Source organism: Micromonospora sp. NPDC049102 (assembly GCF_043197485.1).
In the GTDB taxonomy this organism is placed as follows: Bacteria; Actinomycetota; Actinomycetes; order Mycobacteriales; family Micromonosporaceae; genus Micromonospora.
The window spans coordinates 1-55243 of the sequence record NZ_JBICTE010000015.1 but is presented as its reverse complement, the minus strand read 5'-3'; the positions used below and the strand labels follow the sequence as shown (position 1 = coordinate 55243).

Genomic DNA, 55243 nt, shown 5'->3' with positions numbered 1-55243 from the left:
GCCGCCCGGCGGAGTTCCACCGGGTACGCGACGTCAGCGGCTACCAGCGGGTGGAGGACCTCTACCTGGTCGCCGACGTGCTGGTCACCGACTACTCGTCGGCGATGTTCGACTACGCGGTGCTGGACCGTCCGATCGTGCTCTACACACCCGACTGGGAGGCGTACCGCCTGGCCCGGGGTGTCTACTTCGACGTCACGGCGGAACCGCCGGGCGTCGTGGCGGGTACGTTCGCCGACCTGGTCGACCTGTTCCGCACGGACGCGGTGCGCTCCGAGGCGGCGCACAAGGCCCGCGAGCGCTTCCGGAGCCGGTTCTGCGGGTTGGACGACGGACACGCGGCCGAGCGGGTGGTGCGCCGGGTGTTCCTCGGCGAGCGGTCCGACCAGGCAGCGAGCTGCTGACAGCTCGGTCTCCCGCCCCCGCGTAATGCCGGTGACATGGGCCGAACATGAGACGTTTACCCGATGTGCGAAACCAATGATCCTGGTCACAGTCATCAGGGGTTCGACCGAGAGACGTGGGGGAGATGACGGTGAGCACCGTCGCACTCAAAGATGTGACCAAGGTTTTCAAGGACGGCACATTGGCCGTTGACAGCATAAATCTGGATGTGAACGACGGCGAGTTCATGGTGCTGCTGGGGCCGTCGGGCTGCGGCAAGTCCACAGTGCTGCGCATGATCGCCGGTCTGGAGGACCCGACGCAGGGCGCGGTGCTGCTGGACGGGGAGCTGGCGAACGATCTTCCGCCACGCGACCGCAAGATCGCCATGGTCTTCCAGGATTTCGCGCTCTATCCGCACATGACGGTCGGCGACAACATCGCCTTCCCGCTGCGGCTGGCCGGTGTGGAGCCGGAGCCGCGGGGTGAACGGGTCACCGACGTGGCGAGCGCCCTGGGCATCAGTGACGTGCTCGGTCGCAAGCCCGGCCAGCTCTCCGGCGGTCAGCGCCAGCGGGTCGCCATGGGGCGCGCGATCGTCCGGCGACCCGGGCTCTTCCTGATGGACGAGCCGCTGTCGAACCTGGACAGCGGGCTGCGCGCCGAGCTGCGGGCGGAGATCTCCGGGCTGACCCGGGAGCTGGGCGTCACCACCGTGTACGTCACCCACGACCAGGCCGAGGCGTTGACCATGGCCGACCGGGTGGCCATCATGCGCCGCGGCGTGCTCCAGGACGTGGGCACGCCCACCCAGGTGTACGGCCGTCCGGCGACGCTCTACGTCGCCGCGTTCCTGGGTAGCCCCCGGATGAACCTGCTGGAGGCGTCGGTCTACGTCCACCTCGACCGTTACATCGCGCTCAACCTCGGTGAGCAGTCGCTCTACCTGCCCTGGAACGACATCCGCAGCCGGGCGGTCGCGCACTACCACGGTGAGCGGATCGTGGTCGGGATGCGGGCCGAGGCGCTCACGCCCGTCGCTCCGGACAGCCCCGGCGACGTGCTGCGGGGCCGTATCCGCTACCTCGAGCACCACGGCCACGAGTCGCTGGCGTTCCTCGACATCGGGGCGACCGCGATCATGGTGGACGAGATGGGCGCGCCGCTGGACCCGCCGCCGGTGGGTCAGCGTGGCCTGCGCCGGTTCGGTGCGGTGATGCAGCGGCTCACCGGTAAACCGGTGGAGACCGAGGACGTGCCGAGTGCCGCCTCGCGGACGACGAGCGTCCTTCCCGACCCGGGTCGGCACCACCGCCGCCCGGCGGAGCTGGCGGTACGACTCGCGCCGTACCCGGCCGTCACGGCCGGGCACCCGCTCGCCGTCTCGGTCCGGATGGACGCCCTGCACTTCTTCGACGAGCGCGGCGCGCGCATCGACGTGGGATGGCGGTGACGCCACCCCGGAGCGGGGTGGCGGCCGGTCCGTCCGGTGTCCTACCGTCTGCCCACCTAGTCCCGTCCGTGCCAGACCGAGAGGGGTGCGCCCGTGTCGGGTGACCGTCCCAGTCCGCTCGTCATCGAGCGCATCCTGCGCGACCGTCAGGGCATCTGGCAGCAGATCGTCGCCGAGGGTGATCTCAACGTGTTGACCGGGCGGATGCTGGCCAGCTCCGCCATCGCCCTCGCCTGTTACGGGGCGGTGCTCGGCGCGTTCCACAGCCCGCTGATGGCGCTGACGTCCGCGCTGAAGCTGCCGCTGCTGTTCCTGGTGACGCTGGCCATCTGCCTGCCCACGCTCTACCTGTTCAACCTGGTGTTCGGTGCCCGGCTCTCGGTGCGTCAGTCGTTGGCGCTCGTGATGGTGGCGATCACCGTCACCTCGATGCTCGCGGTGGCGTTCGCGCCGATCAGCCTCTTCTTCCTGATCACCGCGCCCGACTACGGCTTCTTCAAGCTGCTCAACGTGGCGATCCTGACGCTGTCGGCGCTGGTCGGGCTCCGCTTTCTGACCGGCGGCATGCAGGTGCTCAACGACCACGGGCTGCTCGCCCCGGTGGCCAGCGCTCCGGCGACGGCCAGCGCCCCCGGCCAGGTCGGCGTTCCGGTGGCGGTCAGCGCTCCGGCCCAGGTCGACGCCTCGGCCGTCGTGCACGCCGGCACCGCGACGGCGGGAGCCGCCGAGCCGGTCGCGGTATCGGCCGGGGCGGCTGCCAACGGCGCCACGGCGACCAGCACGGCCATCGCGCCGGCCCCGGCGGCTGTTCCGGCGCAGTGGGGTGGGCAGCAGCCCGGCGTCGCGCTCCCGCCCGGCACGCTGCCGCCGGGTTACCCGGCGCAGCAGCACCCGTGGGCCAACCCGCCGGTGCGGCGCGGCGAGCCCACGCAGCGTCCGGCAAGCATGACGCTGCTGTACATCTGGATCCTGCTCTTCGGCTTCGTCGGCACCCAGTTGGCGTGGACGCTGCGCCCGTTCTTCGGCGACCCGGGTCAGGATTTCTCCCTCTTCCGCAGCATCGACGGCAACTTCTACGCGGAGATCCTGCGGACGATCGCCAACCTCTGACGCGTCGCGGAGTCGGGGAAAACCCTGGTTGCCGCCCTGGTTACCGAGAAGTAGCGTCGGGCCATGACCATCGACTCCCGCCAGGTGGCGGCCGGCATCCTGCAAGCGGTGCCGTTCGCCCGCACGCTCGGCATCGAATTCGTCGAGGTGGCTCCGGAGGCGGACGGCGGGGTGCGGGCCACCGTCCGGCTCCCGGACACGCCGGCCACCCACAACCACGTCGGCGGCCCGCACGCCGGGGCGATGTTCACCCTCGGCGAGACGGCCTCCGGCGCGGTCGTGCTGGCCGCCTTCGGGCAGCTGCTCGACCGGGCCGTGCCGCTCGCCGTCCGCGCCGAGATCGCGTACCACAAGCTGGCCCGGGGTGCGGTGCTGGCCACCGCGCGGCTCGGTCGCCCAGCCTCGGAGGTGGTCGCGGAGCTGGAATCCGGTCGGCGGCCCGAGTTCGCCGTCGAGGTGGAGATCGCCACCGAGGACGGCACACCCACGTCGGCCCTGACTGTCATCTGGACCCTGCGCCCGAACTGAGCCGGCCCGGCGGCGGCTGAAAACGGGTTTGGGCGCCCAGCCGGGTGGTTAGATTCGTACCGTGCTGGGCCTACCTGCTCATGTGACCGCCTGTCTCTTCGATCTGGACGGTGTGCTGACGCAGACCGCCCGGGTGCACAACGCCGCCTGGACCGAGACGTTCGACGCGTTCCTGCGCAAGCGGGCCACGGCGACCGGGGAGCCGTTCCGGCCGTTCGACCCCGGCCCGGACTACAACCGCTACGTGGACGGCCGGCCCCGCGCGGACGGCGTCCGGTCGTTCCTGGCCTCGCGCGGGATCGAGCTCCCCGAGGGCAGCCCGGACGACCCGCCGGAAGCCGACACGGTCAACGGCATCGGCAACCGCAAGAACGTCCTGCTACTGGATCGTCTGCGCACCTCCGGCGTCGAGGTGTACCCGGGGTCGGTGCGCTATCTGCGGGCGGCGACCGAAGCCGGGCTGCGTCGGGCGGTGGTGACCGCGAGCGCCAACGGGCGGGAGGTGGTGGCCGCCGCCGGGCTGGAAGACCTGCTGGAGGCGCGGGTCGACGGGCTCGTGGCTCGCGAGCGGAAGCTGCGCGGCAAACCCGAACCCGACACCTTCCTGGCCGGTGCCGAGGTCCTGGGCGTCGACCCGACCCAGGCCGCAGTGTTCGAGGACGCGCTCTCCGGCGTCGCGGCGGGCCGGGCCGGCGGTTTCGGGTACGTGATCGGTGTCGACCGGGTGGGACAGGCCGACGAACTGCTCGCGCACGGCGCTGACATCGTGGTGAAGGACCTCGCGGACCTGCTCGACGCGGGCGACGCCACCCCGCCGGCGCCACGCCCGACCGGCGAGCGGGGCCTGACATGATCCGGGAACGGGCCTATCCCGTCGAGCCGTGGCACATCCGGGAGACCCGGCTGGACATGGACGTGCTGGCCCAGTCGGAATCCGTCTTCGCGCTCTCCAACGGGCACGTAGGCCTGCGCGGCAACCTCGACGAGGGCGAGCCGCACGGTCTGCCCGGCACCTACCTCAACTCGTTCTACGAGCTGCGTCCGCTGCCGTACGCGGAGGCCGGCTACGGCTTCCCCGAGTCCGGGCAGACCATCGTCAACGTCACCAACGGCAAGCTGATCCGGCTGCTCGTCGACGACGAACCGCTCGACGTGCGCTACGGGGAGCTGCTGTCCCACGAGCGGGACCTCGACATGCGGGCCGGCACCCTGCACCGGGAGGTGCACTGGCGCTCTCCGGCCGGCCGCGAGGTCAAGGTTCGCAGCACCCGGCTCGTGTCGTTCACCCAGCGGTCGGTCGCCGCGATCAGCTACGAGGTGGAGGCCGTCGACGGCCCGCTGCGGTTGATCGTGCAGTCCGAGCTGGTGGCCAACGAGTCGCTGCCCGCGCAGAGCAAGGACCCCCGGGTCGCGGCCGTCCTGGAATCGCCGTTGCAGGCCGAGGAGGAGCTGACCACCCCGGACGGCGGCCAGCTCATCCACCGCACCAAGGTCTCCGGGCTGCGCGTGGCCGCCGCCATGGAGCACGAGGTGCACGGTCCGGACCACACGACCATCGAGTCCGAGGGGTACGAGGACTGGGTGCGCACCACCATCGGCTGTGTGCTCCAGCCCGGCGAGAAGCTGCGGGTGGTCAAGTACCTGACGTACGGCTGGTCGAGTCGACGGTCGCTGCCCGCGCTGCGCGACCAGGTCGGCGCGGCACTGGTCGGCGCACGGCTGGACGGCTGGGACGGGTTGCACCGGGAGCAGCGCGCGTACCTGGACGAGTTCTGGGACGCGGCCGACGTGCTGGTCGACGGTGATCCGGAGATCCAGCAGGCCGTACGGTTCGGGCTCTTCCACGTGCTCCAGGCCGGCGCCCGTGCCGAGCAGCGGCCGATTTCGGCGAAGGGGCTGACCGGCCCGGGCTACGACGGGCACGCCTTCTGGGACACCGAGATGTTCGTCCTGCCGGTGCTCACGTACACCCAGCCCTCCGCGGTGCGCAGCGCCCTGCAGTGGCGGCACAGCACGTTGGAGCAGGCCCGGGAACGCGCCGCGACGCTCAACCTCAAGGGCGCCGCCTTCCCGTGGCGGACCATCGAAGGGCCGGAGTCGTCCGGGTACTGGCCGGCGGGTACGGCAGCCTTCCACATCGCCGCCGACATCGCCGACGCGGTACGACGGTACGTGCTGGTCACCGGTGACACCGCCACCGAGCGGGAGATCGGCCTGGAACTGCTGGTGGAGACCGCCCGACTGTGGCGCTCGATCGGGCACCACGACCGGCGCGGCCAGTTCCACATCGACGGGGTCACCGGCCCCGACGAGTACACGGCGGTGAAGAACGACAACATCTACACCAACCTGATGGCCCAGCGGAACCTGCTCACCGCCGCCGACGCCGTCATGCGCTACCGGGACGAGGCGTTCCACCTCGGGGTCACCGACGAGGAGGCGGCGAGCTGGCGGGACGCCGCCACATCGATGCACGTGCCGTACGACGACGAGTTGGACGTGCACCAGCAGGTGGAAGGGTTCACCCGGCTCCAGGAGTGGGACTTCGCGCACACGCCCGCCGAGAAGTACCCGCTGCTCCTGCACTATCCGTACTTCGACCTGTACCGCAAACAGGTCGTCAAGCAGGCCGACCTGGTCCTGGCGATGCACTGGCGGGGGGACGCCTTCACCCCCGAGCAGAAGGTGCGCAACTTCCTCTACTACGAACGCCGGACGGTGCGCGACTCGTCGCTGTCGGCCTGCACCCAGTCGGTGCTCGCCGCCGAGGTGGGCCACCCGGACCTGGCGCACATCTACCTGCGCGAAGCCGCGCTGATGGACCTGCACGACCTCAACGAGAACACCCGCGACGGCGTACACATGGCTTCGCTGGCCGGCGCGTGGCTCGCCCTGGTGAGCGGGCTCGGCGGGCTGCGCGACCATGACGGCGAGCTGTCGTTCGCACCTCGGCTCTCCAGCCGGCTCAGCCGTCTGGAGTTCTCCGTCCAGTGGCGCGGGCTGTCGCTACGGGTGGACGTCCGGCCGCACCAGACGACGTACTCGCTGCGCCACGGTGGCCCGGACGACGTCGTGGAGCTGCGGCATCACGACCAGGTGCTGCGGGTCACCTGCGATGAGCCGGTGACCGTGCCGGTGCCTCCGGCCGAGCCCGCGGGGCCCCCACCGGAACAGCCGCCGGGTCGGTCGCCCCTGCTCCGGCTGCCCGAACACAAGCAGCAGTGACGGCCGGGGCGGGAATGCTCCCGCCCCGGCCGTCGTGTGCGTACGTCAGACCGGCTCTCCGGTCGAGGGACGTCCGATCGCGTCCCGGGGCGCAGCCGCCTTGGGATCGTCGGGCAGGCGGGCCGAGGCGGCCTGGTCGCCGAAGTCCTGGTTGCGCTCGGCGTCCGGTTCACGTCGGGCGCGCTCGGCCATCTGCTGCTGTCGGGATATCTGCTGCTTGGCCATCATGATCCTCGCGATCCGTCGGGGCGCGGCTGCGCCTACACGGTCTGCGGTCTCGGCGTCGCGTACCCGACGGCCCACCCGACAAACGCCGCGCCCTCCGACTGTGCGACCTGCCGCTCTGCGGCCGGGCGCGTGTGACGCGGCGGGCGGGGTAACCGGACCGCAGGCGAGCCTGCGGAGGTGTGGCATGGACGAGCAGGTCAGCACGGTGACCATCCCGGTTCGGGACGCCCCGCTCCCCGCCGACCTGCTGGTGCCGGCTCAGCCGGCCGGCGTGGTGCTGTTCGCGCATGGCAGTGGTAGCTCGCGGCGCAGCCCCCGCAACGTGGCGGTGGCCGGGCAGCTCAACGACCACGGCCTCGCGACCGTCCTGGTCGACCTGCTCACGCCGGCCGAGGAGGAGGTGGACACGCGCACCGCCGAACTGCGGTTCGACATCGGGCTGCTGGCCAGCCGGCTGGCCGGGATCGTGGACTGGTTGGCGGCCGAACGTCCGGCGGGTGATGTGCCGATCGGTCTCTTCGGCGCCAGCACGGGCGCCGCCGCCGCGTTGGTGGCGGCCGCGTCCCGCGCCGACCGGTTGGGCGCGCTGGTCTCCCGCGGTGGCCGACCCGACCTGGCGGGCTCGGCGTTGGGCCAGGTGCGCACTCCGACGTTGCTGCTGGTCGGCGGCCTGGACGAGGAGGTGCTCGCGCTCAACGAACGGGCGCTCGCCGAGCTGGGAGATGTCGGCGAGCTGCGGGTGGTACCGGGGGCCACCCATCTCTTCGAGGAGCCCGGCACGCTCGACCAGGTCGCCGAGCACGCCGGCGTCTGGTTCACCACCCACCTGGCCCGGACGACCACCGCGCGCCGCCACGCCTGAGCAGGCGTCGGCGTCACTGCACCGCTGACGCGTGCGTGGCGGAGCGGTGGCGTTGCACGGTGTCGATGATGCGCCACAGGACGGCGGTGATCGGGACGCTGACGAAGGCGCCGGCGATGCCCGCGATGAGGGTGCCGGCGGTGACCGCCACCAGGATCACGGCCGGGTGCAGGCGTACCTGGCGCTTCATGACCAGCGGCTCCAGCAGGTTGCCCTCGATCTGCTGCACCGCGACGACTGCGGCGAGAGTGAGCAGGGCGGTCGTCGGCCCGTTCGCCGCCAGTGCCACCAGCACCGCGACCGCCCCCGCCACCGTCGCCCCGATGATCGGGACGAAGCCGCCCAGGAACGTGATCAGCGCCAGCGGCAGGGCCAGCGGCACCCGCAGCACCACCAGGGCCAGACCGATACCGAGCGCGTCGATGGCCGCGATCAGCATGGTTCCCCGGCTGTACGCGCCGAGTGTCTGCCAGCCGCCCCGACCGGCCTCGGCCACCAGCTTCCGATTCGGGCCGGCCATCCGTGACAGCGTCCACTGCCACATCGACCGGCCGTCCTTGAGCAGGAAGAAGAGCAGCACCAGTGCGAGCAGTGCCGAGCCGACGACCTCGCTGGCCGTCCGGGCCCCGGACACCGGGTCGGGCGAGCTGCCGCTGAGCCCGTCGCGGGCCTGGTCGACCAGTTTGTCGAGTTGGGCCTCGCTGACCGGCAGGGTCGACGTGACGAAGTCGCGGCTGCGGTCGAGCCCCTGGGTGAGTTCCTGACTGAGCTGGTCGAACTGGCTGGCGGTCAGGTTCCACACCAGCGCGCCGACGCCCACCAGGATGCCGAGCAGCAGCAGGACGGTGAGCAGCGCGGCCAGCGCCGCGGGCAGGCGAAGTCGGCGCAGGCGGACCAGCACCGGGTCCAACAGCGCGGTGAGGAAGATGGTGGCGGCCAGGGCGATGGCGAGCGGGGCCAGCAGGACGGCGATCCGACCCAGCAGGTAGAGCCCGGTGACGATCACCACCAGGCAGGCGCTCCACAGCACCGCGGTCCGGACCAGCCACGGCAGTGCCGCCCACGCGTGGCGCGCTCCGGTGTCACCGGCCGTCGCCGTGCCGCCGGCCGTCGCCGTGCCGCCGGCCGTCGCCGTGCCGCCGGCCGTCGCCGTGCCGCCGGTCGTCGGTGCGGCGTGCGCCCCGGGTTCGTCTGCCGTCATGTCGGCCTCCTCGCTCGGCGAGGTCCGTACCCGGCCGGTCGTGCGCCGACACCCGACCGCCCGCGCGGATCGTACGCCGCCCGGGGTCCGCTGGTCGGTGCTTCGCGTCCGAAGGGCCATCGCACGGTGTTTGCGCCACCGGGCCGAGGGAAGGCGAAGGGGAACTACCGGAGGAGGAGGAGCGCCGTGGGTGACTTCATGGACAAGGCCAAGGACTTCGCCGACAAGCACGACAAGCAGGTCGACCAGGGTATGGAGAAGGCCGGCGACATGGCCGACAAGCGCACGGGCGGGAGGTACGACGACCAGATCGACAAGGGCGTCGACCAGGCTCAGGCGCGTACCGGTGAGGGTGACCAGGTCCGCTGACGTACCAGACGTCTCCCCGGGCCGCCGAAGACTCGACGGCCCGGGACTGTCCTTGTCGGACCTGACGTCGGTCAGCCCTGGCGCAGCTCGTCCAACGAGGTCGGCCGGTCGCTGAGCGCGTCGCGCATCCGGTCGATGATCCGCGTGCCGGGGGCGAGCAGTTTGTTGGCCGGGGGGTGGTCCGGGGCGCTCGGGTGCGGCCGGGTCGGCGCGATCTTCTTGAACGCCGTCACCTTGCCGGCCAGCTCGACCATCTCCTCCTGGGCGGTGGCGGCGCGCAGCCGCGGGAACAGGTCGCTCTCCTCGTCCTGCACGTGGTGACGGATGGTGCTGGTCAGGTGTGCCAGCAACTCGTCGAAGCGTGGGTCGGACGGGTCGACCGACTCCAGGTCCTTCATCGTGCGTTCGGCGTCGGCATGTTCCGCGATCTCGTGCTCGGCGATCTGGTCGCCGTCGGGCAGTACCTTGCGGGCCGTCGGATAGACGTACGCCTCCTCGGCCACGGCGTGCCGGACCAGCTCGGCGATCACCACGTCAGCGAGCTGACGACGGTGCTCGGGCGTACCCTGTCGCGTCTCCAACTCGACGAAGAGGGTTTCGACCTCGCGGTGGTCGGCGACGAGGATGTCGACCACATCCTGGTCGCCGGTGCTCTGTGGACTGCTCATCTGGGGCCCCTTACCGGTTGCGGATCGGTGGGTGTGTGGCCCCTGGTACCCCGCAGTGGACCGGCAAACCTACGGACGCCGATGGATTCGGATGCTGCCGGTGTCGCTGGGGCGGGTGAAACACAGAGGCACGATTGGTCGGACGCCTCCGGGGTAAGCGCCGCCATGCCCGACGACCGCCCACCGGCAGAGCGCGACCGGTCACGCCTCGACGAGGCTGCCGAGCGTGGCGGCCAAGCGGTCGAACGGGTGCGGCACCGCAGCGGCCAGGCCGGCCGGATTCGTGCCCGGCAGTGGCAGGTCACCCTGGTGATCGCCGTCCAGTCCGGGCTGGCGGCGGCGCTCGCGGCCCTGATCGCCAAGCACTTCCTCGGCCAGGGGGCGCACGTCTTCGCTCCCGCTGCCGCCGTCGGTACGATCGCCACCGCCATCGGGCAGCGGGCCCGGCGCACCTTCGAACTGTTGGCCGGTGTCGGGCTGGGCATCGTCATCGGCGACGGGCTGCGCTTCATCGTCGGCTCGGGACCGTGGCAGACCGGGGTGGTCGTCGCCCTGGCCATCGCCAGCGCGCTGCTGGTGGCCGGGAAGGGTGGCCCTCTGGTCGGTCAGGCCGGCGGTACCGCCGTACTGATCGCCACGCTGGCCCCGATGGGCCGTGGCCTGGAGGTGCCCCGGATCTTCGACGCGCTCGTCGGCGGGGCGGTTGGTCTGGTGGTTGTCGCGCTGTTGCTGCCGGTCAACCCGATGCGGGTGTTGGACCGGGCGGCGACGCCGATCTTCACGATCCTCCGCGAGCAACTCGACGAGCTTGGGCGGGCGCTGCGGCAGCGCGACAGCAACCGGACGAGACACGTGCTGGATCGGCTGCGCGGCACCGACGAGGACCTCGGCCGACTGCACGACGCACTGAGCGGGGCGGAGGAGGTGGTGACGATCGCGCCGGTCCGGTGGCACCGTCGACAGCAGTTCCACAGGTACGCCCACAGCGCCGACAACCTCGAACGGCTGCTGCTGGACACTCGCGTCCTCGCCCGCTGGTCGACGACCGCCCTCGAGTACGGCGAGCCGATCCCGTCGGAGCTGCCGGACGCGATCGGTCGGCTGGGGCAGGCGGTAACGGAGATGCGGAAGGAGTGCCGGGTCGGCAACGATCCGCGGTGCACGCGGAAGCTGGTCGAGGAGTGTGCCGAGTTGGCCGGAAGGGCCGCCGCGAGCGGGGTCAAATCCTTCGGCGATGCGCTCGTCACCGGCCTGCGTACCGCGGCGAGCGACCTGCTTCGGGCCGCCGGCTGCGAGCCGGACGACGCCAACCGGATCGTGCGTCGGGCGGCCGGCGCCGGCGAGTCCACCATCGCTCCGCCGCCTCGGCGTGAGCTGCACCGTGCCCGGCCGACGCGGGCCGTGCGTGCGCGCCATCGGGCGCACCTCGCCAACCGCAGACGCGACAACAGCAGGGCCGGCCCCTCCGCGCGGGAGAGGCCGGCCCGGTGAGCGGTCGGATCAGGACGAGTAGCCGCGTTCGGCGATCCAGTTGGCGACCTTCGGCAGGCTCATCCAGTACTCGCCCAGCGCCGGGTCGGCCGGGTCGGCGACGCGGATGTCGTCTCCACCGTCGCGGTAGCCGACCAGCGTCAGGTAGTGGCCGCCCTCGTACGAGTGCGGGTTGCCAACGGTGTCCACGGTCGTGCCCTTGATGTTGGCCACCACCGGGCGGCCGGCGTCGATCGCGGCCAGCACGTCTCGTCGTAGCTGCTCGACCTGGTCGGGGCGGGCCACCGAGTCACGGATCTCCGTGGTCCGGTAGCCCCCGCCGGTCAGCTCGTTGAGCACGCGGGTGGTGTCGAGGGCCGACGGTGTGCCCGCCTCGGTGGTGCCGAGGCGCTTGGCCACCTCGTCCTGGGACAGCGCCTTGCCCTGCGCGGACAGCGCGATGCGTGTCGCGGCCGGGCCGCAGTAGAAGAAGTTCGGCTGTGCCTGGTAGTCGATGTCGAGGATTCGTTCGGCGCTGCGGTTGGTCTGGCTCGACGAGGACGGGGCACCCTGCGCGGGGGCCGCCTGCGCGGCGACGGCGGGCCCGAGGGCGCAACCGCCGGCGACCAGCAGCCCGACGACGGACAGGCCGCTCTTCTGCACGATGGGGTTCATGGTCGAGTCTCCGTTCGGGGGTGCCGCCTCCGTGGCGGTCTCGGCCGTGGTTACCGGGGACGTAACGACCCTGCTCCGGGTGACATTCCGCCACCACCGAAACGGTCAGGTGGGACGTATCGGACGCTAGAGACTTCCGAGCAACCCCGTCACGGTGATCTCGATGACCACACGCTCCGGATTCGGGCGCGGCGTGCGGTACCGCTCGGCGTAGCGGCGCTCGGCCTCCGCGACGGCGGTCCGATCCGAGCGGAGCACCGCCCGGCCCTCGATCGTCAGCCAGCGACGGCCATCGACGTGACACACGGCCACCGGGGTGCCGTCCGGGCCGGCTGCGGCCACCTGCCGGGCCTTGCGGGACGTGCCCGAGGTGATCACCCGGGCCAGCCCGGCAGCCGGGTCGAGAGTGACCCCGACGGGCACCACGTGCGGGGTGCCGTCGGCGCGCAGGGTGGTCAGCGTCGCGAGGTGCCGCTCCGCACAGAAGGCAGCCACCCGGTCGTCCCGGATGTCCAGCCGGTGACCACCCGCCATGTGCGTCTCCCGTCCTGTGCCCCAACCCCGATCATCGTACGGAGCGGGCGCGGTCCTCCTCCGGCGGAGCGTCCGACTGCCCGGGCAGGCGACGGCCGGCCGCCCGGCGCTTGTGGACCAGTCGGGTGAGATAGATCAGCGCGCCGGCCAGGACGCCCATGTCGTCCAGGTAGATCGGGTCCGGGAGGATGTCCACCGGGAAGATCGTGTAGATCAGTGCCCCGTAGAAGGCCACCTTGCCGCCCGCGCCGAGCCCGGTCAGCAGCCGCCTCGTGCGCACCACACGCACCGCCAGCACCACCGCGCCGACAAGTGTGGCGAGCGCCAGAATGCCGGCGACCACCACGAGGACCCACGACTGTCGGGACATGCCGTCACGCTAACCCACTGACGCCGTCCCGGCTCGGATCGCTCGCTCGGCAGAACCGCTCGTCGCGCCGCCGGGTCAGAACGCCGGGACCGCCGCCCGACCCCTGGCGACCACCGTGTTCTCCCGCGTCTGGTCGGCGGACGGCCGAAGGACCTCGCTGAGCGGCAGCACCGAGGACGATTCCGCCCTGCGCCGTCCGCTGGCCGCCTGCGCCTCCGCGCGGAGACTGCGAGCCGCCGCCACCGCCGACTCGGCAGCCCGCCAGGCAGCCTGCTCCCGATCCCGAGCGGCGGCGTGCCGGGCCGCCAGGTTGTCGCGGACGGCGCGGTGGAGCACGAGTTCCTGTTCGACGGGGTGCAGCCGGGGGTCCCAGCCGTCGCGGTGCGCGAAGACGTCACTGAGTTGCTCCACCGACAGTTCCCGTCGCCAGTACGCGTCCAGTGCGGCCCGGTGCAGGTAGCGCTCGCGGTCGGCGTACTCGGCCGGCGTCCGGTCGGTGTGCGGCAACGGCATCGCGGCCGCTGCGCCGAGCCGCCGTACGCCGGCCTCGGCCGTCTCCAGTGCCTGCCATGCGGCTTCGACGGTCTCCTGCGCGGCTTCCCACTCTGCCCGGCGGCGCTGAGCGGTGGTGGTGGCGCGCTCGGCGGCAACCGCGATCTCCTGCGCGTAGCGGCTCTGCTCCCGCTCCTGGAGCGCCTGTTCCAGGTGGCTGGGCATGGCAGCGTCGCGGATGCGGGCGGTCGGGTCGAGGCCGAGGCGGCCGGGGCGTACCAGGAGTGCGGCGACGGCGAACACGACCACCCCGAGCAGGCTCAGCCAGATGAAGGCGGCCCGGGGTACGTCGGGCAGGACGGTGGAGAGGACGGTCTGCATGATCAGCACCTCGCGGTCGGATGACGGTATCGAGGGATGGGTCCCGACGGGACGGGCTCCGCGGCGTCGGGGCGAGCTGTACGGGTGGTCGGCCGGGGCTCAGCGCCGTCGCCGGGCGGATTCGCGCTCCGGAGCGGGTGTGGCTGCGCGTCGCGGCCGACCTGCCGCCCCGGGCACCCGGACGACGACCCGGAGAAGGGTCAGGCGAAGCGTCGGGTGACCTGGCGGCCTGAACTCAGCTTGCGGGAGGGCCGCGTCGGGGCGGGGTGCGGCGGCCGGGCTCGACGGTCGGCGCGTGCTCCGCGCCCGCGAGGACCGGGCCGGCCGGTGCGGTGAGGTCGCCGTCGGTCGGCCGGGTAGGGGCCGGCTGGCTCGCACGCTCGGTGGTCGTGGTGGCTTCGGGCCGAACCGCGTCCACCCGGCTGCTCACGGTGCTCGGTCGCAGTTGCGGCTGTGCGGGAGGCGGGGTGGCGGCGAGGGCGCCGCCGACGCCGACAGCGAGCACCAGCGCGGTGACCGCCAGCCGGGTCAGCTCCCGCAGCGACCGCAGCACGGCCCAGCGGGCTGGGCGGACCAGAGCTGCGGACGACACCCGACCAACCTATCCTCCGCGCCGGCACGGCGCAGCACGGCGGTGACGACATCGGCAGTGACCGCCGCCACCGCCAACACTGTGGACGGTCGCTCCAACCCGACATCCCGCGTCGTGAGCTGCAAGCCGTGGGCGGTGGACCGCGCGTCGACAACGGTGCACCGACGTACGATGACCCCCGCCGGAGCGGTTCCGGCGGGGGTCACCCGTGGTCGTGTGCGGTGCCGGCGTCAGCCGCCGAGCACCGGTGGCGCGGCGTCCCCGCCGTCCCGCCACACCATCTCGTCCTCGGTCAGCCAGGTCAGCCGGTCGTCGGAATCGTCATCCTCTCCATGGCCGTGCCCGCCGAGCACGCCGGGACGGCCGGCGGATCGACCGTTACCCGTCAGGCCCTGCCGACCGCCTGCGGCGGCCCGACCGGACTCGTTGCGCCGACCGTCGATGCTCCGCCCGACGCCGCTGGCCGAACGGCTCTCGGCAGCGGCGGCGCCGCCGGTCGGCCGGCCCGACGTGGTGGGGGTGCTGGTGGAGCCGGCGAGCGCGGAGGTGCGCAGCACCCCGCCGGCCGGTGTGCCGCCCGGTGTCCCGAAGAGCAGGCTCGGACCGCCGGTGGCGCTGGCGGGCATGGTGGTCGGCCCGGACAGACCGGCCAACCCGGCCGCCCCGCCGGCGAGCAGGGCGCCGCCGACCAGCGGGTCCGCGCCAGCGAGGGAGGTGGAGCCCTGCTCGCCGTCGCCGGTGCCCTCCGGCCCGACGACGACGACAGACGTGCCGCCGTCGTGGCCGGGAACCGAGCCACCCCCGCCGGCCGGCGGAGGGGCCACGCCGTCGGGCGTCGCCATGGTCGCGCCGCCCGTGTGCGCGGCGAGGCCGGTGACGGTCGGCGCGGCAGACGGCGTCGTGCTGGCCGGGCCGCTGCGCGGCGTCGGCCGATCGTCGTCGACCGTGCGCGGTGTCTCCGGATGCGGAGGAGGCGGGTCCACGACGCGGTCGTAGGCGGAGAGGTCGTAGCCGGCCGCCAACTCGGCAACGAGGGTCACCATCCGCTGGTGGGCCTTCTCCTGCTCCGCCTTGTCCTGCTGGTGGCCCATGATGCCGCCGACCACCATGCCGGGCAGCCCGAACGCGGAACCCTTGAGCGCGCCGGAAACGGCCTGATCGTTGTCGTCGGTCTCCTCCGGGCTCTCCGCCTTCTTGTGCGCGGTGCGCAGTTGGCCCGCCATCATGGTGAGCCCCTGCTTGATGCCGGACATGCCCTCGCCCAGCGCGTCGGAGTGGTCGACGATCAGCGTCAGGCGCCGCTGGAACTCCCGGCCCGCCGGGCCCGTCCAGGTGTTGCCGAGCTTGTCGAGGTCGCCGCTCAGCTCCCGGCCGAGGCCGTCCAGGATGCCCTTGAGGGCGGCCCACTGGGCGGCGATCCCTTCGATCTGCTCCGGCTTGCCGGCCATCACCGCGTCGTACAGCTCCTGGTGGCTCCGACCGTCGTAACGCTGGGTGTACTCAGACACGCCCGTCCCCCTTCGGCTGCAACGCCCGGTCGACCCCGGTCAACGCCGCGGTGATGTCGGTGGCGTTGGCCGCGTTACGCGCCTCGGCGGTGCGGTAGTTGGCGAGGATGGTGCTCGTCGCCTGCTGGGCCGCCTGCACCGCCTGCCGGAGCCGCTCGGCCTGGTCCACGTAGGACTGGTGGACCTCGCTGTAGCGGCGCGAATTCTGTGTCGCGTCGTCGAACGAGCCAAGCGCTGGCGGGCTGCACTGCATCTCGGTGTTGAGCTTGCGTAGCACGGACTCGGCCTGGCTCAGCCGCATCGCAAGGTGCTGGTGGAAGTCCTCAAGGGACAACAGGTCGACTTCCGTACGCCCGGTCATGGCAACATCCCCGTCGCTCTGGTTGACAACCGTCAGCGGACCCAGGTTAGTCCACCTCCGCGACCCGGGGCGACCCGTCTGAACGGCTCAGTCGTCAGCGCTGGTCGATGCCTCCGGCCCTCCGCCGCCGGTGCCCTCACCCGTCGGGGCGGACGTGCTGGGCGTCGGAGAGGTCGGCGGTGACGCAGGCGTGCTCGCCGGTGCGTCGCCGGGCGCGAACTGGGCGAGCGCGGCCTGCTGGTCAAGGGTGGGGCCGGTGGGGATCAACGCGAGCAGCGAGCCGGGCACCGCCAGCGGGCTGACCCCCTCGTAGCCGAGCGCGCCAAGCGTCTCGGGCGAACCGAGCGGGTACCGGACACCCTGGGGACTGATCAGGTAGACCGTCGCACCGGCGGCGCCGGAACCGCTGGTGCCGGCGCCGGACGCGGCCTGCGCCAGGACGCCCTTGCCGCCGGGCAGCAGCACCGACTCCGCCGTCCGCACCGCGTCCCGGGCGGTCTGGCGCACCGGCACCGAGCCCGGCTCGTTGTCCGTCAGCTCCGCCGGGACCCGGTCGAAGATCTCCAACGTGGTGTTCGGCGGACCACCCGCGTCGCCGGCCCGGTACGTCGCGCAGAGCAGCGTCTGCCCGGCCCGGGCCGCGTACAGGGTCGGCAGCGTCCTCGGCATCCCGTCCGCGTCGAGCCGCTGCTCCGTCAGGAGACGGCCGGCCTGATCGGGCGTGATGTCGGTGATCCGACCGCCACCACTGAGCAGCAACAGCGCGGTGATCTCACTGATCGAGACGAGGCCTTCGCGGGTCAGTACGTAGTGCTGCCCGGCCGCCTGGAAGACCTGACCGATGGTGGCGGGACGGCCGGCGACGCTCAGCCCGCTGCGCTCACCCATGTCGGGCAGTGACGGCTTGCCCAGCGGCGGGCCGGCCGGTACGGCGTTGAGCAGTTGCTGCCCGACCGGTAGTGGGGCCGTACCCGTCATTCGCAGCGCCGCGATCGCCTGGTCCCCGCCGCGCACCTCCAGCCGGGAGTCGCCGGTGAGCAGGTGCCGCTGGCCGTCCACGGTGACCAGCACCGCGCGGTCACCGAGTGGCGTGCCGCCGGGCAGCGCCCGGTCGATCACGACGCGGGTGGTGGAGTGGCGCGGGTCGACCGGGTCGGGCACGTCGCAGACCGACCACGGCAGGCCCGTCAACGACTTGCGGTCCGGCAGCGCGTCGGGCGCGCCGACGATGCCGACGGTACGACCCCGCGGCCGGTCCCGCAGCGACGCCTGCGACATGGTGCGCACCGCCGGGTCGGGCTCGTTCAGGATCAGCCGGGCCGAGGTGTAGTTGAGCGTCGGGTGCAGCTGTCCCTGGGCGTACACGTAGGTCGCGCCGGTCTCCCGTTCGATGACCAGCGTGTTCTCTTCCAGGGGAGCGGTGTTCCCGGTCAACTGGCCGTACGCGCCCACGCCGCCGAGCACCACGGCGGCGGCGATCACGCTGCCGATGACCGCCATGCCGAGTCGTCGCATCGGCAGGTTGGTGGTCTCCGGGTCGCCTGACAGCAGCGCGGAGACGATCCGGCGGGTGACGAAGCGGTACGCCTGCACCTGATCGCGGCGGGTCCGCATGACTTACCTCCGGCGGGGTGGATCCGCGACGATGTCCTCGGGGTGCCGTCGCGGGCTTCCCTACGATAAGGGGCCGAGGGTGGGTCCTCGGGGCCCCCGCCGGACCGCTTCGGCACGGAGCCGTACCGTCCAGGAGGGACAGTCAGCGATGACGCAGGTTCAGGCGCGACCCGCGGATGCCGTCACCAGGCCGTCCACCGTCCCGGCGCGGTCCACCCCTGCGGCCGATCGGCCGGGTCGGGGTCGGATCGGTCCGGTGCTGGTCGGTCAGCTCGTCGTACTCGAGGTCTGTGCCGTGGCCGTGTGGGCCGCGACGGCCGGTCCGAGCTGGCTGCTCGCGGCCGTGGCGGTCGTGGCGGTGGTGCTCGTACTCGCCGCGTTCGCCCGACGTGGTCGACGCTGGTGGTTCGAGGACGTGCTGCTGCGGCGCCGGCTGCGTGACCGCCGTGAGCGGGCCGAGGCGACCCTGGCCGGCGATACCGCAGCGGACCCCCGGCTGGCCGCGCTGGCACCCGAACTGCATGTCATCGAGTTGACCGATCGGGGCACTCGGCTGGGCATCGGGCAGGACGACCAGGGGTGGTTCGCGGCGGTCGCACTGCAACCGGCCACCGGCGCCGCCGTCGGCTCGGTGGACGCGTCGACCGTGGACCGGGCGTTGCGGGTGCTCGCCGACTTCTCGGCGCCGGTCTCCCGGGCCCAGGTGGTCGCGCACACCCTGGTCTGGTACCCGGCAGCCGGTGCGCCACCGGCGGCACACCGTACCGTCTGGGTGGCGTTGCGGCTCACGGTCCGTGACGCACGGGTCGAGACCGTGAGCCGAGGCGGTGGGTTGCAGGGCGTCCACCGGACGCTCGCCACCGGGATCGGCCGGCTGGGCAAGGCGCTGACGGCGGCCGGCCTGGCCCACCGGCCGCTGGGCCGCGACGAGCTGCGCGCCGCCGTGGTGTCGGCCGCCGGACTGGACCTGGTGCCGGAGCCGCCGACGGAGACCTGGCAGGGGCTGCGCGGCGGCGGCTGGACGCACCGCTGTCTGACCCTGCGTGGTCGGCCGGGCGCGCCGCTCGGCCCGCTGGTGGACGCGATCACCGCCACCTCCGCGCCCTCGCACACGGTGGCGGCGTCGGTGACGCCCGACGGGCGCGTGGCGGCCCCACTGCTGCGGGTCGCGGCGATGGACAACCACGTCGAGGCGCTGGTCAAGGTCGTCCGGGAGGTGGCGCACCGCGCCGGTACGCCGGCGCGGCCGATGGACGGGCAGCACGGACCCGGCGTGTACGCCAGCGCGCCGGTCGCCTCGGCGGGAGGCCGGCAGCCCCGCTGACCGTTCCTCCTGCTCGGGTGCCTGGCCCCTCCTGCCCGGCAGGCGCATGAGCCTGTCGCAGGCGGCACGGGCGGGGAAGCTGCAATCGATCGCCCAGAAAATTTGGTCTCCGGAGACTAGACTTTCTCGGCGGGGCTGGTAACGTTTCCTCCGTTGACGACGAAGATCGGTTGAAGACGCAGACGTGACAAGCCGAGCGCGAAGCAGAGCCCGGAAGTTTCTCGTGGCTGGCTCGGTAACCGCGGTGGGACCACATCGCCGCGTGCAACACGGCACGTGCACGACAAGACCTTGACGTAATTCCAGGTCAGGGCAACCGCAGGCAGGGCCGATGCAGTGTTCGGGGCTCCGCCTGAAGCAGTAGGGATCCGCCGCACATGTTCGGGGCCATGAAGTCGCGTGGGGCTCCGACATCGACGGATAGCACGGTAGATAGGTGAAAGCAGAGGAAAGGGAGGGCTTGGCGCCGTTGGATCGCCCGCCGTCAGGACGTAGTTCCAGTTCTGCGGTGGACACCGTAATCACTTTGAACGCGAGGTGGTCTCCGGTCACGCTTATGCGATCCTCGCACCGCCTGCTGATAGCGGCAGGGTGCGGAAACGAGAACCCGACGAACCTGTCGGTAGATGGTGTATTCAACCCGTAACCCTGGGCCCCGGCGCGACATGCGCCGGGGCCCTCGTTCACGAAGAAGGAATGCATGACCCAACCCGATGACATGCTCAACGACGACGACTACCCCGCCTACACCATGGGCCGCGCCGCCGACATCGTCGGCGCCTCGCAGGACTTCCTGCGCCGCCTCGACGAGGCGAAACTGATCGTCCCGTTCCGCTCCGCCGGCGGCCACCGCCGCTACTCCCGATACCAGTTGCGCCTGGCCGTACGAGCCCGGGAGATGGTCGACCACGGCACCGCCCTGGAAGCCGCCTGCCGGATCATCATCCTCGAAGACCAGCTGGAAGAAGCCCTTCAGCACCAACGCGACCACGAATGCCGCCAGCCGGGCGGCGCCGTCTGACTGGTCAGGGGCGGAGGTTGACGATCCAGCCGTACATGCCGCAGACCCAGACGGCGAGCGGCACCAGGGCGATGATCAGCAGGATCTCGACGATGTCGAGCAGCCGCCCCCACACCGGCGAGATGCGCTTGCCCGCGACGGACAGGCCGTAGATCAGGCTGACCACGGCCGCCATCAGCAGGCCACCGAGGATCAGGCCGAGGCGGACCGCCAGCGGGCCACCCGCGAAGGTCGCGGCGGCGCCCAGTCCCAGCCCGACGGTGCCGGCGAGCAGCACCGGGACGCGCTGGGCCCGCCCCAGCAGCGGACGCGCCCGCAGCAGCGACAACAGTGCCAGCACCAGGCACAGCAGTACGGCGGCCAGGCTGCCGTCCAGGGCCAACACCAGCTGCGCGCCGAGCACCAGCAGCGACACCGTCCACCACAGACCGGTGAGGAACGCGTCCGCGCGGTCGCTGCGCTCGAGCACGCGTCGGCCGTCCACGAACTCGCTGTCGGTCTTCAGGTCGTCCGGGCCGGTCGGGATCGACGGCACCGGCAGCCGGGCCAGCCGGTAGGCCGCCATCGGCAGCGCCGGCACCATGCCGAAGGCCACCGCTGCCACGACCGCGGCCCCGGCTGCGGCGTCGATGTCGAGCAGTAGGCAGAGCAGCGCGCCCACGCCGGTCGCCGCGCCCAGGCCGATCGCGGCGAAGAACAGGGGGTACCTGTCGTCACCGACCGCCAGCACGGCCACCGCCCCGGCGACCACCACGGCGGTTGCCGCGAGCAGGACGTGCGGACTCGCCAGCTCGGTCAGCTTCCGGTCGCCGGCCAGCAGCAGCAGGCCGCCGGTGCCCGCGTAGGCCAACCCGGCCAACGCCAGCACCGCGCCCGTCCGGCTGTCGCCCGCAGCCCGGGCGAGCACCGCCGCGCCGACCAGCAGCGCCACCGCGACCAGCAGGGCGGCCACCGCCCCGGGTAGGTGCGGAGGGCCGGTGAACAGCGCCGCCAGCGCGCCGCCGCCGAGCGCCACCGCGGCGAACAGCACCGCGAACGAGCGGGTCGCGTCGACCTGCCAGGAGCCGGGCCGTTGCGTGGTCGCGGTGGCGACCGCGTCCACCACGTCGTCGAAGACGATCTCCGGAGCGGCGGCCGACCGGGGGTTGAAGTACAGCACCTCGCCGTCGCGGACCGCGAGCTGCGCAGCCGTACGACCACCGTCCAGAGGCGGCTCACCCAGGCGGGACAGTGCCCAGCCGCCGTGCCGCACCCCGTCGTCGGCCAGGTCCTCCCCGGCGTAGCGCAGCAGGGTGGGAAGCAGGTCCGCCATCGGTACGTCCGAGGGCAGCGCCAGATCCATCCGGGTACGTGGAGCCACAATGGTGATCCGGCTCAGACCACCGGTCGCCGACTTCGTAACCACAGTGGCCTCCTGGTGTCCATCCACGATCAGCGGGCCGCGGCGCCACGGTGCGGGTGCACCGCGCCCACGGGAGATTACCTACGATGACGGGCACGTACAGTGCCCACCCGCGAGCTTCGGGCCGCGCCGGCACGACGGCAGGGCCGCTTCTGGGGAGGAGACAGCCGTGAGCACGGTGGTGTTCCGCCGACCCCCGCGCCAGTCGGGGCCGGCCTTGCCGCGCGGCGAGGTGGTACTGGAATCCCCGCCTGAGCTGCCCGAACCGACACCACGCGGGATGGGGCAACTGCTCATGATCCTGCCGATGGTCTGCGGTGTCGGCGCGATGGCGTTCCTCTACGCCGGTCGTGGTGGCGGCATGATGACGTACGTCGCCGGTGGCCTGTTCGGTGTGTCGATGCTCGGCATGGCCATCGGCTCGCTGAGCAACGGCGGCGGCAACGACAAGGCCGAGCTGAACGCCGACCGCCGCGACTACATGCGCTACCTGGCGCAGATGCGCAAGCGCACCCGGCGTGCGGCGGCCCAGCAGCGCGACGCGATGGCCTGGCGGCACCCCGAGCCCGACGCGCTCTGGTCGATCGCGGCGTCCCGTCGACTGTGGGAGCGGCGGATCACCGAGCCCGACTTCGGCGAGACGCGGATCGCGCTGGGCCCGCAGCGGCTCGCCGTGGAGATCGTCCCGCCGGAGACCAAGCCGGTCGAGGACCTGGAACCGATGAGCGCCATCGCGCTGCGTCGGTTCGTCCGCGCGCACTCCAACGTGCCCGACCTGCCGACCGCGTTGTCGGTGCGCGCGTTCAGCCGGGTCGTACTGCGCGGTGACCGGGAGCCCGTGCTCGACCTCATCCGCTCGGCCCTGGGTCAGCTCGTGACCTTCCACGCCCCCGACGACCTGGTGGTCGCGGTGGTCGCCGCGCCCGACCGGCAGTCCGCCTGGGACTGGGTGAAGTGGCTCCCGCACGCACACCACAGTGGTCGGACGGACGCCGGTGGCGCGCGCCGGTTGGTCTTCGCCAGCCTGGCCGAGGCCGAGGACTCCCTCGCCGTCGAGCTGGCCGGGCGACCCCGGTTCGCGGCCGAGGCCAAGCCGCTCACCACCGCGCCGCACCTCGTCGTGGTGGTCGACGGTGGCGAGATCTCCCCGACCTGCCAGCTCGTGGGTCAGGGTCTGCTCGGCGTCACCCTCGTCGACCTCTCCGGGACGGTGCCGCGCGACGCCGGCCGCTGGTTGCTCTGCCTGGACGCGGGCGACGGCAGCACGCTCGATCTGATCCGGGGCACGTCGACGTCGCGTCTCGGCAGGCCCGACCGGCTGTCCGCCGCAGCGGCCGAGGGGCTCGCCCGGCAGATCGCGCCGTACCGGTTGTCGCAGCAGCAGACCAGCAACGAGGAGCCGCTGGCCCGCAGCACGGAGCTGCCCGACCTGCTCGGCGTCGGCGACGCCGCGGCGGTGGACGTGCACCAGACCTGGCGGCCGCGCGGCCACCGGGACCGGCTGCGCATCCCGCTCGGCGTCGGCCCGGACGGCAACGTGGTCGAGCTGGACTTCAAGGAGTCGGCACACGAGGGCATGGGACCGCACGGCCTGGTCATCGGCGCGACCGGTTCCGGCAAGAGCGAACTGCTCCGTACGGTGGTGGCCGCGCTGGCGGTGACCCATTCGTCGGAGGAGCTGAACTTCGTCCTGGTGGACTTCAAGGGTGGCGCGACGTTCGCCTCGTTGGAGGCGTTGCCGCACACCAGCGCGGTGATCACGAACCTGGCCGACGAGTTGCCGCTGGTCGACCGTATGCGTGACGCGCTCGCGGGTGAGATGGTGCGGCGGCAGGAGTTGCTGCGGGCGGCGGGTAACTACGTCTCGCGGTTCGAGTACGAGAAGGCGCGGGCGGCCGGGGAGCCGTTGGCGCCGATGCCGAGCTTGTTGATCATTTGTGACGAGTTCAGCGAGTTGTTGGCCGCGAAGCCGGACTTCATCGACCTGTTCGTGATGATCGGCCGGTTGGGTCGGTCGCTGGGTGTGCACCTGTTGCTGGCCTCGCAGCGCCTGGAGGAGGGCAAGCTGCGCGGTCTGGACACGCACCTGTCGTACCGGATCGGGTTGCGGACCTTCTCGGCGGTGGAGAGCCGGATCGTGCTCGGCGTACCCGACGCGTACGAGCTGCCGAGCGCGCCGGGGCACGGTTACCTGAAGACGGACACCAGCACCATGCTGCGGTTCCGGGCCGCGTACGTCTCGGGGCCGTACCGGGCGCCCGGCCAGCAGGCCTCCGCGTCGCAGGCCCTGGTGCAGCGCCGCATCGTGCCGTACAGCATCGACTTCATCCCCGCGCAGGTCCCGCAGGTGTCGGCGGACTCCGTGCCGGAGCCGGAGCAGCCGGCCGACGGCAAGGCCGTCGCCATGCTCGACGTGCTGATCGACCAGCTCAAGGGGCGGGGGCGACCGGCGCACCAGGTGTGGCTGCCGCCGCTGGCCGACCCGCCGGGCCTGGGCGAGCTGCTCGGCCCGCTGGCCGTCGACCCGACCTACGGATTGTGTACGGCGTCCTGGCCGGGCCGTGGACGTCTGACAGTGCCGGTCGGCGTGGTGGACCGCCCGTACGAACAGCGCCGCGACCCGATGATGGTCGAGTTGGCCGGCGCGGGCGGCAACGTGGTCATCGTCGGCAGTTCGCTCAGCGGCAAGAGCACGATGCTGCGGTCGCTGCTGGCCTCGTTGGCGCTCACCCACACGCCGCGTGAGGTCCAGTTCTTCTGTCTGGACTTCGGCGGCGGCGCGCTACGCAGCCTGGAACGGCTGCCGCACATGGCCGGGGTGGCCGGCCGGCGGGACGTCGAGGCGGTACGCCGGACGGTGGCCGAGGTGGTCGCGGTCCTGGACGAGCGGGAGACGCGCTTCGCTCAGCACGGCATCGACTCGGTGGCGAGCTACCGCCGTCGGCGGGCGGCCGGCGAGTTCGCCGACGATCCGTTCGGCGACGTGTTCCTGGTGGTCGACGGTTGGAACACCCTGCGCCAGGACTACGAGGAGCTGGAGCAGACCATCACGACGCTCGCCAACCGGGGCCTCGGCTTCGGGGTGCACGTCGTGCTCACGGCGGTGCGCTGGGCGGAAATCCGGATCAACATGCGGGACCTGCTCGGCACCAAGCTGGAGCTGCGCCTCGGCGACGCCGCGGAGTCCGAGATCGACAGGCGTTCGGCGATGAACGTGCCCGAGAGGTCGCCCGGCCGCGGCCTCACCCGTGACAAGCTGCACTTCCTCACGGCCATCTCGCGGATCGACGGTCGACGCGACATCGAGGACCTGAGCGAGGCGTCGGTGGCGCTGGCCGGGCACGTGGCGGCGAACTGGCCGGGGCGTCCCGCGCCGAAGGTACGGCTGCTGCCGCGCCGGCTGCCGGTGTCCGAGCTGGCCCGCATCATCGACCGGTCGGCGCCCGGCCTGCCGATCGGTGTCAACGAGTCGGCGCTCGCGCCGGTCTACCTGGACCTGGCGAACGAGCCGCACCTGACGGTCTTCGGCGACGCCGAGTGCGGCAAGACCAACCTGCTGCGGCTGATCGCCCGGGGCATCACCGAGCGGTACACGCCGGCCCAGGCCCGGCTGGTGATCGCCGACTACCGGCGTGGCCTGCTGGGCGCGGTCGAGGGCGATCACCTCCTCGACTACGCGCCGTCCAACCAGGCGTTCGCGCAGGGGCTCACGTCGATCCGCAGCGCCCTGTCCAACCGCCTGCCGGGCCCGGACGTGACCACCGCCCAGCTGCGGGACCGTAGCTGGTGGAAGGGTCCGGACCTGTACATCCTGGTCGACGACTACGACCTGGTGGCGTCCGGTGGCAGCAATCCGCTGAGCGCTCTGCACGAGCTGCTGCCACAGGCCCGCGACATCGGCCTGCACCTGATCGTGACGCGTCGGGTCGGCGGGGTGTCCCGTGCGCTCTACGAGCCCGTGCTGCAACGGCTGCGTGAGCTGGACTCTCCCGGTCTGCTGATGTCCGGCAACCGGGAGGAGGGTGCGGTGTTCGGCACGCTGCGTCCGAGCCCGCAGCCGCCGGGTCGGGGCACGCTGGTCCGGAGGCGCGACGGTCAGCAGCTCATCCAGACCGCCTGGTCCGAGCCGGCCTGATCGAGCCGCTCCGGTCGGCCCGTGCGGACCGGTGTGACTCGTCCCAACAGCCCGATCCACCGCCATCCATCGAACAGCCCCGCTCAGGGCTGCGGTGGCTGGACGAATTCCGCTACGGTCTCTGTTGGAGTGTCCGTCGGTGGGGTGTTGCTGCCTTGCCGCGGGGGGAGGGGCGCGGCAAAGCCGCCGCCACAACATGACGGAAGGGTGTGAAGCATGGCGTTCGAGGTCGAAGCTGCGACTCTGCATACCGCCGCGAGTGACGTGCGGTCCACGCGCAGCGAGGTCGACGGCGAGCTGAAGAAGCTGTGGAACGTAGTCGACGACCTGGCCATGGCGTGGAAGGGTCAGGCGTCCACGGGGTTCCAGTCGCTCATGACTCGTTGGAACGAAGACACCGTGAGCCTGCTGACCGCGATGGACAACATCGCGGACCTGCTCGACAAGTCGGGTACGACGCACCAGGTCAACGACGAGGAGCAGCAGCAGATGCTGGACAAGTTCCACTCTGCTCTCAACCCGTGATCCACAGCCAGCAGAGGGGAAAGTCGTGACGATCAAGGTTGACTACGCGGTCCTCGAGAGCAGCAACCAGCAGATGCAGGCCATCTCGAAGACCATCGACGAGAAGCTGGACACGCTGCGGTCGATGCTGTCCAAGCTCGAGTGGGAGGGCGAGGACCGCACCGCCTACGAGCAGCACCAGGCGAAGTGGGACTCGTCGGTCCGGGACATCAACCGGATCCTGAACGAGATCGGTGGTGCCGTCGGCATCGCCCGCGAGAACTACGTCTCGACCGAGATGAGCAACTCCAAGGTCTGGGGCTGACACAATCACCGATGCGGCTCCGGTCCGGCTCGACCGGGCCGGAGCCGCATCGTGTTGGCGTCGGTGAGATACGGGAGAGCGATGCGTACGGGGAAGCCTTTCCGATCGACACGTGCCGTGGGCGCGGCCGTGCTGGCGTTCTGCGCCGCGCTGGCCCCTGCGGTGACTGTCGCGCCGACGCCGGCCCGGGCGGCTGACACGGTCCGTGGCCTTCAGTGGTACCTGGACTACCTCAAGATCCCCGCCGCACACCAGATCACCAAGGGCGCGGGTGTCGTGGTCGCCCTCGTCGACACCGGGGTCGAGGCCAGTCATCCCGACCTGCGCGGGCAGGTGCTCGCGGGGCACGGCACCAACGTCACGGCTGCCTCGGACGGCCGGCGTGACGACGACAAGGAAAAGGGACACGGCACCAAGATGGCCGGCACCATCGCCGGGCGCGGCGGTGGCGCGATGAACGAGTTGGGTATCGCACCGGCCGCGAAGATCCTTCCGGTCTCGATGGGCACCAACTTCGACGGTCAGGACCTGGTCCTGGGCGTCCGGTGGGCCGCGGACAACGGCGCCGACGTCATCAACCTCTCGCTCGGCGACGAGCGGACGGCTTCGCCGGAGTTGGTGGATGCCATCAACTACGCGCTGAGCAAGGACGCCGTGGTGGTGGCCTCGGCGGGCAACGTTGAGCAGGGTGACCGGCAGGTGACCTCGCCCGCCAACATTCCCGGTGTCGTCGCCGTCACCGGGTTCGACAAGCGGGGTGGCTTCTTCGCCGGCTCGGTGCAGGGTCCGGAGGCAGTCATCGCCAGTCCGATGGAGAGCATCATCGGGCCGGTGCCCAAGGTTGTCTCACCAAACGGCTACTCGCTCGGCAGCGGCACCAGTTCGTCGGCCGCCATCATCTCCGGCGTGGTGGCGCTGATCCGCTCGAAGTACCCGAAGCTCGACGCACCCAACGTGATCAGCCGGCTGATCGAGACCTCCCGCGACGCCGGGCCGACCGGTCGGGACCCGCAGTTCGGCTTCGGCCGGGTCGACCCGGTCGCCGCCCTGACCCGTTCGGTGCCCGCCGTGACGGCGAACCCGCTGCTGAAGGGCGAGGCCGCCGGCCCGACCCGCGCCGGTGGCGCGACCCGACCGGGCGACGACGACGGCCCGGCGGTCGAGTTCGGCGTGACGAACAAGGCCGGCGCGATCGTCCAGGTGGGACTCTGTGTCGGCGTGCCGATCATCGGCTTGATCGTGCTGTTCGTGGTGCTGCGACGCCGCAAGCGGCGCGTACCGCCGGCCGCCGTCGGCCCGTACCCGGGCGCACCCGGCATGCCGCCACCCGGCTGGCCCGCCACCCGACCGCCACCGGCCGGGTACGGCCCGCCGCCGCAGCCGGTCCCCGGATACGGCCCACCACCGGGCCAGCCTGGGCACGGGTACCCGCCGCCCGGCCATCCCGCGCAGGGCCATCCGCCGGCGCAGACCGCTCCGGCGCCGGGCACGTCCGGCTGGCCGGGCTCGGGCCCACCGTCGCCGGGCCCGCATCAGCAGCAGTGAGCGCACACCACCAGCCAGGGTTTCGGGGAGGGGACCGATGACGGACGACAGGACCACCCAGCCGGAACGGTATGTGAACGACGACCTCTACATTCCGGTTCCGGTGGGCGGGATACCGACGTCGGGCCTGGCCGTGACCGGCCTGGAGCTCGACAACGTCAACCACGCCGCGACGCCGGAAGGTCTGGTCGCCGCGCCCGGTGAGGCCGGCGTCAAGACCGAGTGGGACGCGACCAGCCTGGACTCGGCCATCACCTGGCTGGAGTCCCACGCCGCGTACCTGAACAAGCTCTCCTACGACATGGTCGACATCCAGGACCTGATGGGTGGCGCGGCCAGCGGCGTGGCGGGCGGGGCCGGCGGCCAGCCGAGCCCGCTCGGGGGGTTCGACTGGGCGGCCCGGCTGGCCGTCAAGCACCAGGGGCTCTACCAGGGCACCGAATCCGGTGTCCGGAAGCTCTCGCAGAGCCTGTACGACGCGGCGGAGGCGCTGCGCCAGGTCAAGCAGAACTACGAGACGGCGGAGGAGCAGAGCAGGATGTCCGCCGCCGACATGCAGCGTGTCTTCGGCGACGTGGCCGGCAACGGCGACGGACGCTAGGACGGGGGAGGACGGCAGATGGGCCTGAGCTGGGAAGAGATGTGCCAGAAGGTCGTCATCGACGGCCGGCCGGGCGACGTGGAGAGCGCCGCCCTCGGTTGGGAACAGCTGATCAAGAATCTCAACAACGTCAAGCAGAGCCTCGACACCAACATCAAGGACCTGGGCACGACCTGGAAGGGCCCGGCGTACGAGGCGTTCAAGGGCCACGTCGAGCAGATCTCCAAGGACACCGGGCAGATCGTGGCGGACGCCGAAAAGGGCACCGGCATCGTCCAGTCGCTCAAGTCCGCCGCCGACAAGTTGACCGCGGCCCAGCGGGACTTCCCGATCCCGGCGACCTGCGTCAACGACGTGTTGGAGGCGCGTAACGCCAAGCTGACCCTCGGGGTCGGCTTCTTCGAGGCGAAGGTCTCGCCGGACTTCCTGGGCTGGTTCGACCCGGTGACCGCGATCGCCGACTGGATCAACGACCAGTCGGACGACGCGACCCGGGTCTACGAGCAGGTGAGCGGTGACTACCAGGCCATCGCGCCCGGTACCCCGGGTGAGACTGGGGGTCCCAGGCAAAGAGACCCCACTAGCCAGATTCCCAACCTGGACAACGGCGGCGGCGGTGGCGGCGGCGGTGGTGTGCCGAAGATCGGCGGCGGTGGCGGCGGTGGTGGCCTGGGCGCAACGCCCTCGATCGGGACCGGTGACATGCCGGGTACCGGCAACCTGCCCAGCGGGTCCGGCACCCATCCCGACCTCTCCGGCGGGTACGACACCCCGGACACGGGTGACTACCCGGGCACCGGCGGCGTACCCGGCGCGGACGACGAGTTCAGCAGCGGCCTCGCGGGCGCGGGCGGTGGCGGTTCACCCGGGCTGGGCGGCCTCGGCTCCGGTGGCCTGGGCTCCTCGGCCGGGCTCGGTGGCGGTGGCGGTCTGGGCAGCGCCGGGGGAGGCGCTGGCGCTCTCGCGGGCGGCGGGGCGCTCGGTCGGGCGGTCGCCCCGGGCATGGGCCCGATGATGGGTGGTGGCGCGGCGGGCGCCGGTCGCGGTGGTGGCCGGGGTGCCGGCGGTCGGCTCGGCGCGGGCGGCAAGCTGGGCGGTGGCATGGCACCTGGCATCGGTGGCGCTGCCGCTGGCGGCGGCGGTGCCGGGCGGGGCGGTGCCGGTCGTGGCGCGGCGGGTGCCGGCGGTCGGGGTGCGGGTGCTCGCGGTGCCGGCGGGCTGGCCGGAGCGGGTGGCGGTGCCGGCTACGGCGAGGAGGACAGCGCTCGCAACACCTGGCTGGAAGAGGACGAGGACGTGTGGGGCGCGGACGGCGGCGGCACCTCCGGCATCCTGCGCTGAGCGCTGCGGCACGGCGCTGGTGTGGTCGACCAGACCAGCGCCGTGACCGGGCTCAGCCGGTGATCGGCTCGTCGGTGCGGGGGCCGGTGCGCCAGCCGCGTCGGCGGCCCCGCGCCACGATCGGCCGCGTGATCAGCAGCAGAACGGTGAGCAGGGCACCGACCACGGCTGCCCAGACGGCTGCGGTGCGCTGCCAGCTCAGCGGATCGGCTTCGGGTGCGGGCGCGGCGAGCGCCCCGACCGGCGGGTTGGGGCGGGTGCCCAGCAGGCTCGACACCGCTCGGTAGGGGTTGACGACGCCGTAGCCGACCTCGGCGTTGTGGCCCTGCGGCGGGCTGTCCGCCGTACGCTCCAACCGGTCGGCGACCTGCTCCGGGGTGAGGTCCGGGTAGGCGGCCCGGACCAGCGCCGCCACGCCTGAGACGTACGCGGCGGCGAAGCTGGTGCCGCCCGTCGGCTCCGCGCGGTAGCCCGATCCTCCGGGTGCCGGGCCGATGATGTTCAGGCCCGGCGCGGCGACGTCGACGTAACTGCCACTGACCGAGGTGCCGACGTGTCCACCCTGCTCGTCCACGCCGGCGACGGCGATGACGCCCGGGTAGGCGGCCGGGTACGCCGGCTTGTCCTCCTGTGTCTCCTGCCGGTTGCCGGCGGCGGCGACCAGGACGACGCGTTTGGTGAGGGCGCGTTCGACGGCCTGTGCCAGTTCGGGACGGGGCAGGGTCACCAGGGACAGGTTGATCACGTCGGCGCCGTTGTCGACCGCCCAGTCGATGGCCGCGGCGATCTGCCCGGGCAGCGCCTCGTCGTTGGTGCCCTTGGCGTCCGGCAGGACCCGGATCGGCAGGATGCGGGCGGCCGGGGCGATACCGCTGAACGGCGCTCCGGTGCCGTCCTGGCCGGCGATGATGCCGGCGACCATCGTGCCGTGGCCCACCAGGTCGCACTGGCCCCGGTTGGCGGGCAGGTTGTTGAAGTCGCGTCCGGGGAGCACCCGGGTCTTCAGGACCGGGTGGATGGCCGAGACCCCGGAGTCGATGACCGCGACCGTCACATCGGCACCTCGGGAGAGGGGCCACGCCGAGGCCGGGTCGATCCGGCGCAGCGCCCACGGCATCTCCGCCAGGCCGTCCGCGCCGGGCGGGCCGCAGACGGGCGCTGCCGCTGCCGCCGGTGTGCAGGGTGCCACCACCAGGGCGGCCCCGAGTAGGGCCGCGAGCGTTCCACTGAGGACCGCGCGGACGGTACGGGACGCGTCGGTCGCGCTCGACGGCAGGCATTCGCGCACCCGCTGAGATTACCGCTGTGTCGCGTCGAGCCGCGGCCCGGCGACGCCGCCTGACGACGGGTGCGGTGGCGACGGTCAGGGAGTGTCGCCGGCGGGGGTTTCGGCGAACAGGGCGAGCAGGTCGCCGACCTGCACCTCGGCCTCGGCGGGGTGCCGGAACCGCCCGGCCGGGTTCAGGGTGTACTCGTTACGACGCCCCACCCGGGTGCGGTGCAGGTAACCGCCGGCCTCCAGGTCGGCGACGATGGCCTGGGCGGCCCGCTCGGTGACGCCCACCTCCGCCGCCACGTCGCGCAGTCGCGCGGTGGGGTCGCGGGCGATGGCGAGCAGCACATGCCCGTGGTTGGTGAGGAATGTCCAGTTCCGGCCGCCGCCGGCCGCCGTGCTCGCCATCGTGGGGCCGCCTCTCCGGTCAACGTATGAAATCTAAATCACGCATATCTTGACGCATCTTGCGGTGCGTGTGACCGTTGAGCGCGAGCCAGTGCCCACCGCCGGCCCGGCTGCAAAGCCCGTTGAGCAGGTCAAACGCGTGGAAACGAGGTGCGGGGATGAGCCGTTCCGGTACGCCTGGCGGGCAGCCGGGCGCACAGCGGGCCGTCGATCGATCGTCGGTCACGACCGAGCCGGCCCGAGCGTACGCCGAGCTGGCCGCCGGCAACCTTCGCTTCGTCGGTGGAGCGCCGCGCCACCCCAACCAGGACGCCGGACACCGGGCCGCCGTGGCGGACGGGCAGCACCCGTTCGCGGTGATCGTCGGCTGCTCCGACTCCCGGCTGGCCGCCGAGATCATCTTCGACCGGGGCCTGGGTGATCTCTTCGTCGTCCGTACGGCCGGGCACACCACCGGGCCGGAGGTGCTGGGCAGCGTGGAGTACGCCGTGACCGTGCTCGGCACCCCGCTCGTGGTGGTGCTCGGTCACGACTCGTGCGGCGCCGTGCAGGCGGCCCGCGAGTCCGCCGCCACCGGCATCGCGCCCCCGGGGCACCTTCCCGCGGTGGTCGACGCCGTGCTGCCCAGCCTGCGGCGCGCCACCGCCGAGGGCGTGGACGACATCGACGGCATCGTCGACATCCACATCGCACAGACCGTCGAGACACTGCTCGAGCAGTCCCCCGTGCTGGCCGGCGAGGTGGCGCGGGGGCGGTGCGCGGTGGTGGGGATGTCGTACCGGCTCGCGGCCGGAGTGGTGCGGCCCGTGACCCCCGTACCGGCCGAGGCCGCGACGACCGACGCCTGACGATGCCGGTCCGCACCGAACACGCCCGAGGGCCGCCCCGCTGGACGCGGGACGGCCCTCGGACTGCTGATCACCGGGTCAGAGCAACGACATGTGTACGTGGTCGGTGTGGTTCGACGGCCCGCTGTACGACTTCCAGCCGGTCGCCGGCATCCAGATCTGCCGGTTCCAGATCACGTAGTAGATGCCGAGCCGGTCGGCGTTGCGGATGAGGAACGCGGCCACGTTGTTGCCGTACATGCGGGTGTCGTTGTTGTGCCACGGGCTGAAGCCGCTCTTCTGCAACGACCAGTCACAGGCGCGGCCCTTCGGGTGCTCGTACGGTCCACCGTTGCGGTGGCAGCCCACGAACCGGTTGAACCCGGCCCGCTTGACCTCCTTGTACGCGTGCAGCGTGCGCGGCGTGATGCAGCCCGAGGTGGTCGGGTCGTCCTCGCTGCACGACTGCGCCTTCCACTCGCCGTCGGCGGTGCGACCCGGGCCGATCCGGGCGACCGGCGAGATGGCGTCGACCAGGCCGCCGGTGAAGCCCTGGCCGCCGACCAGCGCGAGCGCCTTGTCCGCGTCGCGCTTGTCCTTCGCCATCAGGGCGGTCTGCTTCTGCTGCTCCCGCACCTCCGCGTCGAGGGCCAGCTTGGCCTGCTCGGCGCGGGCCTTCACGGCGTTGACCTCGGCGAGCTTCTTCTCGTTGACCATGTTCATCTCGTCGAGTGCCGCGGCCCGCTGGACGAACGAGTCCGGAGCGTCGCTCTCCAGCAGCATCGCGATCGCGCCGACGCGCCCGGTCCGGTACGACTGGGCGGCGATCTGCCCGACCTGCGGGGCCAGCGCCGCCAGGTCGGCCTTGGCCCGGTCGACCTCGGCCGCCAGCTCGACCTGCCGCTTCTTGGACTTGGCCAGCTTGGACTTGGCCGCCACGTAGTCCCGGTTGGTCTGCTCGATGACGTCGTTGAGCAGCTTGGGCTCGTCGCCGTCCTCCTCGTGCCCGGACGGTGTGGGGGTCGTCGGGGCGGCGTGGGCCGGGAGGGGCCCGGCGAGCACGGTCAGCGCGGCGAACACGGCCACCACGGGCGTCAACCAGCGGCGTAGGGGTGCCGTCACAATCTTCCCTTCCGTCGACCGCCGACCGGGTTAGCTGACGGGTTCGGGGCGGAAGTGGCCCCTACCGCTGTCGCGGATTCACCCCACGTACCTGGGTCCCCGGCTCGCCGGTTGGCGATTGGGCGGTGGCACCGCAGGCGCCGCTGCGCGCCTTCGTCGGTGACCGGCAGCGAGGTTACCCGAGACTCCACCACCTGAGCTACGTCCTGATGCAGACTAAAAGCGTCATTTCGCCATGGCGTTGAGTGACCAGTGACGCGGTTCTCAGGGCGGGTGCCCGATCCGGTCACGCTGAGGAGTGTCACCATGCCGTATCCGTGCTCCTGTTCGGCTCTGGCCACCCGGTGGTGGCGGTGGATGGGGGTGCGTTCCGCTGCGGATCGGACCCGTCGGCCCGACCCGCTGGCGGTGAACTGAGAGCGGCCAGCGCCTCCGCGCGGTCCGTGCGGGGGCGCGGTGGCGGGGCGTCCGCGTCGGACGTGCCCGTCGAGCCGGCCGCGGTCACGACCGCGGCCAGCCCGGTGGTGAGGGGTACGGCGGCGATCAGGCCGAGTGTGGCGACCGCGCTGCGGACGATCTCCTGTGCGAGGAACTCGCTGGTCAGGATCTGCCCGATCGGGCGTGTGTCGGCGGTGAGCAGGAGCAGCAGCGGCAGTGACGCGCCCGCGTACGCCAGGACGATGGTGTTGACCGTGGAGGCGATGTGCGCCCGACCGACCCGGGTGGCCGCCCGGTAGAGCTGGAGCCGGCTCAGCCCGGGGTTGGCGTTGGCCAACTCGGTGACGGTGGCGGCCTGGGTGACGGTCACGTCGTCGAGTACCCCGAGCGAGCCGATGATGATCCCGGCGAGCAGCAGGCCGCGTAGGTCCACATCGGCCTGGAACATCGAGAGCGTGGTGGCGTCCTCGCTGCCGAAGCCGGTGAGCTGGGTGGCGGCCGTGGCGATGGTCGCCAGCACGCCGGTGAGCACCAGGCTGCCCAGGGTGCCGAGCACCGCGACCGACGTCTGTGCGGTCACTCCGTGTGTCAGGTAGAGCACCACGAACATGATCAGGGCGGCGCCGACCACCGCCACCAGCAGCGGTGACCGGCCGGCGCCGATGGCGGGCAACACGAAGGTGAGCAGGATGGCGAAGCTGGCGGCCAGTCCGGCGAGCGCGGCCAGACCCCGCCACCGGCCGAACGCGACGATGGCGGCGGCGAAGACCACCACGAGCCACACCAGCGGGGTTCCGCGCTGGTGCTCGGCGATGTTCCAGGTGCTGGCGGCGGGATCGGTCGGATCGGTCAGCTTGACCAGGATGATCTCGTCGCCGACCTCGACGCGCGGTGCGCCGGGCCCGGCGGGGATGGGCGTGCTCACCTGCCGGCCGGCGCCCGGCCCGTCCTCGACGAGCACGTCCACGGTGCCGCACGGTCCGCTGGCCGGCGTGCCCTCCGGGCTGGCCGAGGGCGGGCACGGTTCGGTCACCACCCGGGTCACCGTGCCGTGGTGGCGGGGCACGTCGGTGCCGCCACCGTTCGACGGTGCGCCGTCTCGCGGCCACAGCACCAGCGCGGCCACGACGGTGGCCACGAAGAGCGGCACCACCATCGCGACGAGGATCCGTCGTACCCGGGGCGGGGCGGGCCGAGCGGAATGGCTGTGGTCGGAACCCAATGCGAGACTCCCAACGATCCGGTGCGGGGTACGTGCCGGCGGGCCGTCCGGTTCAGCTCCGCCGGACGAACGCGGTGCCGAGCGCCGCAATTCGTGGACTGACGATTCGACGGTCACGGACCGTGACCGGTGGGCCCGGTTGGTGGACAGCGGCGCGCGACCGGGGCGGCACCGGTGCCCGACTGTTCGGCGGGATCGGAGGGCTCATCGTCGCAAGATGCTAACCAGCGCGCCTGGGTGTCGCAGGTCGTGGCGGAGTGTCGGACGGTCGAACCGCTGACACCGCCCCGGCGGGGGGGGGCGGGATGGTGGAGTCATGCCCGCGCCACCACCCGACCCTGAGCCGCCCGATCACCGCCGGCACGCCGAGCGGCACGCCGGGCACGACCCGGCTCTCGACGGCGCTGGCGGCGCGGGGCGGCATCCTGGTCAAGGACCGGGTGGCGTTGGAGCGCATGCGGACCGTTGACGCGGTGCTCTTCGGCAAGACCGGCACTCTGACCCGGGGTGAGCATGCGGTCACCGACCTGGTGACGAGTCCTGGCGTGGGGCGGGACGAGGCGTTGCGGACAGCCGCCGGTGTGGAGTCCGACAGCGAGCATCCGCTGGCCGGCGATCGTGGCGGCGGCCGGGCCGGGTGGCCCGGCGCGGTCGCTGCCGGGCTGCGGGGTGCGGGGTGCGGGCCACCATCGACGGTACGGAGTACGCGGTGGGCGGACCGGCCCTGCTGCGCGAGCGGGTGGACCGCTGCCGGACGAGCTGCGGGAGGCGACCGGGCGCTGGTCGGCACGCGGTGCCGTGGTGCTGTACCTCCTGCGGCTGCCGGCCACCGTGCTCGGCGCGTTCGCGCTGACCGACGAGGTACGTCCCGAGGCCCGGCAGGCCATCGCCGAGCTGCGGGCCGCCGGCGTCGTGGTGGCGCTCAACGCCCAGTTGCTGCGCCGGGTACGCCTCGCACCGGAGCGGGAGTGACGGTTCAGCCGCGCTTCATCAGTCGGCCGACGGCAGCCATCATCTCGGTGGCCATCTCGTCGGCCCGGCCCTCGGCCGCCCCCTCGTGCATGCAGTGCCGGGCGTGCCCGTCGAGCAGGCCCAGGGCCACCTTGTCGAGCGCGGCCTGGATCGCGGAGATCTGGGTGAGCACGTCGATGCAGTAGCGGTCCTCGTCGATCATCTTCTCGATGCCCCGGACCTGCCCCTGGGCACGGCGGAGCCGCGCGAGCAGCTGGTCCTTGCTGGCGGTGTACCCGCGGATCGGGGTGGGAGCGGTCATAGCGACGAGGATAGCGTACCCCTGGGGGGTATGGTAACGTCCCTTCCTGCCCGATACCCCCACCGGGTACCGGTACGATGAGAGGCGAGGTTCGATGGTCGACACGACGTACCAGGTGCGGGGCATGACCTGCGGGCACTGCGTCAGCGCGGTCAGCGCCGAGGTGGGCGCGATCGTGGGCGTGCGTGACGTGCGGGTCGATCTCGCCTCCGGTCAGGTCACCGTCAGCAGCGAGCAGCCCGTGGACACCGAGGCCGTCCGGGCCGCGGTCGACGAGGCCGGCTACGACCTCGTCGAGGCGTGAGCGGAGGGCCCGGGATGACCACGGTGACCAGGTTGGGCGCCTTCGCCCTCGGCCTTGCGGCGATCTTCGGCGCGGCCTACGCGGTCGGTCGGGTGGTCGACCCGGCCAATCCGGTCGCGCAGAGCCGGCCTGAGGTCGTCCGCACCCCGAGTGACGAGACCTCCGACCTCGTTCCCGGCGGGTTGCTCGTCTCCGACCGGGGCTACACGCTCGGACCCGTCGTCGCTCCGGCCGGCGAGTTCGCGTTCCGGATCGACGGGCCGGACGGTCGGCCGGTGACCAGGTACGACGTGGCGCACGACAAGCGGATGCACCTGATCGTCGCCCGCCGGGACCTGTCCGGCTTCCGCCACGTCCACCCCGACCTGGCCCCGGACGGCACCTGGCGGGTCGACACCCCGCTGGCCGGTGCCGGGCAGTGGCGGGCGTTCGCCGACTTCACCCCGACCGGGGGTGAGCCGTTGACCCTCGGCGTGGACGTGGCCGTCCCCGGCGAGCCGACCGAGGCGCCACTGCCCGCCCCGGCGACCAGCACCACCGTCGACGGCTACACGGTCACCCTGGCCGGCGCGCCGCAGCCGGGCCGCACCTCGGCGCTCACCCTGACGGTGCGCCGCGCCGGGCAGCCGGTCACCGACCTGGAGCCCTACCTGGGGGCGTACGGGCACCTGGTGGCGCTGCGTCGAGGTGATCTCGCGTACCTGCACGTGCACCCGGACGGGACGCCTGGCGACGGGCGCACACCGCCCGGCCCCGCCGTCACCTTCCTCGCCGAGGTGCCCTCGTCCGGCACCTACCGGCTCTACCTCGACTTCCAGCACGCCGGGCGCGTGCACACCGCCGAGTTCACAGTGGTCGTCGGCACCTCCACCACCACGACCGCGCCCACCCCGAGCGGACCCGCGCCGACCGGGAGCGCCGACCACGGCACCCCCGGGCACGGGCACAACTGACGGGACCAGACGATGACCACCACCAGCAGACCGCTGCCCGAGGCACCGAACCGGATCGAACTGGCGATCGGGGGGATGACCTGCGCCGCGTGCGCCGCGCGGGTCGAGAAGAAGCTCAACCGGATGGACGGGGTCAGCGCCACCGTCAACTACGCCACCGAGAAGGCGACCGTCCGGTACGCCGACGACGTCACCCCGGACGACCTGATCGAGACCGTCCAGAAGACCGGTTACACGGCTGCGCTGCCGGCCCCGCCGACCGCCGAGTCGCCGGTGGAGGACCCGCTGCGCCTGCCGCGTACCCGGCTGTGGGTCTCGGCGGTCCTGAGCGTGCCGGTGGTCCTGCTCGCCATGGTCCCGCCCTGGCAGTTCGACTACTGGCAGTGGCTCTCGCTGACCCTGGCCGCCCCGGTGGTGGTGTGGGGTGGGCTGCCGTTCCACCGCGCGGCCTGGACCAACCTGCGGCACGGCGCGGCCACCATGGACACGCTGGTCTCGCTCGGCACGCTCGCGGCGTTCGGGTGGTCGCTCTGGGCGCTCTTCCTCGGCGACGCCGGCATGCCCGGCATGACCCACCCGTTCCGCTTCGCCATCAACCGCAGCGACGGCGCCGGCAACATCTACCTGGAGGCGGCCGCCGGGGTCACCGTGTTCATCCTGGCCGGTCGTTACTTCGAGGCCCGGTCCAAGCGGACCGCCGGCGCAGCCCTGCGCGCCCTCCTCGAACTCGGCGCGAAGGAGGTCGCGGTGCTGCGGGACGGGGTGGAGACCCTGGTTCCGGTGGACCGGCTCGCCGTCGGTGACCGGTTCGTGGTCCGCCCCGGCGAGAAGATCGCCACCGACGGTGTCGTCGACGAGGGCACGTCCGCCGTCGACGCGAGCATGTTGACCGGCGAGTCGGTGCCGGTCGAGGTCGCCCCCGGCGACGCCGTCGTCGGTGCCACGATCAACGCGGGTGGCCGGCTGATCGTCACCGCCACCCGGGTCGGCGCGGACACCCAACTGGCTCGGATGGCCGACCTGGTCGAGCAGGCGCAGAGCGGCAAGGCGGCCGTGCAGCGGCTCGCCGACCGGATCTCCGGGGTGTTCGTGCCGATCGTCGTCGCCCTGGCCGTGGGCACCCTCGGCTGGTGGCTCGGCACCGGTGCCGGCCCGACCGCCGCGTTCACCGCCGCCGTGGCCGTGTTGATCATCGCCTGCCCGTGCGCCCTGGGCCTGGCCACCCCGACCGCGCTGCTGGTCGGCACCGGTCGAGGCGCCCAGCTCGGTGTGCTGATCAAGGGGCCGGAGGTGCTGGAGTCGACCCGCCGGGTGGACACCGTCGTGCTGGACAAGACGGGCACCGTGACGACCGGCCGGATGACGCTGGTGGACGTGACGCCGGCCAGCGGCGAGGACCGGGAGGAACTGCTCCGGCTCGCCGGCGCGGTGGAGGCCGCCTCCGAGCACCCGATCGCCCGGGCCGTCGCCGCGGGCGCGGCCGAGGCGGGCGAGCTGCCCCCGGTGACCGGCTTCGCCAACCTCGAAGGGCTGGGCGTGACCGGCACGGTCGAGGAGCGCGTCGTGCTGCTCGGTCGGGTCCGGCTGCTGCGCGAACGCGGTGTCGACGTACCGCCGGAGGTCGCGTGGGCCGTGCGGGACGCGGAGGCGGCCGGTCGTACGGCGATCGTCGCGGGCTGGGCCGGGCGGGCCCGGGGTGTGCTCGCGGTCGCCGACGTGGTGCGGCCGACGAGTCGGGCGGCCGTGGCACGGCTGCGTGCCCTGGGGCTCACTCCGGTCCTCTTGACCGGCGACAACACCACCGTCGCCCGGGCGGTCGCCGCCGAGGTGGGCGTGGACGAGGTCATCGCCGGGGTGTTGCCGACCGGCAAGGTCGACGTGGTCAAGCGGCTCCAGGCGCAGGGGCGGTCGGTGGCGATGGTCGGCGACGGTGTCAACGACGCGCCCGCGCTGGCCCAGGCCGACCTCGGGCTCGCCATGGGCACCGGCACCGACGTGGCGATCGAGGCGTCCGACCTTACCCTCGTCCGGGGCGATCTGGACGCCGCGGTGGACGCCATCCGGCTGTCCCGGCGCACGCTCGGCATCATCCGGGGCAACCTGTTCTGGGCGTTCGGCTACAACGTGGCGGCTCTACCGCTGGCCGCCGCCGGGCTGCTCAATCCGATGATCGCCGGTGCCACCATGGCGTTCTCCTCGGTCTTCGTGGTGGCCAACAGCCTGCGGCTGCGCCGCTTCCGTTCGGCCGCTGCCGATCTGTGACGAACGCGATGGTTGGACCGGTGACGACCGGGGTACGTCTGAGTTCGTAGCGACGCTTGCGATGGAGGTTGGCAATGGGATTCGACGACAAGGTCAATAACGCCACCGAGGACGCGGCCGGCAAGCTGAAGGAAGGCGCCGGTCGGGCCACCGACAACGAGCAGCTCGAGGCCGAGGGTCGCGCCGACCAGTCGACGGCCAAGCTCAAGCAGGCCGGCGAGAAGATCAAGGACGCCTTCAAGAGCTGACGTACGACGTAACCCGCACGCCGGGCCGGTGATCATCACCGGCCCGGCGTGCTGTGTGTCCGGACCCTCCCGGCGACCCTGAGATCCCCCTGATTCCGCTTCCGTGCCGCACCGTCGTGCGGCAACACCTGCTAACTTTCCTTGGCATGTGCAAGGGCTGGTTATGAGCGCGGCGTCTCCGCCGACCGGCGACGACCTGGTCCGGATGTTGGCCACGCTGGCCAACCCGCACCGGCTGCGGGTCGTCGCCGCGTTGGCCCGCGAGCGCGCGTACGTCAGCGGGCTGGCCCGGCAACTGGGCATCAGCCGCGCGCTGTTGCAGGTCCACCTACGGAAGCTGGCGGCGGCCGGGCTGGTCACCGCCCGCATGGAGTTGTCGGAGGACGGGAAGGCCATGAACTACTACGAGGTGGAGCCCTTCGTGCTCACTCTCACCCCCGCGGTCATCGCGACGGCGGTCGAGACGCTGACCGTGCCCGATGTGGGCGAGCAGCCGGAGGCGCGGTCATGAGCGAGCACGACTGGACCGAGGTGGTCGGCGCGTTCGGGGTGTTCGCCCTGCTGATCAGCGTGTTCACGGTGACCGTCGTGCAGATCGCCAAGACCCGGCGAGCCCGGTACGAGGCGGACCGCGCGGACGACTACCGCAAGCTCGCCGAGACCGCCGCGCAGGCGCAGGCGGAGAACGCCCGACTGCTCGCCGCCATGGACGGCCGGTTGGGCGGGATGGAGACCCGGATGACCACGCTCGAACGCGTGCTGCGCGACGTCGACTGACCCCGCGCCTCAAGGCCCCGGGTCGTCGAGCGGCTACTCGACGACCCGGGTGGAAGCAGCATCACCTCGCCCCGAGGGCGAGTTTCACCGGCAACGCTCCTTCGAGGAGAGGACAGCACCTCATGCTGCGCGTACGCAAATCCGCAGTTGGTTGGGCGGTGGCCCTGGCACTCACGGCCGCCGGCCTGACCCCGGCGAGCCCGGCCGTCGCCCGACCCGTCATCGACTGGCATCCCTGCGTCCAGGACGCCCCCGACGAGGAGCCGGAGGCCCCGGCCGAGTGCGGCACCCTGTCGCTGCCGGTCGACTGGAACCGACCACGGGGGGAGCGCTTCGAGCTGGCGTTGGCTCGTCGGGTCGCCACCGACGCGAACGCCCGGCAGGGCGCGCTGGTCTTCGGCCCCGGAGGGCCGGGTGACAGCGGGGTCGACCGGGTGGTGAACGGCGTCTCCCGGTTCAGCGCCGACCTGCGCCGGCGATTCGACATCGTCAGCTTCGACCCGCGCGGCACCGGTGGGAGCCACCCGGTGCGCTGCGCACGGGACCTGCTCGGCCGGCAACCCCAGGTGATCGCCGACGAGGCCCAGTTCGACGTCACCCTGGCCACCAACGCGCTGCTACGCGCCGACTGCCGGGCCCGCACGGGCGCGCTCTACGACCACGTCGACACCACCAGCGCCGCCCGTGACCTGGACGCGGTCCGCGCCGCGCTCGGTGAACGACAGCTCACCTTCCACGGCAGCTCGTACGGCACCCTGCTCGGGCAGCGGTACGCCGAGCTGTTCCCCTCCCGGGTGCGGGCCATGGTCCTGGAGGCCGCGATGGACCACAGCCTCGACACCCGCGCGTTCCTCGACGCCCAGGCCGTGACCGCCGAGGACGCGTTCGACGAGTTCATCGCCTGGTGTGACCGGTCCGCCGACTGCGTCCTGCACGGGCGGGACGTGCGGGCGCTCTGGGCCGGACTGCACGCGCGTGCCGAGCGCGGGACGCTTACCGATCCGGACCGCGCCGGGGCCGCACTGCCACCGTTCGAGCTGAGCCGCCTCGCCCACAAGAAGCTCTACGACACGTGGCGGTGGCCGGGGCTCGCGCAGTGGATCGGCGAGCTGGAGAGGCCGGCGACCGCGGGCGTCACCGCGCTGGCGGACGACGCCGTCGTCCCGTACCCCTTCGCGGTCTTCTGCCAGGACTGGAGCCTGCCGGTCCGCGACTACCGGGAGTACGCCGGGCTGCTGCGCCGCAGCACCCGGCTCGCGCCCGACCTGCGCTACCCACCGGCGCTGTTCGCCCTGGTCACCTGCCTCGGCACGCCGACGCCGGTCGCCAACCCGCAACACCGACTGCGGGTACGCACCGACGTGCCGCTGCTGATCGCCGCCACCGTGCACGACCCGGCGAGCGGTTACGTCTGGGCACGCGAGGTGGCCCGACAGTTGGGCCGGCACGGGGTGCTGCTCACCTACCAGGGCTGGGGGCACGGCAGCTACACCACCAGTCCGTGCGTGGGTCGGGCCGTCGACGCCTACCTGCTCGATGCGGTCGTGCCGGCGCGGGGCACGACCTGCCCGGCGGTCGACGTCTGATGTGCGGGCGGCGCGGCGGTCACCGCCGCGCCGCCAGTCGGGCGGCCCGCAGCTCCAGATACCGCTGCTCGGGCAGGCTCGTGGTGCCGCGCGCCGCAGCCAGGTACGCCTCCCGCGCCGCGGCCGGCTCGCCGGCCAGCTCCAGCAGGTGCGCCCGGACGGCCGTGAGCCGGTGGTGCCCGGCCGTACGCTCGTCGGCGTCCAACGGGGCGAGCAGGGCGAGCCCCGCCCGGGGTCCGTCCACCATGGCGACCGCGACCGCCTGGTTGAGCGTGACCAGCGGGTTCGGGGCGATCCGACCCAGCAGGCGGTAGAGCGCGACGATCTGCCGCCAGTCCGTCTCCGCTGCCGTCGACGCCTCCGCGTGCACGGCGGCGATGGCCGCCTGGAGCTGGTACGGCCCGGGCGGCGACCAGGTCAACGCCTCGGTGATCAGCGTGATCCCCTCCGCGATGGCGGCCGCGTCCCACCGGGAGCGGTCCTGTTCCGTCAGCGGCACCAGCTCCCCGTCCGGGCCCACCCGCGCCGCCCGGTGCGAATCGGTGAGCAGCATCAGCGCCAGCAGTCCGGTCACCTCGCCGTCGTCGGGCAGCAGCCCGTGCAGGACGCGGCCGAGCCGGATCGCCTCGGTGGTCAGCTCGGCCCGGCGCAGATCCGGTCCGCTCGACGCGGTGTACCCCTCGTTGAAGATCAGGTAGAGCACCCGCAGCACCGTCCGCAGCCGCTCCTCCCGCTCGGCCGGTCCGGGCAGCGCGAAGCGGCCGCCGGCCGCCTCGATCCGCTGCTTGGCCCGCCGGATGCGCTGGCTCATCGTCGCCTCCGGCACCAGGTGCGCCCGGGCGATCTGGGCGGTGCTGAGACCACCCACCGCGCGCAGCGTGAGCGCGACCTGCGCCGAGGGGGCCAGCGCCGGATGGCAGCAGAGGAACAGCAGGGTCAGGGTGTCGTCCGCGTCCGGCACCGCCGGCTCGGCGTCCGCCGGAGGCGCCACCTGGGCGTACGCCGGCTCGCGCAGCGCCACCGCGACCTCACGCTGGCGGCGGGCGCTCTCGCTGCGCCACTCGTCGGTGAGCCGGCGGGTCGCCACGGTGAGCAGCCAGGCGCGCGGGTTGTCCGGTACGCCCTGCCCGGGCCACTGCGTCGCGGCAGCGAGCAGCGCCTCCTGGACCGCGTCCTCGCACCTGTCGAACTGGCCGTGCCGGCGGACCAGCAGGCCGAGGACCTGCGGCGCGAGTGTGCGCAGCAGATCCTCGACCGTCCGGTCGTCGGTCACATCTCCGTCCCGGCCTCGTCCATGATCGGTCGAACCTCCATCGCGCCACCGAAGCGCACGTCCGGCCAGCGGGCGGCGATCTCGGCGGCCCGCTGCGGGCTGTCGCAGTCCACGGCCAGGTAGCCGGCGAACTGCTCCTTGCTCTCCATGAACGGCCCGTCGACGACCTCGGGTTGACCGTTGGCGAGCCGGACCGTCTGCGTCTGCGACGGGTTGGCCAGCGCCTGGCCGCCGATCAGCTCACCGGTCTCGGTCAACTCCTTCATGATCTCGTCGACCTCGCCGAACAGGGCGGTGCGGTCCTCTCCGGTCAGCCCCTCGGTGAAGCCGGGCCGGTTCCAGATCAGCAACATGTACTTCACGGCGATGCTCCTCGACTACTGGTCGCGCCCCGGCTGGGGTGCGCCTCACCGGAGGGTCGGAGCCGTCAGCCCGTTCCCTACCGCGTATCGAAGAAGATCGCAGAAACTTCCGGCCGTGAGGTTCCCACGCCGGTCGGATCAGGGTCGGCCCGGCACCTGTCGGGGCTTCCGGCCAGTGCCGACGTCCAGGGACGCCCGGTCGGCGGCCGAGGTGCCCGACGACCAACCCTCGGCGTCGCGCACGCTGAGTCGGTGCCGCGTGACGCCGGGGAACAGCGTCTCCAGCCGCTCCCGCACCGCCTCGCCCCGCGCGGCGAGCACCGGCAACAGCCGATCCGACCCGGCTGGCGTCTGACCCGCCTCCTCGGTCGCCGCGTCCGTGGCCGCGCGCAGCCGCTCACCGATCCGCAGCGCGAACGCGTTCAGGAAGGACTCGTCCCACACCTTCGTCCGGCGGCCCGACCCCGGCCGACGCTCGGCACGCCCGCGCAGCATCGCGGCCGTCGCCTGCACCAGTAGCGAGGTGTAGAGCAGCTCCACCGCCACCAGATCGGCCGGCCAGCCCAACACGGTCGTGAAGCCGAGGTCGTCGGACCAGACCGCCTCGCACCGGTTCGCCGCCGCCACCTCCTGCACCAGCAACGCCTTCGCCCCCGCGTACGGGCTCTCGACGCCCAGGCGTACCCCGCTCGGCAGGTCGCCCCGCTCGGTGCCGGCGGCCAGCAGCGCCTCGTCGATGCTGTGCCGGGCGATCAGCTCCTGCGCCTTGCCGGTCAACGCCTCCGCCTCGGCCGGGAAGGTGGTCGACTCGGCCTTCGCCAGCAGCGCGCGTACCCGGTCCAGCATCGGCGACCCGCTGCGGGCCGTGCCGGCGGCGCGGGGGAGCGCCGTCCCGGTCGAGCCCGGCGGCGAGCGTAGCACCGCGACCGGCGGCAGGCTCTCCACCAGAGCGAGGACGTCGACAGCCGCGCGCAGCGCGTCGACCCGGTCCAGCCCCTCCTCGGCCGTCCAGGTGGCCAGCAGGTTCTGGCGGTCGTCCCGACCTGCGGCGGCCAGCGCGCGAAGCTGGTCGTCCCACCAGTCGGGGACCGGCTCGGCCTGCTCGCGTCGTTGCGCGGCCAGCGCGTCGCGGACCAGCCGGGCCGCCCGGGCGTCGAGCCGGCGCAGGGCGATCCGGTGTACGTCGACCGGCTGCCAGCCGCGCCGCCAGAGCTGTCCGAGGCCGCGGACCAGCCGAAGCGCCAGGGCGGCGTCCACCGCCGTGCCGCCGTCCGCCGCGCCGGTGCCGACCATCAGCCGGTCCAGGTGGCGTTCCGCCTGGCGTACGTCGGTGCTGCGCACCGCCGCCAGCGCGTCGGCGACGAGTTCGTCCGCGTCCGGCACGGGCATCTCCTTTGTCAGAGGCCGTGCCGCCGGCCGCAAGATCCACACGAGATCGCTGATGTCGCGGTATACCGGCCAGTCGGATAGCCCGATATCGACGATCTCGTGTCGATCTTAGCGTCGGACGTTCGTGATCAGGACCGGGACGGCCCGGAAACCAGCGCGGCCGACAGCCGGCGGAAGAACGCGCGGATGTCGTCCTCGCTGTGCGGCGTCCCGGCCTGGTCGTTGAGGGGGCCCTCGTAAGGCAGCGCCTGGTCGAGTGCGTCCCGGGTCTCGGCCCGGTCGCCCGGGTAGAGCCCGGCGGCGACGCCCTCGACGACCCGGGTCACCACCGCGTCGTCGAGCGACCTGTCGAACTGGACCCCGTAGAGGATCCCGTTGACGTGGCCCTTCCACCGGTCCGCACTCATGCTCGCCCGGTGAAGAGTTCGGCGTTGGCGAGGTCGGTCGCCTCGTGCGCGTCGGCGCTGAGGTCGAGCTTCTCCGCGGTCTCCGTCAACTGGTCGGCCATCGACCGGTAGACGTCGAGCGCATGCGTCAGGACCTCGACGTACACAGCGCCGAAGAGCGACCCCGGTTCGTCGGCGCCCCACGGGTTACCCGAGCCGTTCACCGTCGATTCGAGGCCGCTGACCGCCTCGCCGAGTTGCTGCCCGGTCGCCCCGAGCGACGCCGCGGCGGCGTGCAGCGCGTCGACGTCCACCTCGATTCCGTCGGTCATGGCTCAGCGACGATCCATCCGGCGGGTGGCCGCGTCCAGGTCACCGATCATCTGGTTGAAGCCGCGGAACGCCTGCTCCGAGACGCGTTCGAGCTGCTGGGTCAGGGCGGCGCTGTCGACCTGCGCCCCGGCCGTCACCTCGGCCCGGCGGGCACGCTCGTCGGCCTGTGCCGCCTGCACCGCCTCCAGGACGTACTCGGAGATCACGGTCGTGCCGGCCCGGGACAGGCTCGGGTCGATCGTCAGGCTCCGCAGGGCCCCGAAGGCGGCGACCTCCGCCTCGACGAGGCCGTCCCCGCCGGTGCCCCGACCCACCATCTCCTCGGCGGAAGGCGCTGACGCGTCGGCCTGCCCGTCCGCGTCGCCGGACTGTGCCGCGACCGCGCCCGACGCCTGGCTCAGCAGGCGCATCGCCTCTTCGAGCGAACGGCTCAGGCCGGACGGATCGATCCCACTCGCCATGCTCGTCCCCCTCGGTCCGCGATCCACCGTCGGTGCACGACCGTACCAACGCGCCCCACCGTCCGGCTGCCCCGCAGGTCAGCGGTGGATCTACCGCCAGGCGGTCAGGATCTCCTCGACCGGTGCGACGTCCCGCTCCGGGTCGGGGGCCGGCACCGGCGGGTCCGTCGGCGTACGGTCGAAGCGCGGTGCCGGTGCCGGCTGGACCTCGCCGGCCACCTCGACGAACGTCCCCCGGGCCGCGTTGTGCGGGTGCCGGTGCGCCTCGCCGGGAGCGAGCACCGGAGCGACGCAGGCGTCCAGGTCGGCGAAGACCGCCGTCCACTCGTCCCGCGTCCGCTCGGCGAACCGTTCGGTGAACCGCCTGCGCAGCTCGTCCCAGCCGCGCGGGTCGTACTGGTCGGGCAGGTCCGCGTCGGCGAGGCCCAGACCTGTCAACAGCTCCGCGTAGAAGGCCGGCTCCAGCGCCCCGACCGCCACGAAACCGCCGTCGGCGGTGGCGTACGTGTCGTAGAAGGGCGCCCCGCCGTCGAGCAGGTTCCGACCGCGCGGAGCCGACCACAGGCCGGTGCCGAGCAGCCCGTGCAGGAACGAGGTGAGCAGCGCCGAACCGTCCACCATGGCCGCGTCGACGACCTGGCCGACGCCCGAGCGTTCCCGTTCGAGCAGCGCGGCCAGCACGCCCACGGCCAGCAGCATGCCGCCGCCGGCGAAATCACCGATCAGGTTCAACGGCGCGTGCGGGCGCTCACCCGCCCGGCCGATCGGTTCCAGCGCACCGGCGAGCGCGATGTAGTCGATGTCGTGCCCCGCCCGAGCGGCCAGCGGGCCGTCCTGACCCCAGCCGGTCATGCGGGCGTACACCAGTCGTGGGTTGCGGTTCCAGCAGACGTCCGGGCCGAAGCCGAGCCGTTCGGCAACCCCCGGCCGGTACGCCTCGACGAGCACGTCCGCCCGCTCGACGAGGCGCAGCAGGTCCGCCACACCTGCCGGGGACTTCAGGTCCAGCGCCGTGAGCCGCCGACCGCGCTGCAACGGGCCGCCGCTCGGTGCGGCCAACCGGCCGGCACCCGGGCCGCCGGGCCGGTCCACCCGCACCACGTCCGCACCGAGGTCGGCGAGCACCATGCAGCCGAACGGCGCCGGAGCGAGACTGGCCAGCTCGACCACCCGCACGCCGGCCAACGGCCCACCCCGCGACGACCCGCCCGCCACGCTCACACGACACCGACCGGTGCGGCGAGACGGTCGACCAGGTCGCCGGGGGGCGTGAACCGGTCGCCGTAGCGGTCGGCCAACTCGCTGGCACGGGCCGTGAAGCCGGCCGGCCCACCCGCGTACTGCCGGACGTACCGGACCACGCCGCCGGTCCAGGCGGGAAAGCCGATGCCGAAGATCGAGCCGATGTTGGCGTCGGTCTCGGTGCGCAGCACCCCTTCGTCGAGGCAGCGCAGCGCGTCCAGCGCCTCGGCGAAGAGCATCCGCTCCTGGAGGTCGGTGAACGGCACCGCCCGCCCCGCATCGGTGGTCAGATCGGCCAGCCCCGTCCACAGTCGACTCCGGGTGCCGCCGTCGTAGGAGTAGAGGCCGCGCCCGCCAGCCCGGCCCGGCCGGTCGTACGCGTCGACCAGCTCGTCGACGAGCCGATGCGCCGGCAGCGGCCGGTACTCGTCGCTGGCGGCCTCGAACTGGCGGCGGATGCGCTGGATGAGGGTGAGGCTCACCTCGTCGGCCAGAGCCAGCGGCCCGGTCGGATAGCCGGCCTGGAGAGCGGCCTGCTCCACCGACGCGGCGGGGACGCCCTCGGCGACCATGCCGACCGCCTCGTCGATGAACCTGCCGATCACCCGGCTGGTGAAGAAGCCCCGGCCGTCGTTGACGACGATCGGGGTCTTGCCGATCCGTCGGCCCAGGTCGAAGGCCCGCGCCAACGCCACGTCCCCGGTCTGCTCGCCGACCACGATCTCCAGCAGCGGCATCCGGTCCACGGGCGAGAAGAAGTGCATGCCGATGAAGTCGGCCGGCCGGTCCGCCCCCTCGGCCAGCCCGGTGATCGGCAGCGTGGAGGTGTTGGAGGCGAGCAGCGCGGCCGGTGCGAGCACCGGCAACACCTCGGCGAAGACCTTCTTCTTCAGGGCCGGGTCCTCGAAGACCGCCTCGATGACGGCGTCGCAGCCCGCCAGGGCGTCCACCCGGTCGGTGGTGGTGATCCGGTCCAGCACCGCCTTGGCGTCCGCCTCGGTGGCGCGGCCCTTGCGGACCCGGCGGGCCAGCAACGCCTCGGCGTGCTCGCGGGCCCGACCGGCGGCCTCCGGCGACACGTCCCGGACGACCACGTCCAGTCCGGCAGTGGCACAGGCGTACGCGATGCCCGCGCCCATCATGCCGGCCCCGAGCACCGCCACCCGCCGCACCGGCGGTACGTCCACGCCCGGTCGGGCCGCGCCGCCGTTGACGGCCTTCAGGTCGAAGAAGAACGCGCCGATCATGTTCTTCGCGACCTGCCCGGTGAGCAGGCCGACGAGGTGCCGGGTCTCCACGGTCAGGGCGGTCTCCAGGTCGACCTGCGCGCCCTCGACGGCGGTGGCCAGGATCGCCTCGGGCGCGGGCAGCCGAGCCCCCTTGAGCTGCTTGCGCAGGGTGGCCGGGAACGCGGGCAGTTGCGCGGCCAGCGAGCGGCTGGCCGGGGTGCCGCCGGGCATCCGGTAGTCCGGCCGGTCCCACGGCTGCTGTGGGTGCGGGTTCGCGGCGATCCAGGAGCGGGCCCGGTCCAGCATCTCGGCGGGCGTGGTGACCACCTCGTCGACGATCCCGATGGCCAGGGCGTCGGCCGGTCGCATCCGCCGGCCGGTGAGCAGCACCGTGGTCAGCGCACCGGCCAGGCCGAGCATCCGTACCGTCCGGGTGACCCCACCGGCACCGGGCAGCAGGCCCAGGGTCACCTCGGGCAGCCCGAGCCGACTGCCGGGCGCGTCCAGCGCGATGCGGTGGTGACAGGCGAGCGCGATCTCCAGGCCACCGCCGAGTGCCGAGCCGTTGACCGCGGCGACCACCGGACGACCCAGCGTCTCCAGACGGCGCAGGTCCCGCTTGATGGTGGTGAGCAGGTCTGCCAGGGCAGGTGCGTCGGCGCGGGTCGCTTTGATCATCTCGGGCAGGTCGCCACCGGCGAAGAACGTCGACTTCGCGCTCGTCACGATGACGCCGACGAGGTCGGGTTCGACCTCCAACCGGTCGAGCGCTGCGCTCATCGACGCGACGTACGCCCGGTTCATGGTGTTCGCGGACTGGTCGGGGTCGTCCAGGGTGAGCGTGACGATCCCGTCGGGGCCGCGCTCGTACCGGATGGTGTCGGTCATGGTCGTCCTCCCGGTCAGCAGCGCTCGAGAACGGTGGCGACGCCCATGCCGCCGCCGATGCACAGGGTCACCACGGCACGGTGCAGGTCGCGGCGTTCCAACTCGTCCAACGCCGTACCGAGCAGCATCGCCCCGGTCGCGCCGAGCGGATGGCCGAGGGCGATCGCCCCGCCGTTGACGTTCACCCGCTCGGGGTCGAGGCCCAGGTCACGGACGTACTTGAGCACCACGGCGGCGAACGCCTCGTTGATCTCGAACAGGTCGATGTCGTCGAGGGTCAGCCCGGCGACGGCGAGCGCCTTGCGGGTGGCCGGGATCGGGCCGGTCAACATCAGTGTCGGGTCGGCACCGGTGACCGCCGCGCCGACGATCCGGGCGCGCGGAGTGAGGCCGAGGTCCCGGCCGACCTCGCCCGAGCCGATCAGCACCAACGCCGCGCCGTCCACGATGCCGGACGAGTTGCCCGCGTGGTGGACGTGCTCGATGGCCTCCAACCAGTGGAACTTCTGCAACGCGACCGCGTCGAAGCCGGCCGCCTCGCCCAACGTGGCGAACGAGGGGGTCAGTCGGGCCAGCGTCTCCCGGGTGGTCTCCGGGCGGGGGTGCTCGTCCACGGTGAGGATGTCCAGCCCGTTGCCGTCGCGGACCGGCACCACCGAACGGGCGAAGTGACCCCCGGACCACGCCTTGGCGGCCCGCTCCTGCGACCGCACCGCGTAGCCGTCCACGTCGTCGCGGGTGAACCCCTCGATCGTGGCGATCAGGTCGGCGCTGACGCCCTGCGGCACGAACGACGTGGCCAGCGCGGTCTGCGGGTCGGTGGCCCAGGCCGCGCCGTCGGAACCCATCGGCACCCGGGACATCGACTCCACCCCGCCGGCGAGCAACAGGTGTTCCCAGCCGGACCGGATCCGCGCTGCGGCGGAGTTGACCGCCTCCAACCCCGACGCGCAGAACCGGTTGAGCTGCACCCCACCCACCTCGTCCGGCAGCCCCGCGAGCAGCGCGGCGGCACGCGCCAGGTCACCGCCCTGCTCGCCGATCGGCGTGACGATGCCCAGCAGCAGGTCCTCCAACCGGCTCACGTCCAGGCCGGGGTTGCGCTCGCGCACCGCGTCGATCAGGCCCACCACCAGGGAGATCGGCTTGACCCCGTGCAGCGCTCCGGTGTCCCGGCCGCGTCCGCGCGGGGTGCGGACCGCGTCATAGACGTACGCCTCAGAGGGCACGGGCGATCAACTCCTTCATGATCTCGTTGGTGCCGCCGTAGATCTTCTGCACGCGGGCGTCGGCGTACATCCGGGCGATCGGGTACTCCGTCGTGTAGCCGTAGCCGCCGAAGATCTGGAGGCACCTGTCGACGACCTCGCACTGCCCGTCGGTGAGCCACGACTTCGCCATCGCCGCCGTAGCCAGGTCCAGGTCGGCGCGGGTGTGCCGGACGATGCAGTCGTCCAGGAAGACCCGACTGACCCGGGTGCGGGTGGCGCACTCCGCGAGCACCATCCGGGTGTTCTGGTGCCCCATCAGCGGCTTGCCGAAGGCGGTGCGCTCCTTGGCGTACGCGACGGTCAGCTCGACCGCCCGCTCCATGACCGCCACCGCACCGACGCCGATGACAAGGCGCTCCTGCGGAAGCTGCTGCATCATCTGGACGAAGCCCAGCCCCTCCGCGCCACCGAGCAGGTTGGCCGCCGGCACCCGGAACTCGTCGAAGAACAGCTCGGCGGTGTCGTTGGCGTGCAGCCCGATCTTGGACAGCAGCCGGCCGCGACGGAACCCCTCGGGGTCACCGCCCACCTCGCAGACCAGCAGGGAGATGCCCGAGGCCCGCTGCTCGGGGTCGGTCTTGACCGCCACGATCACCAGGTCGGCCAGGCCGCCGTTGGTGATGAACGTCTTCGCGCCGCTGACCAGGTAGTCGTCCCCGTCACGGACCGCCCAGGTCCGCATCGCCTGAAGGTCCGAGCCACCGTCGGGCTCGGTCATCGCGATCGCGCCCACCAGCTCACCGCTGCACAGGCCGGGCAGCCACCGCCGCTTCTGCTCCTCGCTGCCGTACGCCACGAGGTAGCCGGTGACGATTCCACTGTGCACGGCCAACCCGAGGCTGCCCTCCCCGGCGTACGCCTGCTCGTGCAGCACGATGGCCTCGTGGGTGAAGTCGCCGCCCCCGCCGCCGTACTCCTGGGGGACGGACAGGCCGAGCAGCCCCAGCTCACCGGCGCGCCGGTAGTGCCCGCGGTCCGGATGCCCCTGCGCCAGCAGGCGGTCGGTGTGCGGCAGCACCTCCTTGGTGAAGAAGGCGCGGGCCAACTCGGCCAGGTCGTCGTGCTCTGGTTCGCGCCAGGGCGAGGGGGAGCCATCGGGCGTGGACATGTCCATCACCCTCGCGCCCTGTTGGCGGCATGTCAATAAGCCCCCCGACGCGTTGATCGACCCCAACCCCGTCAACGCGGCGCTCTACTCCCAGACGTCAAACCTGCGGCACCTCGGCCGACACCTGGTCCGTCGTCGACGGCTCCGGTGATCACTTGATGCTCACCAGTTGCCAGAGCGTTCCTTGAACTGGTGAGCATCAAGCGATCACTACCCGGAACGGGCGCGGGTGACCTGTCAGTGGTGCTTGGCCGGCGTCGGGAACTGACTCAGCAGCACCGCCACCTCCTGACGCAGAGCGCCGAGGTAGGGGTGGAAGGCGTCGCCGGGGCACTCGGTCGGGTCGGCCCCGATGGTCGCCCAGTCCCGGTGACCGGAGATGACGTCGACCTTGCCACTCGCACCGCTGACCGGGTTGACGTAGTTGGTCCGCGCGCCGGGGGCGAGCCGGCCCGCGGCGGCGAGGCCCGCCAGGACGAACACCAGTGACCGGTGCGCCGCTGCGCTGGGCTGGCGGGACGTGAACCGGCCCAGCAGGCAGATGCCGATGTTGCCGGCGTTGTAGCCACCGACGTGCGCCGCGTTGACCATGAGTGGTCGACCGTCGCTGCCGAGGCCCGGCCCGTACACCGGGAGGGGGCCGGGGTCGGAGTACTTGCCCTCGTAGATCCGTCCCGCCTCGTCGATCAGCAGGTGGTAGCCGATGTCGCCGAACTCCTGCAGGACGCACTGGTCGTAGTAGATGGCCCGGACCGTCGCGGCCGGGTCCGGGTCCTCGTTGTGCTCGTACACGCCGCTGTGGTGGACCGTCAGCGTCTGCACCGGGAAGAACTCGGCCGGCCAGAGTTCGCTGCCGTCGTCGGCGAAGCGGAGCGACTCGTCAGCGCCCCAGCGGGCTCGGGGCAGGTACGTCGGCTTTCGGCCACCTCGCGGAACCGGCAGGCTGTTCGTCTGCGGGTTCGCAACAGTCCGCCGGGGCCCGTCGACCATGTTCAGTTCGGCCACGGTGGCGTCGGAGCCGTCGGCGACCTGGACCTCGTACGCGGTGGCGCCGTTGGCGACCACGACGTTCGAGCGGGCCGAGGCCCGGCCGCCGTCGCGGCCGTTCTGGCACGCGTTCAGCTCCAGCCAGTCACTCCACACCGTGCCGGTACGCAGGCGCACCGCCGCCGAGGGGCCGCCGTGCCTGATGGACAGGTGGGTCAGCGGGATGGCCGGAGAGGTCACCACGGTCCTGCTCATCAGTCGCCCGCGCGGGGCGGCCAGCGGCGACGTCACTTCGGTGGCGGTGGACGGTGCGGCCACCGCCGACCCGGCGAACGTGCCGGCGGTCGACAGGCCCACCGCCGCGCCGGCCGCGCCGTAGAGGACTCGACGTCGAGAAACCACAATCGTGCTCCCTTGCTCGATGCTCCGGGCGTTCCAGCCGATGTGCCGGCCGTCGGCCCGGGCCGTGGTGCCCTGGCGGACCCTTCGGGCACACCGCCAGGATGGGGCGTTACTCAGGCTAAAGCGGCACTCTGGACAAGTGGTTGATGAGCAATGGAGAGTCGCGTCAATTGATTACTCCACGTGATCAGTGCGAGGGCAGCGGCCGGCCTGGAAGTTGCCGCTAGGGTCGGGCAGATGAGTGTCGAGACCGCTCCTCGCCGTCGCCGGCTGGAGCCGGACGCCCGGCGCGGCCAGATCCTGGCCTGTGCGGTCCGGCTGTTCGGCGAGCGGCCGTACGCCGACGTGTCGACCACCGACGTGGCCCGGGAGGCGGGCGTCGCCCGAGGGCTGGTCAACCACTACTTCGGCACCAAGAAGGACCTCTATCTGGAGGTCGTCCGGGTCATGGTGACGATCCCGGAGGTCGCCCTCGAACGGCTGCCCAAGGGCGACCTGCGGACGCGGGTCGACGCCAGCGTCTCGTGGTTCCTCGACGTGGTGTCCCGGCACAGCACGTCCTGGCTGGCGGCCGTCACCGCACGGGGCATGGGTGGCGACGCCGACGTGGAGCGGGTGCTCGCCGAGGCCGAGGAGGTCGCCGCGGACCGGATGCTCGTCGCCGTCGGGCTGGCCGACGAAGCCGAGGACCACGAGGAATTGCGGGGGATGGTCCGGGCGTACTGCGGGCTGGCCACGTCGACGGCCCGTGAATGGCTTCAGCGTGGCGCGCTGACCCGCGCCCAGGTACACCTGCTGCTCACCACCACGCTGCTGACCATCGTCGAACAGGTCATCCCGCAGGTCATCGCCGGAGACGACGCGCGACACGGGCGTGACTGAACAGGTCGTACCCCGGCTCAGACCGTGTGTCGTTTGGGGTTGTTGGAGTGCAAGGTCATTCGTTGAGCTGGTGTGAGCGACGTGGAGAAGTACTGCCCGGACGCGTTGTGGCAC

General features: G+C 72.4%; 56 protein-coding genes and 1 riboswitch (1 of these 57 cut by a window edge). Of the genes, 28 read left to right on the top strand and 28 right to left on the bottom strand.

Going from position 1 to position 55243, the window contains the following annotated elements; translation table 11 throughout:
- The 6 genes from ACGFH9_RS16880 to ACGFH9_RS16855 all read left to right on the top strand — a co-directional run.
- On the top strand, positions 1-404 hold the 3' end of the coding sequence (locus ACGFH9_RS16880) for a CDP-glycerol glycerophosphotransferase family protein (protein WP_393219848.1). 1807 nt of this gene lie to the left of the window's left edge; the window shows 404 of its 2211 coding nt (coding positions 1808-2211); its start codon lies off the left edge, out of view; the stop codon is at positions 402-404.
- 131 nt (positions 405-535) lie between these two features.
- The gene (locus tag ACGFH9_RS16875; protein WP_355235247.1) at positions 536-1837 is read left to right on the top strand and encodes an ABC transporter ATP-binding protein; all 1302 of its coding nucleotides are present in this window, start codon (positions 536-538) and stop codon (positions 1835-1837) included.
- Positions 1838-1930: 93 nt separating this feature from the next.
- Positions 1931-2947 carry a hypothetical protein gene (locus ACGFH9_RS16870; RefSeq protein WP_393219845.1) on the top strand — a complete coding sequence of 339 codons (1017 nt, stop codon included), beginning with the start codon at positions 1931-1933 and terminating at the stop codon, positions 2945-2947.
- A 63-nt stretch (positions 2948-3010) separates the two neighbouring features.
- Positions 3011-3475: a DUF4442 domain-containing protein gene (locus ACGFH9_RS16865; protein WP_393219843.1), complete on the top strand. Its 465-nt coding sequence runs from the start codon at positions 3011-3013 to the stop codon at positions 3473-3475.
- 61 nt (positions 3476-3536) lie between these two features.
- The gene (locus ACGFH9_RS16860; RefSeq protein ID WP_393219840.1) at positions 3537-4328 is read left to right on the top strand and encodes an HAD family hydrolase; all 792 of its coding nucleotides are present in this window, start codon (positions 3537-3539) and stop codon (positions 4326-4328) included.
- Complete coding sequence (locus ACGFH9_RS16855) at positions 4325-6700, top strand: glycoside hydrolase family 65 protein (RefSeq protein WP_393219837.1); 2376 nt, start codon at positions 4325-4327, stop codon at positions 6698-6700. The genes ACGFH9_RS16860 and ACGFH9_RS16855 overlap by 4 nt, the downstream gene beginning before the upstream one ends.
- Before the next feature lie 45 nt (positions 6701-6745).
- Here the strand turns inward: ACGFH9_RS16855 and ACGFH9_RS16850 are convergent, their stop codons facing one another.
- On the bottom strand, positions 6746-6925 hold the full coding sequence (locus ACGFH9_RS16850; RefSeq protein ID WP_393219834.1) for a hypothetical protein: 180 nt from the start codon (positions 6923-6925) through the stop codon (positions 6746-6748).
- Between the two features lie 187 nt (positions 6926-7112).
- Here ACGFH9_RS16850 and ACGFH9_RS16845 point away from each other — a divergent pair, with 187 nt between their 5' ends.
- A complete protein-coding gene (locus ACGFH9_RS16845; RefSeq protein WP_393219832.1) occupies positions 7113-7790 on the top strand; it encodes a dienelactone hydrolase family protein in 678 nt (225 codons plus the stop codon).
- 13 nt (positions 7791-7803) lie between these two features.
- Here ACGFH9_RS16845 and ACGFH9_RS16840 read toward each other — a convergent pair whose 3' ends face one another.
- Positions 7804-8991 carry an AI-2E family transporter gene (locus tag ACGFH9_RS16840; protein ID WP_393219829.1) on the bottom strand — a complete coding sequence of 396 codons (1188 nt, stop codon included), beginning with the start codon at positions 8989-8991 and terminating at the stop codon, positions 7804-7806.
- 198 nt (positions 8992-9189) lie between these two features.
- Between ACGFH9_RS16840 and ACGFH9_RS16835 the strand changes: the two genes are divergently transcribed.
- Complete coding sequence (locus ACGFH9_RS16835; protein WP_393219972.1) at positions 9190-9360, top strand: antitoxin; 171 nt, start codon at positions 9190-9192, stop codon at positions 9358-9360.
- A 71-nt stretch (positions 9361-9431) separates the two neighbouring features.
- Here ACGFH9_RS16835 and ACGFH9_RS16830 read toward each other — a convergent pair whose 3' ends face one another.
- Positions 9432-10028, bottom strand: a complete 597-nt coding sequence (locus ACGFH9_RS16830; protein WP_393219827.1) for a hemerythrin domain-containing protein — start codon at positions 10026-10028, stop codon at positions 9432-9434.
- A 165-nt stretch (positions 10029-10193) separates the two neighbouring features.
- Here ACGFH9_RS16830 and ACGFH9_RS16825 point away from each other — a divergent pair, with 165 nt between their 5' ends.
- Positions 10194-11519, top strand: a complete 1326-nt coding sequence (locus tag ACGFH9_RS16825) for an aromatic acid exporter family protein (RefSeq protein WP_393219824.1) — start codon at positions 10194-10196, stop codon at positions 11517-11519.
- Between the two features lie 9 nt (positions 11520-11528).
- Here ACGFH9_RS16825 and ACGFH9_RS16820 read toward each other — a convergent pair whose 3' ends face one another.
- The 8 genes from ACGFH9_RS16820 to eccB form a co-directional block, all read right to left on the bottom strand.
- The gene (locus tag ACGFH9_RS16820; protein WP_393219821.1) at positions 11529-12173 is read right to left on the bottom strand and encodes a C39 family peptidase; all 645 of its coding nucleotides are present in this window, start codon (positions 12171-12173) and stop codon (positions 11529-11531) included.
- A 126-nt stretch (positions 12174-12299) separates the two neighbouring features.
- Positions 12300-12707 carry a TIGR03618 family F420-dependent PPOX class oxidoreductase gene (locus tag ACGFH9_RS16815; RefSeq protein WP_355235214.1) on the bottom strand — a complete coding sequence of 136 codons (408 nt, stop codon included), beginning with the start codon at positions 12705-12707 and terminating at the stop codon, positions 12300-12302.
- A 31-nt stretch (positions 12708-12738) separates the two neighbouring features.
- On the bottom strand, positions 12739-13077 hold the full coding sequence (locus tag ACGFH9_RS16810) for a YkvA family protein (RefSeq protein WP_355235211.1): 339 nt from the start codon (positions 13075-13077) through the stop codon (positions 12739-12741).
- 75 nt (positions 13078-13152) lie between these two features.
- Positions 13153-13950 carry a hypothetical protein gene (locus tag ACGFH9_RS16805; protein ID WP_393219817.1) on the bottom strand — a complete coding sequence of 266 codons (798 nt, stop codon included), beginning with the start codon at positions 13948-13950 and terminating at the stop codon, positions 13153-13155.
- Positions 13951-14185: 235 nt separating this feature from the next.
- Positions 14186-14542: a hypothetical protein gene (locus ACGFH9_RS16800; protein WP_393219815.1), complete on the bottom strand. Its 357-nt coding sequence runs from the start codon at positions 14540-14542 to the stop codon at positions 14186-14188.
- 230 nt (positions 14543-14772) lie between these two features.
- Positions 14773-16050 (bottom strand): WXG100 family type VII secretion target, encoded by a 1278-nt coding sequence (locus tag ACGFH9_RS16795; RefSeq protein WP_393219813.1) that lies wholly within the window; start codon positions 16048-16050, stop codon positions 14773-14775.
- A complete protein-coding gene (locus ACGFH9_RS16790) occupies positions 16043-16411 on the bottom strand; it encodes a hypothetical protein (RefSeq protein WP_393219810.1) in 369 nt (122 codons plus the stop codon). The genes ACGFH9_RS16795 and ACGFH9_RS16790 overlap by 8 nt, the downstream gene beginning before the upstream one ends.
- 87 nt (positions 16412-16498) lie before the next feature.
- On the bottom strand, positions 16499-18025 hold the full coding sequence (gene eccB, locus ACGFH9_RS16785; protein WP_393219807.1) for a type VII secretion protein EccB: 1527 nt from the start codon (positions 18023-18025) through the stop codon (positions 16499-16501).
- A 148-nt stretch (positions 18026-18173) separates the two neighbouring features.
- Between eccB and ACGFH9_RS16780 the strand changes: the two genes are divergently transcribed.
- Both ACGFH9_RS16780 and ACGFH9_RS16775 read left to right on the top strand, forming a co-directional pair.
- Positions 18174-19349, top strand: a complete 1176-nt coding sequence (locus tag ACGFH9_RS16780; protein ID WP_393219804.1) for a type VII secretion protein EccE — start codon at positions 18174-18176, stop codon at positions 19347-19349.
- A gap of 700 nt (positions 19350-20049) precedes the next feature.
- The gene (locus tag ACGFH9_RS16775; protein ID WP_393219801.1) at positions 20050-20370 is read left to right on the top strand and encodes a MerR family transcriptional regulator; all 321 of its coding nucleotides are present in this window, start codon (positions 20050-20052) and stop codon (positions 20368-20370) included.
- 4 nt (positions 20371-20374) lie between these two features.
- Here ACGFH9_RS16775 and eccD read toward each other — a convergent pair whose 3' ends face one another.
- Positions 20375-21775 (bottom strand): type VII secretion integral membrane protein EccD, encoded by a 1401-nt coding sequence (gene eccD / locus ACGFH9_RS16770; RefSeq protein ID WP_355235188.1) that lies wholly within the window; start codon positions 21773-21775, stop codon positions 20375-20377.
- 166 nt (positions 21776-21941) lie between these two features.
- On the opposite strand from eccD, the gene eccCa reads away from it, so the two are divergent.
- The 6 genes from eccCa (at position 21942) to ACGFH9_RS16740 (ending at position 30223) form a co-directional block, all read left to right on the top strand.
- Complete coding sequence (gene eccCa, locus ACGFH9_RS16765) at positions 21942-25907, top strand: type VII secretion protein EccCa (RefSeq protein ID WP_393219797.1); 3966 nt, start codon at positions 21942-21944, stop codon at positions 25905-25907.
- A gap of 216 nt (positions 25908-26123) precedes the next feature.
- Positions 26124-26432: a WXG100 family type VII secretion target gene (locus ACGFH9_RS16760; RefSeq protein ID WP_355049151.1), complete on the top strand. Its 309-nt coding sequence runs from the start codon at positions 26124-26126 to the stop codon at positions 26430-26432.
- Positions 26433-26457: 25 nt separating this feature from the next.
- Positions 26458-26736 (top strand): WXG100 family type VII secretion target, encoded by a 279-nt coding sequence (locus ACGFH9_RS16755; protein WP_007454922.1) that lies wholly within the window; start codon positions 26458-26460, stop codon positions 26734-26736.
- A 117-nt stretch (positions 26737-26853) separates the two neighbouring features.
- Complete coding sequence (locus ACGFH9_RS16750; RefSeq protein WP_393219794.1) at positions 26854-28281, top strand: S8 family serine peptidase; 1428 nt, start codon at positions 26854-26856, stop codon at positions 28279-28281.
- A 37-nt stretch (positions 28282-28318) separates the two neighbouring features.
- Entirely contained in the window at positions 28319-28882 is a 564-nt protein-coding gene (locus tag ACGFH9_RS16745) for a hypothetical protein (protein WP_393219792.1), read from the top strand.
- An 18-nt stretch (positions 28883-28900) separates the two neighbouring features.
- Positions 28901-30223, top strand: coding sequence for a WXG100 family type VII secretion target (locus tag ACGFH9_RS16740; protein ID WP_393219789.1), 1323 nt, complete (start codon positions 28901-28903; stop codon positions 30221-30223).
- Between the two features lie 52 nt (positions 30224-30275).
- Here the strand turns inward: ACGFH9_RS16740 and mycP are convergent, their stop codons facing one another.
- Entirely contained in the window at positions 30276-31511 is a 1236-nt protein-coding gene (mycP, locus tag ACGFH9_RS16735) for a type VII secretion-associated serine protease mycosin (protein ID WP_393219786.1), read from the bottom strand.
- A gap of 75 nt (positions 31512-31586) precedes the next feature.
- Entirely contained in the window at positions 31587-31904 is a 318-nt protein-coding gene (locus ACGFH9_RS16730) for a MarR family winged helix-turn-helix transcriptional regulator (RefSeq protein ID WP_355235168.1), read from the bottom strand.
- Between the two features lie 158 nt (positions 31905-32062).
- On the opposite strand from ACGFH9_RS16730, the gene ACGFH9_RS16725 reads away from it, so the two are divergent.
- Positions 32063-32752, top strand: a complete 690-nt coding sequence (locus ACGFH9_RS16725) for a carbonic anhydrase (protein ID WP_393219783.1) — start codon at positions 32063-32065, stop codon at positions 32750-32752.
- A gap of 78 nt (positions 32753-32830) precedes the next feature.
- On the opposite strand, the gene ACGFH9_RS16720 is transcribed toward ACGFH9_RS16725, so the two are convergent.
- Positions 32831-33853 (bottom strand): coiled-coil domain-containing protein, encoded by a 1023-nt coding sequence (locus ACGFH9_RS16720; protein ID WP_393219781.1) that lies wholly within the window; start codon positions 33851-33853, stop codon positions 32831-32833.
- Positions 33854-33856: 3 nt separating this feature from the next.
- Positions 33857-33988, bottom strand: a riboswitch (cyclic di-AMP (ydaO/yuaA leader).
- A gap of 166 nt (positions 33989-34154) precedes the next feature.
- Positions 34155-35513 (bottom strand): YibE/F family protein, encoded by a 1359-nt coding sequence (locus ACGFH9_RS16715; protein ID WP_393219778.1) that lies wholly within the window; start codon positions 35511-35513, stop codon positions 34155-34157.
- A gap of 579 nt (positions 35514-36092) precedes the next feature.
- On the opposite strand from ACGFH9_RS16715, the gene ACGFH9_RS16710 reads away from it, so the two are divergent.
- On the top strand, positions 36093-36485 hold the full coding sequence (locus ACGFH9_RS16710) for a hypothetical protein (RefSeq protein ID WP_393219776.1): 393 nt from the start codon (positions 36093-36095) through the stop codon (positions 36483-36485).
- A 4-nt stretch (positions 36486-36489) separates the two neighbouring features.
- Here the strand turns inward: ACGFH9_RS16710 and ACGFH9_RS16705 are convergent, their stop codons facing one another.
- Positions 36490-36786, bottom strand: coding sequence for a metal-sensitive transcriptional regulator (locus ACGFH9_RS16705; protein WP_393219774.1), 297 nt, complete (start codon positions 36784-36786; stop codon positions 36490-36492).
- A 94-nt stretch (positions 36787-36880) separates the two neighbouring features.
- On the opposite strand from ACGFH9_RS16705, the gene ACGFH9_RS16700 reads away from it, so the two are divergent.
- The 7 genes from ACGFH9_RS16700 (at position 36881) to ACGFH9_RS16670 (ending at position 42916) form a co-directional block, all read left to right on the top strand.
- A complete protein-coding gene (locus tag ACGFH9_RS16700) occupies positions 36881-37090 on the top strand; it encodes a heavy-metal-associated domain-containing protein (RefSeq protein ID WP_393219771.1) in 210 nt (69 codons plus the stop codon).
- Positions 37091-37104: 14 nt separating this feature from the next.
- Entirely contained in the window at positions 37105-38043 is a 939-nt protein-coding gene (locus ACGFH9_RS16695; RefSeq protein WP_393219768.1) for a hypothetical protein, read from the top strand.
- A gap of 12 nt (positions 38044-38055) precedes the next feature.
- Entirely contained in the window at positions 38056-40305 is a 2250-nt protein-coding gene (locus ACGFH9_RS16690) for a heavy metal translocating P-type ATPase (protein ID WP_393219765.1), read from the top strand.
- 74 nt (positions 40306-40379) lie between these two features.
- Positions 40380-40553: a CsbD family protein gene (locus ACGFH9_RS16685; RefSeq protein WP_278150219.1), complete on the top strand. Its 174-nt coding sequence runs from the start codon at positions 40380-40382 to the stop codon at positions 40551-40553.
- Positions 40554-40716: 163 nt separating this feature from the next.
- A complete protein-coding gene (locus ACGFH9_RS16680) occupies positions 40717-41064 on the top strand; it encodes an ArsR/SmtB family transcription factor (protein WP_393219762.1) in 348 nt (115 codons plus the stop codon).
- Positions 41061-41330 carry a hypothetical protein gene (locus ACGFH9_RS16675; RefSeq protein WP_355235144.1) on the top strand — a complete coding sequence of 90 codons (270 nt, stop codon included), beginning with the start codon at positions 41061-41063 and terminating at the stop codon, positions 41328-41330. The genes ACGFH9_RS16680 and ACGFH9_RS16675 overlap by 4 nt, the downstream gene beginning before the upstream one ends.
- A gap of 122 nt (positions 41331-41452) precedes the next feature.
- Positions 41453-42916, top strand: coding sequence for an alpha/beta hydrolase (locus ACGFH9_RS16670; RefSeq protein ID WP_393219759.1), 1464 nt, complete (start codon positions 41453-41455; stop codon positions 42914-42916).
- Positions 42917-42935: 19 nt separating this feature from the next.
- Here the strand turns inward: ACGFH9_RS16670 and ACGFH9_RS16665 are convergent, their stop codons facing one another.
- The 10 genes from ACGFH9_RS16665 to ACGFH9_RS16620 form a co-directional block, all read right to left on the bottom strand.
- Complete coding sequence (locus ACGFH9_RS16665; protein WP_393219756.1) at positions 42936-44189, bottom strand: RNA polymerase sigma factor; 1254 nt, start codon at positions 44187-44189, stop codon at positions 42936-42938.
- Complete coding sequence (locus ACGFH9_RS16660; RefSeq protein ID WP_393219970.1) at positions 44186-44542, bottom strand: YciI family protein; 357 nt, start codon at positions 44540-44542, stop codon at positions 44186-44188. The genes ACGFH9_RS16665 and ACGFH9_RS16660 overlap by 4 nt, the downstream gene beginning before the upstream one ends.
- A 147-nt stretch (positions 44543-44689) precedes the next feature.
- The gene (locus ACGFH9_RS16655; protein WP_393219753.1) at positions 44690-45940 is read right to left on the bottom strand and encodes a DUF2786 domain-containing protein; all 1251 of its coding nucleotides are present in this window, start codon (positions 45938-45940) and stop codon (positions 44690-44692) included.
- A gap of 128 nt (positions 45941-46068) precedes the next feature.
- The gene (locus ACGFH9_RS16650) at positions 46069-46347 is read right to left on the bottom strand and encodes a hypothetical protein (RefSeq protein WP_393219751.1); all 279 of its coding nucleotides are present in this window, start codon (positions 46345-46347) and stop codon (positions 46069-46071) included.
- Entirely contained in the window at positions 46344-46658 is a 315-nt protein-coding gene (locus ACGFH9_RS16645) for a WXG100 family type VII secretion target (protein ID WP_393219748.1), read from the bottom strand. The genes ACGFH9_RS16650 and ACGFH9_RS16645 overlap by 4 nt, the downstream gene beginning before the upstream one ends.
- A gap of 3 nt (positions 46659-46661) precedes the next feature.
- The gene (locus ACGFH9_RS16640) at positions 46662-47120 is read right to left on the bottom strand and encodes a YbaB/EbfC family nucleoid-associated protein (protein ID WP_393219746.1); all 459 of its coding nucleotides are present in this window, start codon (positions 47118-47120) and stop codon (positions 46662-46664) included.
- 90 nt (positions 47121-47210) lie between these two features.
- Positions 47211-48305: a CaiB/BaiF CoA transferase family protein gene (locus ACGFH9_RS16635; protein ID WP_393219743.1), complete on the bottom strand. Its 1095-nt coding sequence runs from the start codon at positions 48303-48305 to the stop codon at positions 47211-47213.
- Between the two features lie 32 nt (positions 48306-48337).
- Positions 48338-50479, bottom strand: a complete 2142-nt coding sequence (locus ACGFH9_RS16630; protein WP_393219740.1) for a 3-hydroxyacyl-CoA dehydrogenase NAD-binding domain-containing protein — start codon at positions 50477-50479, stop codon at positions 48338-48340.
- A gap of 14 nt (positions 50480-50493) precedes the next feature.
- On the bottom strand, positions 50494-51708 hold the full coding sequence (locus ACGFH9_RS16625; protein ID WP_393219737.1) for an acetyl-CoA C-acetyltransferase: 1215 nt from the start codon (positions 51706-51708) through the stop codon (positions 50494-50496).
- A complete protein-coding gene (locus ACGFH9_RS16620; RefSeq protein ID WP_393219734.1) occupies positions 51698-52858 on the bottom strand; it encodes an acyl-CoA dehydrogenase family protein in 1161 nt (386 codons plus the stop codon). Before ACGFH9_RS16620 ends, ACGFH9_RS16625 begins: the two co-directional genes overlap by 11 nt.
- Here ACGFH9_RS16620 and ACGFH9_RS16615 point away from each other — a divergent pair.
- Positions 52851-53009, top strand: a complete 159-nt coding sequence (locus tag ACGFH9_RS16615) for a hypothetical protein (protein ID WP_393219732.1) — start codon at positions 52851-52853, stop codon at positions 53007-53009. The two genes, ACGFH9_RS16620 and ACGFH9_RS16615, sit on opposite strands and share 8 nt — an antisense overlap.
- Positions 53010-53095: 86 nt before the next feature.
- Here ACGFH9_RS16615 and ACGFH9_RS16610 read toward each other — a convergent pair whose 3' ends face one another.
- The gene (locus ACGFH9_RS16610; RefSeq protein WP_393219729.1) at positions 53096-54247 is read right to left on the bottom strand and encodes a peptidoglycan recognition family protein; all 1152 of its coding nucleotides are present in this window, start codon (positions 54245-54247) and stop codon (positions 53096-53098) included.
- 237 nt (positions 54248-54484) lie between these two features.
- Between ACGFH9_RS16610 and ACGFH9_RS16605 the strand changes: the two genes are divergently transcribed.
- On the top strand, positions 54485-55129 hold the full coding sequence (locus tag ACGFH9_RS16605) for a TetR/AcrR family transcriptional regulator (protein ID WP_393219726.1): 645 nt from the start codon (positions 54485-54487) through the stop codon (positions 55127-55129).
- The last annotated feature ends 114 nt before the right edge of the window (positions 55130-55243 follow it).

What these genes read in the sequence shown, in the direction of transcription:
- ACGFH9_RS16865 (WP_393219843.1), top strand. Translation starts at nt 3,011, where the DNA reads ATGACCATCGACTCCCGCCAGGTGGCGGCCGGCATCCTGCAAGCGGTG.
- ACGFH9_RS16855 (WP_393219837.1), top strand. Translation starts at nt 4,325, where the DNA reads ATGATCCGGGAACGGGCCTATCCCGTCGAGCCGTGGCACATCCGGGAG.
- ACGFH9_RS16850 (WP_393219834.1), bottom strand. Translation starts at nt 6,925, where the DNA reads ATGGCCAAGCAGCAGATATCCCGACAGCAGCAGATGGCCGAGCGCGCC.
- ACGFH9_RS16845 (WP_393219832.1), top strand. Translation starts at nt 7,113, where the DNA reads ATGGACGAGCAGGTCAGCACGGTGACCATCCCGGTTCGGGACGCCCCG.
- ACGFH9_RS16840 (WP_393219829.1), bottom strand. Translation starts at nt 8,991, where the DNA reads ATGACGGCAGACGAACCCGGGGCGCACGCCGCACCGACGACCGGCGGC.
- ACGFH9_RS16835 (WP_393219972.1), top strand. Translation starts at nt 9,190, where the DNA reads ATGGACAAGGCCAAGGACTTCGCCGACAAGCACGACAAGCAGGTCGAC.
- ACGFH9_RS16830 (WP_393219827.1), bottom strand. Translation starts at nt 10,028, where the DNA reads ATGAGCAGTCCACAGAGCACCGGCGACCAGGATGTGGTCGACATCCTC.
- ACGFH9_RS16825 (WP_393219824.1), top strand. Translation starts at nt 10,194, where the DNA reads ATGCCCGACGACCGCCCACCGGCAGAGCGCGACCGGTCACGCCTCGAC.
- ACGFH9_RS16820 (WP_393219821.1), bottom strand. Translation starts at nt 12,173, where the DNA reads ATGAACCCCATCGTGCAGAAGAGCGGCCTGTCCGTCGTCGGGCTGCTG.
- ACGFH9_RS16815 (WP_355235214.1), bottom strand. Translation starts at nt 12,707, where the DNA reads ATGGCGGGTGGTCACCGGCTGGACATCCGGGACGACCGGGTGGCTGCC.
- ACGFH9_RS16810 (WP_355235211.1), bottom strand. Translation starts at nt 13,077, where the DNA reads ATGTCCCGACAGTCGTGGGTCCTCGTGGTGGTCGCCGGCATTCTGGCG.
- ACGFH9_RS16805 (WP_393219817.1), bottom strand. Translation starts at nt 13,950, where the DNA reads ATGCAGACCGTCCTCTCCACCGTCCTGCCCGACGTACCCCGGGCCGCC.
- ACGFH9_RS16790 (WP_393219810.1), bottom strand. Translation starts at nt 16,411, where the DNA reads ATGACCGGGCGTACGGAAGTCGACCTGTTGTCCCTTGAGGACTTCCAC.
- eccB (WP_393219807.1), bottom strand. Translation starts at nt 18,025, where the DNA reads ATGCGGACCCGCCGCGATCAGGTGCAGGCGTACCGCTTCGTCACCCGC.
- ACGFH9_RS16780 (WP_393219804.1), top strand. Translation starts at nt 18,174, where the DNA reads ATGACGCAGGTTCAGGCGCGACCCGCGGATGCCGTCACCAGGCCGTCC.
- ACGFH9_RS16775 (WP_393219801.1), top strand. Translation starts at nt 20,050, where the DNA reads ATGACCCAACCCGATGACATGCTCAACGACGACGACTACCCCGCCTAC.
- ACGFH9_RS16760 (WP_355049151.1), top strand. Translation starts at nt 26,124, where the DNA reads ATGGCGTTCGAGGTCGAAGCTGCGACTCTGCATACCGCCGCGAGTGAC.
- ACGFH9_RS16745 (WP_393219792.1), top strand. Translation starts at nt 28,319, where the DNA reads ATGACGGACGACAGGACCACCCAGCCGGAACGGTATGTGAACGACGAC.
- ACGFH9_RS16740 (WP_393219789.1), top strand. Translation starts at nt 28,901, where the DNA reads ATGGGCCTGAGCTGGGAAGAGATGTGCCAGAAGGTCGTCATCGACGGC.
- ACGFH9_RS16730 (WP_355235168.1), bottom strand. Translation starts at nt 31,904, where the DNA reads ATGGCGAGCACGGCGGCCGGCGGCGGCCGGAACTGGACATTCCTCACC.
- ACGFH9_RS16725 (WP_393219783.1), top strand. Translation starts at nt 32,063, where the DNA reads ATGAGCCGTTCCGGTACGCCTGGCGGGCAGCCGGGCGCACAGCGGGCC.
- ACGFH9_RS16705 (WP_393219774.1), bottom strand. Translation starts at nt 36,786, where the DNA reads ATGACCGCTCCCACCCCGATCCGCGGGTACACCGCCAGCAAGGACCAG.
- ACGFH9_RS16700 (WP_393219771.1), top strand. Translation starts at nt 36,881, where the DNA reads ATGGTCGACACGACGTACCAGGTGCGGGGCATGACCTGCGGGCACTGC.
- ACGFH9_RS16695 (WP_393219768.1), top strand. Translation starts at nt 37,105, where the DNA reads ATGACCACGGTGACCAGGTTGGGCGCCTTCGCCCTCGGCCTTGCGGCG.
- ACGFH9_RS16690 (WP_393219765.1), top strand. Translation starts at nt 38,056, where the DNA reads ATGACCACCACCAGCAGACCGCTGCCCGAGGCACCGAACCGGATCGAA.
- ACGFH9_RS16685 (WP_278150219.1), top strand. Translation starts at nt 40,380, where the DNA reads ATGGGATTCGACGACAAGGTCAATAACGCCACCGAGGACGCGGCCGGC.
- ACGFH9_RS16680 (WP_393219762.1), top strand. Translation starts at nt 40,717, where the DNA reads ATGAGCGCGGCGTCTCCGCCGACCGGCGACGACCTGGTCCGGATGTTG.
- ACGFH9_RS16675 (WP_355235144.1), top strand. Translation starts at nt 41,061, where the DNA reads ATGAGCGAGCACGACTGGACCGAGGTGGTCGGCGCGTTCGGGGTGTTC.
- ACGFH9_RS16670 (WP_393219759.1), top strand. Translation starts at nt 41,453, where the DNA reads ATGCTGCGCGTACGCAAATCCGCAGTTGGTTGGGCGGTGGCCCTGGCA.
- ACGFH9_RS16660 (WP_393219970.1), bottom strand. Translation starts at nt 44,542, where the DNA reads ATGTTGCTGATCTGGAACCGGCCCGGCTTCACCGAGGGGCTGACCGGA.
- ACGFH9_RS16655 (WP_393219753.1), bottom strand. Translation starts at nt 45,940, where the DNA reads ATGCCCGTGCCGGACGCGGACGAACTCGTCGCCGACGCGCTGGCGGCG.
- ACGFH9_RS16650 (WP_393219751.1), bottom strand. Translation starts at nt 46,347, where the DNA reads ATGAGTGCGGACCGGTGGAAGGGCCACGTCAACGGGATCCTCTACGGG.
- ACGFH9_RS16645 (WP_393219748.1), bottom strand. Translation starts at nt 46,658, where the DNA reads ATGACCGACGGAATCGAGGTGGACGTCGACGCGCTGCACGCCGCCGCG.
- ACGFH9_RS16640 (WP_393219746.1), bottom strand. Translation starts at nt 47,120, where the DNA reads ATGGCGAGTGGGATCGATCCGTCCGGCCTGAGCCGTTCGCTCGAAGAG.
- ACGFH9_RS16630 (WP_393219740.1), bottom strand. Translation starts at nt 50,479, where the DNA reads ATGACCGACACCATCCGGTACGAGCGCGGCCCCGACGGGATCGTCACG.
- ACGFH9_RS16620 (WP_393219734.1), bottom strand. Translation starts at nt 52,858, where the DNA reads ATGTCCACGCCCGATGGCTCCCCCTCGCCCTGGCGCGAACCAGAGCAC.
- ACGFH9_RS16605 (WP_393219726.1), top strand. Translation starts at nt 54,485, where the DNA reads ATGAGTGTCGAGACCGCTCCTCGCCGTCGCCGGCTGGAGCCGGACGCC.